At 63.4% G+C, this 54,640-nt stretch carries 56 protein-coding genes, 1 pseudogene and 1 riboswitch (2 of these 58 running past the window's edge); of the genes and pseudogenes, 42 read left to right on the forward strand and 15 right to left on the reverse strand.

Features of this window, described 5'->3' with window-relative positions:
* Positions 1-4: the final stretch of a hypothetical protein gene (locus ACI3KQ_RS07585; protein ID WP_404956291.1), read on the forward strand. It extends 632 nt beyond the left edge of the window; 4 of the gene's 636 nt are visible here — the last part of the coding sequence; the start codon falls outside the window, past its left edge; it ends in the stop codon at positions 2-4.
* On the forward strand, positions 1-618 hold the full coding sequence (locus ACI3KQ_RS07590; RefSeq protein ID WP_404956293.1) for a MarC family protein: 618 nt from the start codon (positions 1-3) through the stop codon (positions 616-618). Before ACI3KQ_RS07585 ends, ACI3KQ_RS07590 begins: the two co-directional genes overlap by 4 nt.
* A gap of 47 nt (positions 619-665) precedes the next feature.
* Here ACI3KQ_RS07590 and ACI3KQ_RS07595 read toward each other — a convergent pair whose 3' ends face one another.
* Positions 666-1,346, reverse strand: coding sequence for an OmpA family protein (locus ACI3KQ_RS07595; protein WP_404956294.1), 681 nt, complete (start codon positions 1,344-1,346; stop codon positions 666-668).
* A 151-nt stretch (positions 1,347-1,497) separates the two neighbouring features.
* Between ACI3KQ_RS07595 and ACI3KQ_RS07600 the strand changes: the two genes are divergently transcribed.
* Entirely contained in the window at positions 1,498-2,814 is a 1,317-nt protein-coding gene (locus ACI3KQ_RS07600) for a hemolysin family protein (protein WP_404956296.1), read from the forward strand.
* A 270-nt stretch (positions 2,815-3,084) separates the two neighbouring features.
* On the opposite strand, the gene ACI3KQ_RS07605 is transcribed toward ACI3KQ_RS07600, so the two are convergent.
* Positions 3,085-3,408 (reverse strand): hypothetical protein, encoded by a 324-nt coding sequence (locus tag ACI3KQ_RS07605; RefSeq protein ID WP_404956298.1) that lies wholly within the window; start codon positions 3,406-3,408, stop codon positions 3,085-3,087.
* Between the two features lie 459 nt (positions 3,409-3,867).
* Here ACI3KQ_RS07605 and ACI3KQ_RS07610 point away from each other — a divergent pair, with 459 nt between their 5' ends.
* Positions 3,868-4,155, forward strand: coding sequence for a hypothetical protein (locus tag ACI3KQ_RS07610; RefSeq protein WP_404956300.1), 288 nt, complete (start codon positions 3,868-3,870; stop codon positions 4,153-4,155).
* A gap of 438 nt (positions 4,156-4,593) precedes the next feature.
* Here the strand turns inward: ACI3KQ_RS07610 and ACI3KQ_RS07615 are convergent, their stop codons facing one another.
* Positions 4,594-5,250, reverse strand: coding sequence for a c-type cytochrome (locus ACI3KQ_RS07615; RefSeq protein ID WP_404956302.1), 657 nt, complete (start codon positions 5,248-5,250; stop codon positions 4,594-4,596).
* A 186-nt stretch (positions 5,251-5,436) separates the two neighbouring features.
* On the opposite strand from ACI3KQ_RS07615, the gene ACI3KQ_RS07620 reads away from it, so the two are divergent.
* From ACI3KQ_RS07620 to ACI3KQ_RS07650, 7 genes are all read left to right on the forward strand, one after another.
* On the forward strand, positions 5,437-6,327 hold the full coding sequence (locus tag ACI3KQ_RS07620) for a prephenate dehydratase (protein WP_404956304.1): 891 nt from the start codon (positions 5,437-5,439) through the stop codon (positions 6,325-6,327).
* A 131-nt stretch (positions 6,328-6,458) separates the two neighbouring features.
* Positions 6,459-7,187: a sterol desaturase family protein gene (locus ACI3KQ_RS07625; RefSeq protein WP_404956306.1), complete on the forward strand. Its 729-nt coding sequence runs from the start codon at positions 6,459-6,461 to the stop codon at positions 7,185-7,187.
* Between the two features lie 29 nt (positions 7,188-7,216).
* Positions 7,217-7,615, forward strand: a complete 399-nt coding sequence (locus ACI3KQ_RS07630; protein WP_404956533.1) for a DUF2141 domain-containing protein — start codon at positions 7,217-7,219, stop codon at positions 7,613-7,615.
* Positions 7,616-7,704: 89 nt separating this feature from the next.
* Positions 7,705-8,550: a MipA/OmpV family protein gene (locus tag ACI3KQ_RS07635; RefSeq protein WP_404956308.1), complete on the forward strand. Its 846-nt coding sequence runs from the start codon at positions 7,705-7,707 to the stop codon at positions 8,548-8,550.
* A gap of 85 nt (positions 8,551-8,635) precedes the next feature.
* A complete protein-coding gene (locus ACI3KQ_RS07640) occupies positions 8,636-9,547 on the forward strand; it encodes a tetratricopeptide repeat protein (protein ID WP_404956310.1) in 912 nt (303 codons plus the stop codon).
* An 11-nt stretch (positions 9,548-9,558) separates the two neighbouring features.
* Positions 9,559-10,170: an LON peptidase substrate-binding domain-containing protein gene (locus tag ACI3KQ_RS07645; RefSeq protein ID WP_404956312.1), complete on the forward strand. Its 612-nt coding sequence runs from the start codon at positions 9,559-9,561 to the stop codon at positions 10,168-10,170.
* Complete coding sequence (locus ACI3KQ_RS07650) at positions 10,167-10,340, forward strand: Trm112 family protein (protein WP_404956314.1); 174 nt, start codon at positions 10,167-10,169, stop codon at positions 10,338-10,340. Before ACI3KQ_RS07645 ends, ACI3KQ_RS07650 begins: the two co-directional genes overlap by 4 nt.
* 34 nt (positions 10,341-10,374) lie before the next feature.
* Here the strand turns inward: ACI3KQ_RS07650 and ACI3KQ_RS07655 are convergent, their stop codons facing one another.
* A complete protein-coding gene (locus ACI3KQ_RS07655) occupies positions 10,375-10,971 on the reverse strand; it encodes a TlpA family protein disulfide reductase (RefSeq protein WP_404956315.1) in 597 nt (198 codons plus the stop codon).
* A gap of 58 nt (positions 10,972-11,029) precedes the next feature.
* Between ACI3KQ_RS07655 and argH the strand changes: the two genes are divergently transcribed.
* Genes argH through ACI3KQ_RS07680 form a run of 5 tightly spaced genes read left to right on the forward strand, consistent with a single transcriptional unit; the run spans position 11,030 to position 15,655 of the window.
* On the forward strand, positions 11,030-12,397 hold the full coding sequence (argH, locus tag ACI3KQ_RS07660; protein WP_404956317.1) for an argininosuccinate lyase: 1,368 nt from the start codon (positions 11,030-11,032) through the stop codon (positions 12,395-12,397).
* Positions 12,394-12,654, forward strand: coding sequence for a hypothetical protein (locus ACI3KQ_RS07665; RefSeq protein ID WP_404956319.1), 261 nt, complete (start codon positions 12,394-12,396; stop codon positions 12,652-12,654). Before argH ends, ACI3KQ_RS07665 begins: the two co-directional genes overlap by 4 nt.
* Positions 12,655-12,678: 24 nt before the next feature.
* The gene (lysA, locus tag ACI3KQ_RS07670; protein WP_404956321.1) at positions 12,679-13,944 is read left to right on the forward strand and encodes a diaminopimelate decarboxylase; all 1,266 of its coding nucleotides are present in this window, start codon (positions 12,679-12,681) and stop codon (positions 13,942-13,944) included.
* Positions 13,944-14,702 (forward strand): NAD(P)-dependent oxidoreductase, encoded by a 759-nt coding sequence (locus ACI3KQ_RS07675; RefSeq protein WP_404956323.1) that lies wholly within the window; start codon positions 13,944-13,946, stop codon positions 14,700-14,702. Before lysA ends, ACI3KQ_RS07675 begins: the two co-directional genes overlap by 1 nt.
* A complete protein-coding gene (locus ACI3KQ_RS07680) occupies positions 14,699-15,655 on the forward strand; it encodes a zinc transporter ZntB (protein WP_404956325.1) in 957 nt (318 codons plus the stop codon). Before ACI3KQ_RS07675 ends, ACI3KQ_RS07680 begins: the two co-directional genes overlap by 4 nt.
* A gap of 148 nt (positions 15,656-15,803) precedes the next feature.
* Here ACI3KQ_RS07680 and ACI3KQ_RS07685 read toward each other — a convergent pair whose 3' ends face one another.
* Both ACI3KQ_RS07685 and ACI3KQ_RS07690 read right to left on the reverse strand, forming a co-directional pair.
* A complete protein-coding gene (locus tag ACI3KQ_RS07685; protein ID WP_404956328.1) occupies positions 15,804-16,433 on the reverse strand; it encodes a response regulator transcription factor in 630 nt (209 codons plus the stop codon).
* Positions 16,434-16,482: 49 nt separating this feature from the next.
* Positions 16,483-17,151, reverse strand: a complete 669-nt coding sequence (locus ACI3KQ_RS07690) for a TetR/AcrR family transcriptional regulator (RefSeq protein ID WP_404956330.1) — start codon at positions 17,149-17,151, stop codon at positions 16,483-16,485.
* Between the two features lie 85 nt (positions 17,152-17,236).
* Between ACI3KQ_RS07690 and ACI3KQ_RS07695 the strand changes: the two genes are divergently transcribed.
* The 10 genes from ACI3KQ_RS07695 (at position 17,237) to cobA (ending at position 31,539) form a co-directional block, all read left to right on the forward strand.
* Complete coding sequence (locus ACI3KQ_RS07695) at positions 17,237-18,757, forward strand: efflux transporter outer membrane subunit (RefSeq protein WP_404956535.1); 1,521 nt, start codon at positions 17,237-17,239, stop codon at positions 18,755-18,757.
* A complete protein-coding gene (locus tag ACI3KQ_RS07700) occupies positions 18,750-19,898 on the forward strand; it encodes an HlyD family efflux transporter periplasmic adaptor subunit (protein ID WP_404956332.1) in 1,149 nt (382 codons plus the stop codon). The genes ACI3KQ_RS07695 and ACI3KQ_RS07700 overlap by 8 nt, the downstream gene beginning before the upstream one ends.
* Before the next feature lie 58 nt (positions 19,899-19,956).
* The gene (locus tag ACI3KQ_RS07705) at positions 19,957-21,435 is read left to right on the forward strand and encodes a DHA2 family efflux MFS transporter permease subunit (protein ID WP_404956537.1); all 1,479 of its coding nucleotides are present in this window, start codon (positions 19,957-19,959) and stop codon (positions 21,433-21,435) included.
* Between the two features lie 75 nt (positions 21,436-21,510).
* Entirely contained in the window at positions 21,511-22,092 is a 582-nt protein-coding gene (locus tag ACI3KQ_RS07710; RefSeq protein WP_404956334.1) for an ANTAR domain-containing response regulator, read from the forward strand.
* Entirely contained in the window at positions 22,089-23,291 is a 1,203-nt protein-coding gene (locus ACI3KQ_RS07715; protein ID WP_404956336.1) for a CmpA/NrtA family ABC transporter substrate-binding protein, read from the forward strand. Before ACI3KQ_RS07710 ends, ACI3KQ_RS07715 begins: the two co-directional genes overlap by 4 nt.
* Positions 23,292-23,509: 218 nt before the next feature.
* Positions 23,510-24,751 carry a nitrate/nitrite transporter gene (locus ACI3KQ_RS07720; protein ID WP_404956338.1) on the forward strand — a complete coding sequence of 414 codons (1,242 nt, stop codon included), beginning with the start codon at positions 23,510-23,512 and terminating at the stop codon, positions 24,749-24,751.
* A gap of 352 nt (positions 24,752-25,103) precedes the next feature.
* Entirely contained in the window at positions 25,104-27,611 is a 2,508-nt protein-coding gene (nirB, locus tag ACI3KQ_RS07725) for a nitrite reductase large subunit NirB (RefSeq protein WP_404956340.1), read from the forward strand.
* Positions 27,612-27,616: 5 nt separating this feature from the next.
* Entirely contained in the window at positions 27,617-27,952 is a 336-nt protein-coding gene (gene nirD, locus ACI3KQ_RS07730; protein ID WP_404956342.1) for a nitrite reductase small subunit NirD, read from the forward strand.
* Positions 27,953-28,157: 205 nt separating this feature from the next.
* Entirely contained in the window at positions 28,158-30,770 is a 2,613-nt protein-coding gene (locus ACI3KQ_RS07735; protein ID WP_404956343.1) for a molybdopterin-dependent oxidoreductase, read from the forward strand.
* Positions 30,757-31,539: a uroporphyrinogen-III C-methyltransferase gene (gene cobA / locus ACI3KQ_RS07740; RefSeq protein WP_404956345.1), complete on the forward strand. Its 783-nt coding sequence runs from the start codon at positions 30,757-30,759 to the stop codon at positions 31,537-31,539. Before ACI3KQ_RS07735 ends, cobA begins: the two co-directional genes overlap by 14 nt.
* A 199-nt stretch (positions 31,540-31,738) precedes the next feature.
* Here cobA and ACI3KQ_RS07745 read toward each other — a convergent pair whose 3' ends face one another.
* Positions 31,739-32,272, reverse strand: a complete 534-nt coding sequence (locus ACI3KQ_RS07745) for a molybdenum cofactor guanylyltransferase (RefSeq protein ID WP_404956347.1) — start codon at positions 32,270-32,272, stop codon at positions 31,739-31,741.
* A gap of 22 nt (positions 32,273-32,294) precedes the next feature.
* Positions 32,295-32,562, forward strand: a riboswitch (cobalamin riboswitch).
* Between the two features lie 167 nt (positions 32,563-32,729).
* Here ACI3KQ_RS07745 and ACI3KQ_RS07750 point away from each other — a divergent pair.
* Positions 32,730-34,589: a TonB-dependent receptor plug domain-containing protein gene (locus tag ACI3KQ_RS07750; protein ID WP_404956539.1), complete on the forward strand. Its 1,860-nt coding sequence runs from the start codon at positions 32,730-32,732 to the stop codon at positions 34,587-34,589.
* A 36-nt stretch (positions 34,590-34,625) separates the two neighbouring features.
* Here the strand turns inward: ACI3KQ_RS07750 and ACI3KQ_RS07755 are convergent, their stop codons facing one another.
* Positions 34,626-35,441 (reverse strand): ABC transporter substrate-binding protein, encoded by an 816-nt coding sequence (locus tag ACI3KQ_RS07755; protein ID WP_404956349.1) that lies wholly within the window; start codon positions 35,439-35,441, stop codon positions 34,626-34,628.
* Between the two features lie 131 nt (positions 35,442-35,572).
* On the opposite strand from ACI3KQ_RS07755, the gene ACI3KQ_RS07760 reads away from it, so the two are divergent.
* Positions 35,573-36,568, forward strand: a complete 996-nt coding sequence (locus ACI3KQ_RS07760) for a FecCD family ABC transporter permease (RefSeq protein WP_404956351.1) — start codon at positions 35,573-35,575, stop codon at positions 36,566-36,568.
* Positions 36,562-37,341, forward strand: coding sequence for an ABC transporter ATP-binding protein (locus ACI3KQ_RS07765; protein ID WP_404956353.1), 780 nt, complete (start codon positions 36,562-36,564; stop codon positions 37,339-37,341). Before ACI3KQ_RS07760 ends, ACI3KQ_RS07765 begins: the two co-directional genes overlap by 7 nt.
* 80 nt (positions 37,342-37,421) lie before the next feature.
* Here ACI3KQ_RS07765 and ACI3KQ_RS07770 read toward each other — a convergent pair whose 3' ends face one another.
* The gene (locus ACI3KQ_RS07770) at positions 37,422-38,624 is read right to left on the reverse strand and encodes a penicillin-binding protein activator (RefSeq protein ID WP_404956355.1); all 1,203 of its coding nucleotides are present in this window, start codon (positions 38,622-38,624) and stop codon (positions 37,422-37,424) included.
* A gap of 11 nt (positions 38,625-38,635) precedes the next feature.
* Between ACI3KQ_RS07770 and rsmI the strand changes: the two genes are divergently transcribed.
* The 4 genes from rsmI to ACI3KQ_RS07790 all read left to right on the forward strand — a co-directional run bounded on the left by rsmI (position 38,636) and on the right by ACI3KQ_RS07790 (position 41,675).
* On the forward strand, positions 38,636-39,478 hold the full coding sequence (rsmI, locus tag ACI3KQ_RS07775) for a 16S rRNA (cytidine(1402)-2'-O)-methyltransferase (RefSeq protein WP_404956357.1): 843 nt from the start codon (positions 38,636-38,638) through the stop codon (positions 39,476-39,478).
* Positions 39,475-39,828 (forward strand): YraN family protein, encoded by a 354-nt coding sequence (locus ACI3KQ_RS07780; protein ID WP_404956359.1) that lies wholly within the window; start codon positions 39,475-39,477, stop codon positions 39,826-39,828. The genes rsmI and ACI3KQ_RS07780 overlap by 4 nt, the downstream gene beginning before the upstream one ends.
* Positions 39,829-39,931: 103 nt before the next feature.
* A complete protein-coding gene (gshB, locus tag ACI3KQ_RS07785) occupies positions 39,932-40,906 on the forward strand; it encodes a glutathione synthase (protein WP_404956361.1) in 975 nt (324 codons plus the stop codon).
* 106 nt (positions 40,907-41,012) lie between these two features.
* Entirely contained in the window at positions 41,013-41,675 is a 663-nt protein-coding gene (locus ACI3KQ_RS07790; protein ID WP_404956363.1) for a DedA family protein, read from the forward strand.
* 11 nt (positions 41,676-41,686) lie between these two features.
* Here ACI3KQ_RS07790 and ACI3KQ_RS07795 read toward each other — a convergent pair whose 3' ends face one another.
* Positions 41,687-41,893 carry a hypothetical protein gene (locus ACI3KQ_RS07795; RefSeq protein WP_404956365.1) on the reverse strand — a complete coding sequence of 69 codons (207 nt, stop codon included), beginning with the start codon at positions 41,891-41,893 and terminating at the stop codon, positions 41,687-41,689.
* A gap of 106 nt (positions 41,894-41,999) precedes the next feature.
* On the opposite strand from ACI3KQ_RS07795, the pseudogene ACI3KQ_RS07800 reads away from it, so the two are divergent.
* Positions 42,000-42,191: pseudogene (locus ACI3KQ_RS07800) on the forward strand (DedA family protein); the annotation flags it as partial.
* 22 nt (positions 42,192-42,213) lie between these two features.
* Here the strand turns inward: ACI3KQ_RS07800 and ACI3KQ_RS07805 are convergent.
* The gene (locus ACI3KQ_RS07805) at positions 42,214-43,110 is read right to left on the reverse strand and encodes a tyrosine recombinase XerC (protein WP_404956367.1); all 897 of its coding nucleotides are present in this window, start codon (positions 43,108-43,110) and stop codon (positions 42,214-42,216) included.
* 88 nt (positions 43,111-43,198) lie between these two features.
* Between ACI3KQ_RS07805 and ACI3KQ_RS07810 the strand changes: the two genes are divergently transcribed.
* The 5 genes from ACI3KQ_RS07810 (at position 43,199) to ACI3KQ_RS07830 (ending at position 47,713) form a co-directional block, all read left to right on the forward strand.
* On the forward strand, positions 43,199-44,077 hold the full coding sequence (locus tag ACI3KQ_RS07810; RefSeq protein WP_404956368.1) for an MBL fold metallo-hydrolase: 879 nt from the start codon (positions 43,199-43,201) through the stop codon (positions 44,075-44,077).
* Complete coding sequence (locus ACI3KQ_RS07815) at positions 44,062-44,781, forward strand: DUF4230 domain-containing protein (RefSeq protein ID WP_404956370.1); 720 nt, start codon at positions 44,062-44,064, stop codon at positions 44,779-44,781. The genes ACI3KQ_RS07810 and ACI3KQ_RS07815 overlap by 16 nt, the downstream gene beginning before the upstream one ends.
* A gap of 36 nt (positions 44,782-44,817) precedes the next feature.
* On the forward strand, positions 44,818-45,804 hold the full coding sequence (gene nadA / locus ACI3KQ_RS07820; protein ID WP_404956372.1) for a quinolinate synthase NadA: 987 nt from the start codon (positions 44,818-44,820) through the stop codon (positions 45,802-45,804).
* 124 nt (positions 45,805-45,928) lie between these two features.
* Positions 45,929-46,777, forward strand: coding sequence for a carboxylating nicotinate-nucleotide diphosphorylase (gene nadC, locus ACI3KQ_RS07825; RefSeq protein WP_404956374.1), 849 nt, complete (start codon positions 45,929-45,931; stop codon positions 46,775-46,777).
* 90 nt (positions 46,778-46,867) lie between these two features.
* A complete protein-coding gene (locus tag ACI3KQ_RS07830; protein ID WP_404956376.1) occupies positions 46,868-47,713 on the forward strand; it encodes a ribonuclease T2 in 846 nt (281 codons plus the stop codon).
* Here ACI3KQ_RS07830 and ACI3KQ_RS07835 read toward each other — a convergent pair.
* Together ACI3KQ_RS07835 and ACI3KQ_RS07840 are read right to left on the reverse strand one after the other, a co-directional pair.
* Positions 47,683-48,105: a DUF4112 domain-containing protein gene (locus ACI3KQ_RS07835; RefSeq protein ID WP_404956378.1), complete on the reverse strand. Its 423-nt coding sequence runs from the start codon at positions 48,103-48,105 to the stop codon at positions 47,683-47,685. The two genes, ACI3KQ_RS07830 and ACI3KQ_RS07835, sit on opposite strands and share 31 nt — an antisense overlap.
* A gap of 19 nt (positions 48,106-48,124) precedes the next feature.
* A complete protein-coding gene (locus ACI3KQ_RS07840) occupies positions 48,125-49,615 on the reverse strand; it encodes an ABC transporter substrate-binding protein (protein ID WP_404956541.1) in 1,491 nt (496 codons plus the stop codon).
* Positions 49,616-49,794: 179 nt separating this feature from the next.
* On the opposite strand from ACI3KQ_RS07840, the gene ACI3KQ_RS07845 reads away from it, so the two are divergent.
* A complete protein-coding gene (locus ACI3KQ_RS07845; protein ID WP_404956379.1) occupies positions 49,795-50,733 on the forward strand; it encodes a right-handed parallel beta-helix repeat-containing protein in 939 nt (312 codons plus the stop codon).
* Positions 50,734-50,814: 81 nt separating this feature from the next.
* A complete protein-coding gene (locus ACI3KQ_RS07850; protein ID WP_404956381.1) occupies positions 50,815-51,018 on the forward strand; it encodes a hypothetical protein in 204 nt (67 codons plus the stop codon).
* A gap of 63 nt (positions 51,019-51,081) precedes the next feature.
* Here the strand turns inward: ACI3KQ_RS07850 and ACI3KQ_RS07855 are convergent, their stop codons facing one another.
* Together ACI3KQ_RS07855 and ACI3KQ_RS07860 are read right to left on the reverse strand one after the other, a co-directional pair.
* Positions 51,082-51,615: a porin family protein gene (locus tag ACI3KQ_RS07855; RefSeq protein ID WP_404956383.1), complete on the reverse strand. Its 534-nt coding sequence runs from the start codon at positions 51,613-51,615 to the stop codon at positions 51,082-51,084.
* A gap of 209 nt (positions 51,616-51,824) precedes the next feature.
* Positions 51,825-53,225, reverse strand: a complete 1,401-nt coding sequence (locus ACI3KQ_RS07860; RefSeq protein ID WP_404956385.1) for a short-chain fatty acyl-CoA regulator family protein — start codon at positions 53,223-53,225, stop codon at positions 51,825-51,827.
* 134 nt (positions 53,226-53,359) lie between these two features.
* On the opposite strand from ACI3KQ_RS07860, the gene ACI3KQ_RS07865 reads away from it, so the two are divergent.
* Positions 53,360-54,640: the 5' portion of an isocitrate lyase gene (locus tag ACI3KQ_RS07865; RefSeq protein ID WP_404956387.1), read on the forward strand. Its footprint extends 312 nt past the window's final position; 1,281 of the gene's 1,593 nt are visible here — the first part of the coding sequence; it begins with the start codon at positions 53,360-53,362; the stop codon falls past the right edge of the window.

Here is a 54,640-nt window from a genome sequence, read left to right on the forward strand (position 1 = left end):
ATGACCGAGCTGTTCATTTCCGCTTTCGTAACGCTGTTCGTGGTGATCGACCCGTTGGGGTGCGCGCCGATCTATGCCAGCCTGACGAGTGGAGCCAGCGGTCCGCAGCGGCGCGCCATGGCGATCCGGGCGGTCGGCATCGCGACGGCGATTTTGTTGATCTTTGCCTTGTGGGGCAAGCAATTGCTGGGCGTGCTGGGCATCGCGCTCGACAGTTTCCGCATTGCGGGCGGCATCATGCTGTTCATCATCGCGATGGACATGGTGTTCGAAAAGCGCACCCAGAGGCGCGAAGACCGGGCGCACAAGATCGCCGAAACGCCTGAGGTCGAGGATGTGTCGGTCTTTCCGATGGCGATGCCCATGATCGCTGGGCCGGGCTCCATCGCGACCGTGATGCTGTTGATGTCGCGCGCCGACGGGATCGGTGAGCGATCGGTCGTCATGGCGGCGGTGTTGGCGACGCTGGGCCTGATGCTGGTTTCGCTGCTGGCCGCCGGGCCGATAATGGCGCGGCTGGGCGCGCGGATCGAAGCGGTGATCACCCGGCTGCTGGGCGTGTTGCTCGCCGCATTGGCAGCGCAGTTCGTGATCGATGGGCTGAACGCGAGCTTTTAGGTGGGAGACCGGGCACCCGCTGGAGGCGAGCGCCCGGTCCGTGAGAATTACGTCCGCACGTCGTTTTCCGTGATCGGCGCGATCTTGATTTCGACGCGGCGGTTGCTTGCCTTGCCTTCTTCGGTCGAATTCGACGCGATGGGCTGCGTTTCGCCATAGCCGCGCGTGGCGATGCGCGCAGACTGAACGCCGTGGGTGGTCAGATAGCTGGCCACCGCCTGGGCGCGCCGTTCGGAAAGGCCCTGATTATAGGCGTCGGTGCCATCGCTATCGGTGTGGCCGTACACGTCGATATAGGTTTTGGGATATTGGGCCAGAACCGCCGAAACGTCGTTCAGCGTCGGCTGGAACTGGGGCTGCACGGCGGCGCTGTCATAGTTGAAGGTGATGCCAGAGGGCATGCGCAGGACCAGATTGTCGCCGTCGCGGATCACGTCCACGCCGCTGCCCGCGGTGTCTTCACGCAATTTGCGTTCCTGCGCGTCCATGTAGGCGCCGATCCCTGCGCCAGCGACTGCGCCGATGCCTGCGCCCAGGATCTTTTCAGTCCGGTCGCGCCTGCCGCCGACCAGGTCGCCCAGCAGATAACCACCCAGCGCGCCGCCGATCCCGCCGATGGCGGCCTTCGAAATCTGACGCTGGCCCGTGTTGGGGTCGGTCGTGCAGGCAGTGGTAGCCAGCATGGCCGCCAGCCCTGCGGTGCCCAAGATACGATGAGAAATCCTCATTTGTTCAATTCCCTTATAAACTTGCGCCGACTGCCGCGGCTTTGCTCCCAATGGTCTGGAAAGCCGATTGTTCCACGAGCGAACTGAACGATGGCTGATAGGATGGTTGTGAAACTGCAAGAATCAGCGCTATAGGGCGTAGTTGACCGCCATGGCCACGATCCCCCCGCACGCTCTCACGCCCTTTCCCTGGGCCGACCTTGTCATCATCCTTGCGTTGGTGGCGCTGAACGGTGTGTTCGCCATGTCCGAACTGGCCATCGTTTCCGCCCGTCGACCAAGGCTCCAGGCGCTGGAGAAGGCGGGACGGCGGGGCGCGCGCACCGCGTTGGCGCTGGCGAGCGATCCGGGTAAATTCCTGTCATCGGTCCAGATCGGCATCACCCTGATCGGCATCGTCGCGGGCGCCTATTCAGGGTCGAGCCTGGGCGGACCGGTCGGGGAACGGTTGCAGGTCCTGGGCATTGCCCCCAACCTGTCGGATAATCTGGGTTTTGCGCTGGTGATCGGCCTGACCACCTATGCGTCGCTGATCATCGGCGAACTGGTGCCCAAGCAATTTGCCCTGCGCGCGCCGGAGCCTATCGCGGTCTTGGTCGCCACCCCGATGCTGTGGCTGGCCAAGATCACCGCTCCGGTCGTCTGGGTGCTGGATGGGTCGAGCGCGCTGATCTTTCGCATGCTGCGGATGACTCGCGAGTCGGACAGCCATGTGACGGCGGAGGAACTGCACCTGATCGTCGCAGAAGCGACCCGGTCGGGCGTGATCGAGGAAAGCGAACGCGCGATCATATCCGGCGTCGTGCGGCTGGCCGACCGGCCGGTGAGGGAGATCATGACCCCGCGCATGGATGTGGACTGGATCGACGTTCATGCCGAGGAAGAGACGATTCGCGCCCGCCTGCTGGAAACGCCGCATACGCGCCTGCCGGTTGGCCGAGGCACGGTGGAGGATATTATCGGCGTCGTGCAGGCGCGCGACATTATGACGGCGCTGTTCCGGGGGGAGCGGCTGAACCTGGAATTGTTGATGCGCCGCGTGGAGGTGGTTCCCGACCAGGTCGACGCCATGGACGCGCTGGAAGTGCTTCGCCGCGCCGACGTGCCCATGGTGATGGTGCATGACGAATATGGCCATTTCGAGGGCATTGCGACGCCCGCCGACCTGCTGTCCGCCATCGCCGGGCATTTCGCTTCGGATCGGGATGCGCATGATGAACCCGACATTGTCGAGCGGGAGGATGGCAGCCTGCTGGTGTCGGGCCAGATGCCCATGGACCTGCTGGCAGACCGGATCGGCATCGACCTGCCAGAAGACCGCGATTATGCCACGGTTGCAGGCCACGCCCTGTGGCTGCTCAAACGCTTGCCGGAAGTCGGTGATTTCATCGACGATCAGGGATGGCGGTTTGAGATCGTCGATATGGATGGGCGCAAGATCGACAAGCTGCTGGTGGCGGCGCGGTAGAGGGGTTGGCTTGCGCTGGTAGGGTGTGGGTGAGGTTGGGTTGTGGCCCGGATGCTGCCGTGGAGGATTAGGTGCTCCTGCGCAGGCAGGAGCCTAGTTCCGACGTCTGGACTGGGCTCCTGCCTGCGCAGGAGCACGGTGGTTCTGTATTCGGAGGTAGGCTGTAGGCGGTAAGACTGGCTGAACGCGACCAGAAATTGCCTAACAGAGTTCCATGGGACTGTCCGGAAGATGGACGCATACGCGCTCATCCTCATTATTATGTTCCTGCTACTTGGCTCGTTTAGCCCAGCACTCCCTAACTGGGATAGCTGATTGCCAATGTGTAAATCTGCGAGCATAAATTTGGCGGTCTAATTTGGAAAGCTTGTCGAGCGTATCAATTGAAGCCTTTGTTGTTGCGTCAACGCGAGATGCTTCAGCGGCGTTTTTCGCTACAATGGCACGCTTAAGTCGCTGTACATCGATGGGACTGGAATAGGCTGCGTCAGCAAGTTCTTTCGTAACTGCAAGATCTTCAGCTTCTCGAAGCGAGGCCACTTCTCGGCTTTTTGTCCAGCCTTCAATTGCAATCGCGACGCCTTCTTCAGACATGCACTTCCGTCGTAGATCTTCTGCGATACTGGCCCTTTGGTAATCTACATTTAGCGGCCCAGGCGATGGCGGTGGCATTGCTCCGCTTTGAACGGCGGCCGATAGTATCAGAAGATAGTAAACCATCAGAGCTCTTTTCCGTTAGAAATGGCTTTCTTAAACGTTCCGCTGTCTCAGCGATAGGTCCGCTTTCGCCGGTTCTAATTTCCCGTGCCGACAGTCGGCAAACCACCCAAAAGAGCCATCGCTGCCTTCATCAACGCCTTGGTTTCAGCGAAAGACCGCGCCTGTAGCAGGACCGGTGTTGCATTAATTCTCTCATTGTAGCTCAATCAAAATTTAACCGCCGTCGCGCATCTAAAGTGCATGAGACGGGATGGTCTGCAACGCCGCACACGGCCACACTCATCACCTAGCCCAAGATCTGTCTGGGCACGGCCAACGATTTCGCTGGGGCAAATGGAATGCGGTGTCCTGATCGGTGCGGTCTTAGCCGTACTGATGGTCAGCGCGACGGAGGACGGGCGCGAAGCCGTCAGTGCGATGCCCGGCTATTCCGCGCTGGTAGCTTCACTGACCGGGGCCGTCGCCGACGACCGATCGAAGCCATGGGATCGATGCTCCCAGCTCATGACGATCGGTGTTGAACCAAAAGATTTCTCCAAACGGGCGCGCAAGAGGATAGATTTTGCGAGCGAGCTGCTGCCTTGCGAGCCGTACAAGCGGACCGCGCCTGATTTCGGTTAGAACCACGCTAATAGGCGCAACGGCGGGTCCGGTGTCATTCCGGTGTGGAAATGATGCACTGCCTCTTTTCGGGACAGTTGACGTCTTCCGCTTAGATAGCATCATTGGGTCAGCGTCGAACGGGGCACGATGATAGCCAGGGTCTGAACATACTTGGCTCGACTCTCGAACGCCGCGGCCCGCGTCCTGCGGAGCCTCTTTATGCGGGATGCCAACGCCCGTTCCGCTCACCACCCCTTCCTGTCACTCCAGCCAGGGCTGGTCTGATGATGTTGGCCCGTGCCCTATCGTGAGAGATGCCAGCCTGCGCTGGCATGACGGGTGATTTTTATGTCGCCACCCAGCGGAGGCTGGGCTGATCCCGCTGCCTAAAAACGCAACGGGCGCGGCATTTGGTGCCGCGCCCGTCGGGTCTGTCGGAGGGTTTGCCCCCTGTTTTTATTTGCCTGCCGCGGCCGGTCCGGTTGCGGGGGCTGCGTTGGCTGGGGCCGTGCCCTCGACGCTTTCAGCGGCGTTTGTGGCGTTGGCGGCAGCTTCGCCGGGCGTTGCGCTGGCTTCGGCCGGTTCGGCGTCGGCGGCGGGCAGGGGCAGGTTGGAGCCTTGCGTGTTCATCCAGGCGATGAGGTTGGCGCGGTCGGCGGGGTTGCCGAGGCCAGCGAAGGTCATCTTCGTGCCGGGCGCGAATTCACGCGGGCTTTTTAGCCAATGATCCAGGCTGTCGAAGGTCCAGTTGCCGCCCTTGCTCTTGAGCGCGTCGGAGAAGGCGAAGCCGCCCTTGCCCTGGCCGATCGGTTCACCGACGGTGCCGAACAGGTTGGGGCCGATGCCGTTGGCGCCGCCCTGGTTGACGGTGTGGCAGGCCGCGCACTTGGCGAAAACCTTTTCACCTGCAGCGACATCGGCGCTGGCGAGCAGGGTGTTCAGGCTGGGGCCGGCTTCGCCGCCTTCACCTTCGGCTTCGACGCCTTCAATCGCGTAGCCCATCTTTTCAGGGCGTTCGGCGTGATAAAAGTGGGAGCTGACAATGCCGCCGCCCAGCGCAATGATCCCCGCGAACAACGCCCAGCCTGCAACGGTGTTGAAACGATCGCCCATTCGCTCGGATTCCCTTGAATTTCTGTTCTGGCGGCTTGGTTTCCGCGCCCCCTTTAGCGCGCTGCCATAATGGCGCAATTGCGAACGCGCAACCCGGGTTGAACGTCAGGGGCTGTGCTTTTGGCGAGCGCATGTCGCTCTCACGCTTGCGCGCGCGCGTGGGAGTGCCTAAGCGCGCTCGCGTCCATGGAAAACTATCCCGCCCCCGCTCGCGCCATCGTCGCCGAACTCGCCGCCAAGGCCGCGACCGACCCCGCCCGCGCCGTCGCCTATCAGGGCGCGCCGGGGGCGAATTCGCACCTTGCCGCGCTGGGATATGCGCCCGATTGTGTGCCGCTGCCCTGTTTCGCGTTTGAAGATGCGATCGACGCCGTGCGTCAGGGATTGGCGGCGCGCGCGATAATCCCCATCGAAAACAGCCTGCATGGCCGCGTTGCCGACATGCATTTTCTGCTGCCCGAATCGGGGCTGCACATCATCGACGAATATTTTCTGCGCATTCGCCACTGCCTGATGGCGGTGGACGATGCGCCGGTGAAGAGCGCGATCAGCCACCCGCAGGCATTGGGGCAGTGTCGCCATTATCTGCGGGAGCGCGGAATTGCGCCGGTGGCTTATGCCGATACGGCCGGGGCGGCCGCGCTGGTCGCACAATCGCGCAAGCCGGGCGAGGGGGCAATCGCGCCCTATCTGGCGGCGGAGCTTTACGGCCTGCGGCTGGTGGCGGAAAATATCGAGGATAGCGACGATAATATGACGCGATTCCTGGTGCTGGCGCGCGAACCCCATATGCCCCAGCCCAATGCCGGGCCGGTCATGACGACATTCCTGTTCGAGGTGAAGAATGTGCCCGCCGCCCTGTACAAGGCGATGGGCGGCTTTGCCACGAACGGCGTCAACATGACGAAGCTGGAAAGCTATCAGCGGGGCGCGAGCTTTGCGGCGACAGAATTTTTCTGCGACATTGAAGGGATGCCCGGGGACCCGGCGGTCGATCGGGCGCTGGCCGAACTGGAATTCCATTGCAAATGGGTGCGCATGCTGGGCAGCTACCCCCAGGCGCGCGTGCGGACTTAGATCGCGCGCTCTAGTTTTTTGTTATCGCATCCTTTTTAAGCGCAAAACCGGTTCCCACTTTTGCGCACGATGCTCTAGGCGTCCGCCGCATCCGCCTTTCACCAGCGGACAAGCGTGGTTATAGGGGGGGCATGGTCGCGGCACTGATCCCGTCCGCTCTGATAATGAGCGCCATCGTCGCTGTTCGCTACCTGTTGACCAGCGGCGGTTTTGCGTTGGCGACCCATGTGCGTCGCCCCGGCCTGTACCGTGGACTGAGGCAGCAGATTGGGCGGGAAATCGGATGGTCGCTGACCGCCGCGCTGATATATGGCGTGCCCGCGGGCGTGGTCGCGTGGGGGTGGCAGGCGCATGGGTGGACGCGCATCTACAGTGACGTCGATGCCCTTCCGATCTGGTATCTGCCGCTATCGGTGCTGATCTACCTGGCCGCGCATGACAGCTGGTTTTACTGGACGCATCGCTGGATGCACCGGCCCGGCCCATTCCGCATCCTGCACGCGGTCCATCACGCCAGTCGCCCGCCCACGGCCTGGGCGGCGATGAGCTTTCACCCGTGGGAGGCGCTGACCGGCGCCATCGTCATCCCGCTGCTGGTGTTTATCGTCCCCATCCATGTCGCGGCGCTGGGACTGGTGCTGGCCATCATGACGGTCATGGGCGTGTCCAATCACATGGGGTGGGAAATGTTTCCGCGCTTCATCGTGCATGGGCCATTGGGGAAATGGCTGATAACCGCCAGCCATCATCAGCGGCATCATGATCTCTACAAATGCAATTATGGCCTTTATTTCCGTTTCTGGGACCGGCTTTGCGGCACGGACCGGGGGCTGGGCAGCTTTAAGGGGGAGAAGGTTTGAAGCCTGTTCTTTGTGCCTTCATCGGCTTCATGCTGGCGGGGTCGGCCCCGGCGGATCAAGCGCAACCGCTGAGCATCAGCGTACATGGCCTGCGTTCCACCAAGGGGCAGATATTGGTCTGCGTCACGCGGCAGGCGCGCTATTTCCCCGATTGCAGCAAGGACCCCGACCGGCGCCACCTGACCATCGCCGCGACGGATCAGGCGATGCCGCTGGGCGTCGTGCCCCCCGGCGATTACGGGCTGGCGATCATCCACGATGAAAATGCCAATGGAAAGCTCGACACATTTGCCGGGATTCCGCGGGAGGGTGTCGGGTTTTCCCGCAATCCACCGATCCGTTTCGGTCCGCCCAGCTTTCGATCCGCTCAATTTTCCGTCGCGGGGGGAGCGGTGCGTCAGGATGTGAAGGTGAAATATTTCCTCTGATCCCGGTGATTTGGAACCCGTGATGGGATCGAAACATTTTACGGTTCAATATTCTTCAGGGCAGCTTCTTTCAGGGAACAGGGGATTTCATGAATCATCGTCACCTTTATGCCGTCGGCGCGTGCCTGGCGGCGCTTTCGACGGCGACTCCGGCGTTTGCGCAGCAGGAAGACAGCAATTCGCTGACCGTGGGCGTGGGTGTCGCGGCGATCCCCAGCTATGAAGGGTCGGACGATTATCGCGTCATTCCCGTGCCCCAGTTGCGCGGCAAGGTCAGCGACTTCGCGTTCTGGACGCGCGGGCCGGGACTGTATTTCGATGCGATCCCTAATACCGACCCAAACGGGCTGGATTTTCAGTTGGGGCCGGTTGTCACGGTTCGATTCGATCGTTCCAGCCTGAAGAATATCAAGGATGACGCCGTACGCGATCTGGGCAAGCGCGATGTGGCCGTTGAAGTCGGCGGTTTTGTCGGCATCGGCAAAACCGGGGTCATCACCAGCGCCTACGACAATCTGTCGGCTCGCGTCGCCGTGACCAAGGATGTGGCTGGCGCGCATGGCAGCATGGTCGTTACGCCTGCGATCGAATATTTCACGCCGCTGTCGACCCGCAGCTTCGTGGGCATGGGCATTTCCGCCGATTATGTCGGCAAGGGTTATGGCCGCTATTATTATGACATCGATGCGGCGGACTCTCTTGCCTCCGGGCTTCCCGCCTATTCGGCGGCGGGGGACAAGGCAGGGTTCAAGCGAGTGGGCGTCAACCTGACCGGCGGCGTGTCACTGTCGGGCGACATTCGCAAGGGCTGGGCGCTGTTCGCGCTGGCCGGTTATTCGCGGATGCTGGGCGACTATGCCGATTCGCCGGTGGTCAGCATCGCGGGGTCGCGCAGCCAATGGGCAGGTGCGGTGGGCGTCGGTTATACCTTCTGAACCACTCTCTTGTCCCGACAGGGTGACGCCCCCCATATTGCGCTGTATGGACGCGGCACCCAACCGCATGGCAGGAGAATGAAACGTGGCGACCCTAGGAATGAGCGACACCGATAAGGCTGCGGTGGAGGCGTTCCGCCGCGACGTGGTGGACCCATCGCGCACGCAGCTGGTGATCGTGGATTTCTGGGCCGAATGGTGCGGCCCGTGCAAGCAACTGACCCCGATCATCGAAAAGGTCTGCGCCGATTATGCGGCCAAGGGCGTCAAGCTGGTCAAGGTCAATGTCGATGAGAACAAGTTCATCGCCGCACAGTTTCGCGTGCAATCGATCCCTACCGTTTATGCCGTGTTCCAGGGGCAGCCGGTCGCCGACCTGAGCCAGGCGCGCACCGAAGGACAGTTGAAGCAATATTTCGACCAGCTGCTGTCTCAGCTTCCGATTGAGTCGGAAGAGAAAGACCAACTGGAAGAAATCGCGCCATTGATCGCGATGGGCGAAGAGCTGTTGACCGGCGGCGAGCACGAGCGCGCGTTGTCCGTGTTCGACCAGATCGCGCAGATGGCCCCCGACAATGCCGAGGTCGCAGCCGGACAGGCGCGGGCGCTGGTCGGGCTGGCGCGACTGGACGATGCGGACGCAGTGCTGGCCGCGCTGCCCGACGATGTCGCCAAGGACCATGCCATCGACCGTGCGCGCGCGGCCATCGCTCTGGCGCGCGATGCCCGTCCTGTCGCCGACTTGTCAGGGGTCGAGGCACGGGTCGCCGCCAATCCCGACGATCATGAAGCGCGTTTCGAACTGGCTGGCGGCCTGATGGCCAATGGCGACCGTGATCGCGCGGCGGAAGAGTTGTTGGAGATGATCCGCCGCGACCGTGAATGGAATGAGGGCGCGGCGCGTGCGCAGTTGCTGACGCTGTTCGAAGCGACGGGGCTGGAAGATCCCTGGGTCGCGGCGCAGCGACGTAAGCTGTCGCAGATTCTGTTTTCCTGACGGTTCGTCCGGTGAATCGCGCCCGCGTCTCCATATTTCCGTTGTCAGGCGCGTTGCTGCTGCCGGGAATGGAGTTGCCGCTTCATATCTTTGAACCCCGTTATCGCGCGCTGATTCACGACGCGATGGCGCGGGACCGCCGCATCGGCATGATCCAGCCGCGCGCGGAAGGGGATAAGGCAGCGCTGTTCGACATGGGTTGCCTGGGCCATATCAACCATATCGAGGCGTTGGAGGATGGCCGGTTCAATATCATCCTGAAAGGCTTGGCCCGTTTCCGGGTGATCCGCGAACTGGATGTTTCCACTGCCTTTCGCCAGATAGAGGCGGATGTGGAGCAGGCCCCTGAGGATGAAGTGCTGGCCGCCGTCGAACGGGCGTCGGTCGAGCTGGAAGCGCGCCGCTTCGCCGAAGCGCTGGGCTATGTGGTGGACTGGACCGCTGTGTCGCGGCTGGACGACATGTCGTTGATCAACGGCATAGCCCAGGTCGTGCCGTTCGATCCGGCGGCCAAGCAAACGCTGCTGGAAGCGGACAATCTGCGCGAACGGGCGGACCGGATCGTCCAGTTGATGCAGATTGTGGGACGCATCGAGCGCAATGGCGGCGGCACCATGCAATGAGCAACGAAATCGACCCCGCGCTGCTGGTGAAGCTGGTCTGCCCCGTCACCCGCACGCCCCTGCGCTGGGACGCGGAGCGGTCGGAACTGGTTTCGGAAGCGGCGGGTCTGGCCTTTCCGGTGCGGGATGGCGTTCCCGTGCTGGTGCTGCGCGAGGCGCGGGCGCTTTAGAGGAGCGGGGTCTACGAAAAACGCCGACGGGCCGTCAGGATTCCAGCGCCGCCTGGATGAGGTCGTGCCCTTCCTGGCTGTTCCAATCCATAGCGCCGACGACCCGCACCATTTCCTTGCCCTGCCGGTCGTAAAGCACGCTGGTGGGCAACATGCCGGTGGCATAATGAAAGCCGAACTGATTTTCCGGGTCGATCCAGCCCTTTAGATGGGGCAGCTTATGTTTGGCGAAGAAGGGTTTGACCACGCTTTCGCCTTGGCTGTCCTGCGATATGGTGAGGACGGCGAGCCCCTGTTTTCCATGCGCCTTGGCAACCGCGTCGAGGGTCGGCATTTCCGCGACGCAGGGCGCGCACCATGTTGCCCACAGGTTCACCAGAACGGGCCTGCCAGCGAAATCCTGCAACGTCATGTCCTTGCCGTCCGGTCCGGTGAAGGGGAAGTCCGGGGCGGCGCTTCCCGCCTTCGACCGGTCGAGCGTGAAGCTGAACGCGCCGTCCGCGCTTTGCGAAGCGCCGGTAGCCTCACCGCTTGTCGGCGGGACCTGTGCGCTGCTATTGGCTTGATCTTGCCCCGAAGGCGGTGATTGCCTATCGCACGCGCCGAGGCCAGCCAGCAGGAGCAGTGTCATTACGCAGGGCAAAGTCGATCGGGACGGGGAAGTTCGCACGGGGGACAGCTCCAACAGCATGTGGGGCGGACGCTTCGCAGCGGGTCCGGCTTCGGTCATGCGCGAGATAAATGCCTCTATCCCATTCGACAAGCGATTGTGGAAACAGGACATCGCCGGGTCGAAGGCGCATGTCGCGATGCTGGCGAAGCAGGGCATCGTCAGCGTGGACGACGCGCAGTCGATCAGCCAGGGTCTCGACACGGTCGCCGCCGAATATGAAGCGAACGGCGTTCCGGTGAACCTGGACCTGGAAGACATCCATATGGTCACCGAATCCCGCCTTGCCGAATTGATCGGCCCGGCGGCGGGGCGGCTGCACACGGCGCGGTCGCGCAACGATCAGGTGGCGACCGATTTCCGCCTGTGGGTGCGCGACGCCATCGACGAAGTGCAGGTCGGCCTTGATGTGCTGCAGCAGGCGCTGCTGGCGCGGGCGGAGGAACATGCCGATGCGGTGATGCCCGGCTTTACGCACCTTCAGTCCGCCCAGCCGGTGACGCTGGGCCACCACCTGATGGCCTATCATGCGATGGTCCGGCGCGACCGCAGCCGCTTCGCCGATGCGCGCGAACGGCTGAATGAATGCCCGCTGGGCGCGGCGGCGCTGGCCGGGACTGGATTTCCGATCGATCGCCATGCGACGGCGGCGGCGCTGGGCTTTGCCAGGCCTACCGACAACAGCCTGGACAGCGTGTCGGATCGCGATTTCGCGCTGGATTATCTGATGGCGGCGACGCAACTGGCGCTGCACCTGTCGCGGCTGGCCGAAGAATTCATCATCTGGGCCAGCCAGCCCTTTGGCTTCATCAAGCTGCCCGACGCCTATTCCACGGGCAGTTCGATCATGCCGCAAAAGCGCAATCCCGACGCCGCCGAACTGGTGCGTGGTCATGCCGGGCGGATCATGGGGTGCATGAACGCGCTGTGCGTCACGATGAAGGGCCTGCCGCTCGCCTATTCGAAGGATATGCAGGACGACAAGCCGCCGGTGTTCGAAGCGCATGACCTGATCGGCCTGTCCATAGCGGCGATGACTGGCATGATCGAAACCGTGACGTTCCGCACCGACCGGATGCGGGCGCTCGCCGAAAGCGGCTTTGCCACCGCGACTGACCTTGCCGACTGGCTGGTGCGTGAAGCGAATGTGCCTTTCCGTGAAGCGCATCACATCACCGGGCGCGCGGTTGCGGCGGCGGAAAGCGCGGGCACGCCGCTGGCCAACCTGCCGATCGACACGTTGAAGGCGATTGACGCGCGCATCGATGACCGCGTCTATGCGGTGCTGACGGTCGATGCTTCGGTCGCCAGCCGGAAAAGCCATGGCGGCACCGCGCCCGATCAGGTGCGGGCGCGCATCGCCCAGGCGCGGAAGGAACAGGCATGAAGATCGGCTTTGGTCGCGCAACAGCCTTTGCAATGCTGACATTTGCCGTGGCGGCTTGCGGCGGTCGCCAGCCGCTGAAACCCATTGAAGGGCAGAATATGCCAGCCGTTCCGGTGGGCGCCGCCGCCGCGCCGACGGCGCAGCAGTTGATGACGCCATCCATCCAGGCGCGCCCGGAACGGACCGTCGACCTGCTGACCAGTTCGCGCGTGCGGGAGGATGATCCGTTCGATCTGCCGCCCGAAAGCCAGCCCTGACAGACCCGCTAGGACAAAAGAGCCTTGGACCATTTTGATTATGTAAACGGCGCCATGCATGTGGAGCAGGTGCCGATGGCAGCCATTGCCGACGCCGTTGGCACGCCCGTCTATATCTATTCCACCGCCACGCTGACCCGCCATGTCGGTGTGTTCCGCGAAGCCCTGTCGCAGTTGGCCGATCCGCTGATCGCCTTTGCCGTAAAGGCGAACCCCAATGGTGCGGTGCTGGCGACGCTGGCGAAGCTGGGGCTGGGCGCGGATGTGGTGTCGGGCGGCGAGTTGATGCGCGCCATCGCGGCGGGCATTCCGGCAAGCCGCATTGTCTTTTCCGGCGTCGGCAAGACGGCGGAGGAAATGCGGCTGGCGCTGGACCATGGCATTTTCCAGTTCAATCTGGAAAGCGAGCCGGAAGCGGAAATGCTGTCCGACGTTGCGCTGTCGATGGGCCGGACAGCGCCGGTCGCCTATCGCATCAACCCTGACGTGGACGCGGGGACCCATGCCAAGATTTCGACCGGCAAGTCTGAGAACAAGTTTGGCATCCCCTATGACCGGGCACCTGCCAGCTATGCCGCCGCGCGCGATCTGCCGGGGTTGGAGGTGCGGGGCGTGGCCGTTCACATCGGTAGCCAGCTGACCGACCTCGCGCCGCTGGAGGCTGCGTTCGTCAAGGTTGGCGCACTGATAGAGCGGCTGCGGGCCGACGGGCATGACATTCGCACCGCTGACCTGGGCGGTGGTTTGGGCGTTCCATATGATCCTTCGCAACCCATTCCGCCGCTTCCGGCCGCTTATGGCGAAATGGTGACGCGCGTGACCGATGGCTGGGATGTTCGGCTGATGTTCGAACCGGGCCGCGTCATCGTCGGCAATGCGGGCGCGTTGCTGTCCCGCGTGGTGCGGGTGAAGCACGGCGCGCAGGCCCCGTTCGTAATCGTCGACGCGGCGATGAACGATTTGATGCGCCCAAGCCTATACGATGCCTGGCATGACATTCGCGCGGTGGAGCCGCGCGGTGAGCGGGCGGCGGCCAATGTCGTGGGACCCGTGTGTGAAACCGGCGATACATTCGCCATGCATCGCGACATGGACACGGTGCAGGCAGACGATCTGTTGGCGTTCATGACGGCGGGCGCCTATGGCGCGACCATGGCGAGCACTTATAACAGCCGCGCCCTGACGCCTGAGGTGCTGGTTTCGGGCGACAAATGGGCGGTGGTCCGCGCTCGCCCGCCGATTGAGGCGCTGATCGAAGGGGACAGCATCCCGGATTGGGTGCGCGACTGATGCAGAGCCTGCCCGTCTTCCTGGTGTTGGCGGGCCGTCCCGTCATTCTGACCGGGCAGGGCGATGCGACGGAGGCCAAGCGCCGCCTGCTGGAGCGCGCGGGCGCGCTGATCGTAGGTGAAGAGGATCAGGCCGCGATTGCCATCGTGGCGGATGGGGATGAGGCAACCGTCGCCCGGCTGCGCGCGCGCGGCGTGCTGGTGAACGCAACCGACCGGCCTGACCTGTGCGATTTCACCCTGCCTGCGATAGTGGATCGCGCGCCGGTGTTGATCGCGATCGGCACGGGCGGCGCGTCGGCTGGCCTGGCCAAGGCGCTGCGTCAGCGGATCGAGGCGATGTTGCCGCAGAAGCTGGGCGCGCTCGCCACCGCGCTTCATGATGCGCGGGCGGCCATACGCGCGCGCTGGCCGGATGCCGGTGCCCGCCGTCGCGCCATCGACGCGGGGCTTTCGCAAGGTGGGATCATCGACCTCTTTACCGACAATGCCGTTGATGCGGTGCCGGATTGGCTGAGCGGGCAGGGGGATGTCGCCCCGTCCCGCTTCGTGCCGGTGCGGCTGTTGTCGGGCGATCCTGATGACCTGAGCCTGCGCGTGGCGCGGTTGTTGGGGGAAGCGGATCGCGTCTATCATATGCCGAACGTGCCGCCCGCTATCCTGGATCGCGCGCGCGCCGATGCGGTCCGCATATCCGCCGCCGTTCCGCCTGCCGACCCCGGTGACGGCCTGTCGTTGTGGCTGGAAATGCCGCGATGAGCCGGGTTTTCATCAGCGACGGCGCGCATGCGCGGGAAATCTCTCTCGACGAATTTTGTGCGCAGACTGAAGATGCGTCGTTCAGCTGGGTCCATGCGGACGGGTGGCAGGAGGATGCGCGCGCTGTCGCGTCGCGGTGCGATCATATGCCGCAGGCCGCGCTGTCCGCCCTGCTGGCGCAGGAAACCCGGCCACGCTGCACGATCATGGGCGAAGGCGCGCTCGTCAACCTGCGCGGGTTGGGTGTGCGGGACGATCCGACAGGGGACGCGCTGGTGTCCATCCGCCTGTGGGCCGAACATGCGCGGGTCATTTCCGTCAGCTACCGTCCGCTGGCCGCGCTGGAGCCGGTGATTGCCCGGATGCTGGCGGGGGCTATCCAGGACCCCGGAGACCTGATCGCGGAGCTTTCCCGGCAGATCACCGAAGCGCTTGACCCCGAAATTGCCGAACTGGGCGACGGTCTGGATGAGATTGAAAGCGGCATGGGCGAAAGCAGCGCGTCGGAAGTGCGGCGCCAGGTGTCGGAAATAAGGGCGACGGCGATCGGTTATCGCCGCTTCATCGCGCCGCAACGTCAGGCGCTGGAACGGCTGTCCATGGCCGAGGCGGCCTGGTTGCAGCCCGATGACCGCCTTCACCTGCAGGAAGCTGCGGACCGCTGCGCCCGCATGACCGAGGAACTGGAGTCGGTGCGCGAACGATCGGCGCTGGCGCATGAAGAGCTGACGGACCTGCGCGCTGAACAGATGAACCGGCAGGCGCTGATCATTTCGGTCGTGGCGCTGGTGTTCCTGCCGCTGACGTTCCTGACGGGCTTGCTGGGCATGAATGTCGACGGCATTCCCTATGCGCACGCACCATGGGCGTTCTGGGGCGTGGTGGGAGTATGCGCCGTCATGGCCGCGGCGATTGGCGGCTGGTTCTTCGCGACGCACTGGCTGCGGCGCTGACGCTAGAGCATCGTGCGCAAAAGTGGGAACCGGTTTTGCGCTTAAAAGGATGCGATAACAAAAAACTAGAGCGCGCGACCTGCGTCCGATTAAACGCAGCGCGATCTAGCAGCCGGGCGCCAGCAGCCGGGGCAAGGATGGCCGTGTGTCAGTTGCGGGTGGCGCTCAATCGCGCGATTTCGTCGTGCAGCGCCTGGATGGACGATACCAGCATCGCGCGATCGGCCTGCATTTCGCGCAGTGCGTCGCGGGTCTCCCCCAGTTCAACCGCACGGCGCGCGATGCGGGCGTCCAGTTCCGCATTGTGCCGAGCCAGCGCGCCCAGTTCTTCCGCGCGTTCGCACAGATGGCGCAGCCGCGTGTCGAGGACATCGAAGTCGAACGGCTTGGCCACATGGTCGTCGGCGCCCGCCTTCAGGGCTTCGACGATGGCGGCGCTGTCCTGCGTGCCGGTGATCATGATGAAACAGGCATTTTCCGCGACGCCAGCGGCCCGGATCTTCTTCATGGTGGCGATGGCGGATAGTTTATGCAGCCCCATGTCGATCAGGACGATATCGACCGTCCGACCGACCAGCCGGTTAAGGGCGTTGAAGCCATCTTCCGCCACGACGACGTCATAATGGAGGTGAGCCAGCCGCCGGGCGATGACGGCGCGGGCCGTCGCATCTTCGTCAACCAGCAGCAGGCTGCGGCGGCGCGGCAGTCTGGCGGCGGCGTGGACGCTCCGATCATCCCGCTCTGCCCGTGGCCGGGAACTGGACCTGAAAAACTGCATGCGCTCAATCTCCCCACTTGCGCATACAATCACAGCCGCGAAAAAATGGTTAATGCGCGATGGCTGCCCGCGTTGGGCCTGGTTCGGGCGCATAGGCGCGCAGGAAGCAATCGACCGCAAAGGCCACGTCGGCGTCCATCTGCGCGGCCGTCGGCTGGTCCAGTTGACCCCAGATGATCTTTTGATGGCATCCCGACAGGGTCAGGGTGATCAGCGTGTGCGCCGCCCGTTCAGGATCGGCATGCCGCAATCGCCCCCGCTCCATCGCGCCCAGAAGGAATTTGCCCAGCAGGGCGCGCGTGTGGCGTGGTGCGATTTCAAAGAAGATCGCGCCCATTTCCGACCGGCCCGCTTCGGCAATGGCCAAACGATGCAGGGCGATCGATTCGGGCAAGGTCACCTGCCGCAGCAAGTCGGTGGCAAAGCAGCGCAGGGTCGTTTCTACTTCGCCATGTTCGTCCAATATCCGGGCCAGTCGCGCATGATAGGCCGCCGTCGCGTGGCGCAGCACCGCGGAAAATAATTCTTCCTTGTTTGGGAAGTAGTTCCACAGCGTTCCCTTTGACCCGCCAAGGGTCGCAGCGATGGCTGACATGGTTGTCGCGGCGTAGCCATGTTCCAGGAAGGATTGCTGCGCGACTTCCAATATGGCGTCGCGTCGGTCCCGCCGACGGGCGTCGCGGCGGCTGAGGGCAGGGGGGGCAAGAGCTTCCGTCATTAATCGTACCATAGAGTATGCTATTTATGTTGACTAGCTTCAGAATCGAGCGCAAGTGCGATTTTCATACTGTCTGGTACGGTTGATATTCGTGAGTCGTCCTTTTTGTCTTGTCCGCGCGGGTCGGGTCCTCTTCCCCGCGCTTGCGCTGTCCGCCTGCGTCGCCACGCCTGACCTTGGTCGTCAGCCGACGCTGCGGTCGGTCGATGATGTTGCGGCGAGCGAAAGCCTGGGCGGGGAAGCCGCATCCGCCTGGCCGGTCGATGGCTGGTGGACTGCCTATGGCGATCCGCAGCTTGACCAGTTGATGGAAGAGGGGCTTCGCGCTTCCCCCGACATGGCCGCCGCCGCCGCGCGATTCCGTCAGGCGACCGCCGCTGCGCGTGAAGCTGGCGCGGCGCTGCTGCCATCGGCTGACCTGGAGGCCAGCGCCGCCGCCACCCGGCAAAGCTATAATATGGGCCTGCCCAAGGATTTCGTGCCGCAGGGCTGGTTGGGCACGGGCCGCATTGCGTTGGACGCAGCGTTTGACCTGGACCTGTGGGGCAAGAATCGCGCGGCATTGGCCGCTGCGACATCGGAGGCGGAGGCGGCGCGGATCGACGCGCGGCAGGCGCAACTGGCGCTGACGACCGCGCTGGCGGACGCCTATGCCGAACTGGCGCGGCTGTACGATCAGCATGACATTCAGCAGCGCACGCTGGAAATCCGTTCCGCCAGCCAGAAACTGGTATCGCAGCGGCAACGTAATGGCTTGGAAACGCGCGGTAATGTCCGGCAAGCCGACGCCACCGTTTCGTCCGCGCGCGCCCGGCTGGCGGCGCTTGATCAGTCGATTGCGGTCCGCCAGCATCAGATCGCGGCGCTGATTGGCGCGGGTCCTGACCGGGGCCGGTCGATCCGGCGGCCGCGTCTGGAAAATCTGGCCGCGCGGGGGCTGCCCGCCGACATTACCACCAATCTGGTCGCCCGCCGCCCGGACATCGCCGCCGCGCTCGCCAGGGCGGAAGCGGCGGCAAAGCGGGTCAAGGTAGCGCGTGCCGATTTCTACCCCGCCATTCGATTGAGCGCCCTGATCGGCATCCAGTCGCTGGGCTATAATACGGATTCCAATTTCCTGGCGCCTACGAGCACGGGGCCGCGCCCCTTCACCGACACATTGTTCAGCAAGGATTCCCTGTTCGGGTCCGTCGGACCCGCGATCAGCCTGCCGATTTTTCACGGTGGCGCGATCAGGGCGCGTTATCGCGGTGCGCGCGGCGCTTATGATGAAGCGGTCGCTATCTATGACAAGACGGTTATCGGTGCCTATCAGGAGGTCGCCGACGCCGTCACGGGTCGCCGTAACATGGAACGTCGGCTGGCGGCCGCTCGCGAAGCCCTGACGGCGTCTGAAGAGGCCTATGCCATCGCCCGGAAGCGCTATGATGGCGGCCTGTTCACATTTCTCGACGTGCTGAACGTTGAAGACCAGATGCTGGCCACGCGCCAGTCGTTGGCGGAGCTGGAGGCCAGCGCCTTCACGATCGACATCGCCCTCATCCGCGCGCTAGGTGGCGGCTTCACGCCCCGCGACGCCTTGTCCAAGGATATGCCCCATGGCTGATGCAACGCCAGAATTCACGTCGGAGGCCGTTACGGCGGAACGGACGGCGAAGATGGGGCAGCGCAAGACATGGCTGATCCGACTGGGCATCGCGGTCGTCGTTCTGGGCGCGATCTACCTGCTCTGGTACGAACTGATCGGGCGCAACCATGTCAGCACCGACAATGCCTATGTGAACGCGGAAGTCGCGCAGGTGACTCCGCTGATTTCGGCACAGGCCACGCAAGTGCTGGTTTCGGATACGCAGGCGGTCAAGCGCGGCGACATATTGGTGCGGCTGGACCCCACCAATGCGCGGATCGCGCTGGCGCAGGCGGAGGCTGATCTCGCCGAAGCCCGCCGCCGTTTCCGCCAGACATCGGCGACCAATTCATCCCTTGCCGCGCAGGTCGAAGCACGGGCGGCCGACATCGCACAGGCGCAGGCGCAGCTGGCGACCGCGCAGGCCGATTTCGAAAAGGCGCATGTCGACCTGCAACGGCGTGAAGCGCTGGCCCCCGAAGGCGCAGTGTCGGGCGATGAAGTGACCATCGCGCGCAAAGCGTTTGCCGCTGCCCGCGCGGGATTGGCGCAGGCCCGTGCCGCAGTGACGATGGCGCAGGCGACGCGGGGGGCGGCGCAGGGTGATCTGGCCGCCAATGATGCGCTGGTCCGGGGATTGACGGCGGAGACCGATCCTGCCGTGCTGGCCGCCAAGGCAAAGGTTGAAAGCGCCCGGCTGGACATAGAGCGTAGTGTCATCCGCGCGCCGATTGACGGGGTGGTCACGCGGCGGCAGGTCCAGGTCGGCCAGCGGGTCGCCCAGGGCACGCCGATCATGACCATCGTGCCGATCAACCAGGTCTATGTCGACGCCAATTTCAAGGAACGGCAGTTGCGCGGCGTGAAGATCGGCATGCCTGCCGAGGTGACGTCCGACCTGTATGGCGGGGATGTGGTCTATCATGGCAAGGTCGTTGGCTTTTCCGGCGGGACCGGATCGTCAATGGCGCTGATCCCGGCGCAGAATGCGACCGGCAACTGGATCAAGGTGGTTCAACGCCTGCCGGTGCGCATTGCCCTGGACCCCAAGGAACTGGCCGCGCATCCGTTGCGGGTCGGGCTGTCGATGGAAGCCGATATCTACCTGTCCGAACGGTGAGGGGCCGCGCGTGACCATCCTGGCCGACGGCATTGCATCCCTGACCCCGCGCCAGCGTATGCTGGCGGCGTTCGTGCTGGCGCTCAGCAATTTCATGGTCGTGCTGGACCTTACCATCGCCAATGTGTCTGTTCCGCACATTGCCGGGAATCTGGGCATCACGCCGGATCAGGGCACCTGGATCATCACATCCTATGCTGTCGCGGAAGCCATCTGCGTGCCGTTGACCGGCTGGTTGTCCCAACGTTTCGGGACGGTCCGGGTCTTTACATTCAGCATGGTCGGCTTCGGCATTTTTTCCCTGCTATGCGGGCTGTCCATGTCGCTGGGCATGATCGTGGCGTGCCGTATCGGGCAGGGGATTTGCGGCGGGCCCATCATGCCCATGTCCCAGACCCTGCTGGTCCGCATATTCCCGCCCGAACAGCGCGCGCGTGTCATGGGGCTGTGGGCGATGACGACGCTGGTAGGGCCAGCGGCTGGACCGATCATCGGCGGCTATATCAGCGACAATTGGAGCTGGCACTGGATCTTCTTCATCAACCTGCCGATTGCCGCGGTCTGCGTGTTTGCGGCCGCGGTGTTGCTGGGCCCCGCAGAAACGGAACGGCGCAAACTGCCTATCGATTTCGTCGGCCTGGGCCTGTTGATCTTTTGGATCGGCAGCCTTCAGATGATGCTGGACCTTGGCCGGGATCGTGACTGGTTTGGCGACCCGTTGATCGTGGCATTGGCGGTGATGGCGGTAATCGGCCTGTGCGTTTTCCTGATATGGGAATTGACGGAAGAACATCCGATCGTGGACCTGCGCGTATTCCGCCACGTCGGCTTCACATCGGGCGTCATATCGCTGGCGCTTTGCTTTGGCGCTTATTTCGCGGGTATCGTCATCATTCCGCAGTGGCTGCAAATGTCGATGGGCTATACCGCCAGTTCAGCGGGCTTCGTCACCGCCTTCACCGCCGCAACGGCGATCCTGACGGCCCCGATTGCGGCGAAGATGACGGGCAAGGTGGATGCCCGCATCCTGGTGTCCGGCGCGATCATGTGGCTGGGGATGGCGACATTCTGGCGGGCGGGTTGGACCGGCACGGAGGATTTCTGGGGATTGTCTCTGCCGCAGATCGTCCAGGGGTTCGCCATGCCCTTCTTCATGATTCCGCTCACCACCCTGACGCTGGGGGCCGTGCTGCCGGAAGAAACCGCGTCCGCTGCGGGAATGCAGAGCTTTCTGCGCACTATTGCCGTCGCCATCACCACGTCGGTGGTGCTGACCGGCTGGGGCGATGGCCAGCGCACGTCGCGCAACGAAATAGTGTCTACGCTAGGCTCCGACGCAACAGCCCCCCTGACCGGCGCCGGATTTTCGCCGGAACAAAGCCGTCAGATATTGTCCAACCTGGTCGATCAGCAAGCGACGGTCATCGCCATGGACCATGTGTTTTTCATCGCTGCGATATTTCTTTTCCTGGCCGCCGCGCTCATCTGGCTTGGCCCCCGGCCAACGGGCAAGGTCGATCCCGCCGCCGTGCATTGACAAATGGATGCAATCGGGCGCTGATTGACGCGGCGCAGCATCGCCGTCATTGAATGGCGAAAAGGCTATGGGTCCATGCGAATCGTCATCATCGATGACAGCGGCCTGCGCGCGACGGTTCTGGAAGAAGGACTTCGCGAGGCGGGCTATGACGATATTCATATCATTCCGCCGCGCGGGGGCTTCGTCGCGCGCCTGGAGCGTATGGCGCCCGATGTGGTCCTGATGGACCTGGGCAGCCCCAGCCGCGATACGCTGGAGGAAATGCTGACGGTCAGCCGCGCGCTGGCCACGCCGATTGCCATGTTCGTCGACCAGTCGGACGATTCGATGATCGGCGCCGCCATCGATGCGGGCGTTTCCGCCTATGTGGTGGATGGCCTGCGCAAGGAACGGGTGAAGCCGGTGCTGGAACTGGCCGTCCGCCGATTCAATGCCTTCGCCCGGTTGCAAACCGAACTGGATGAGGCGCGGACCCAGCTTTCCGACCGCAAGATCGTGGATCGCGCCAAATCCATCCTGATGAGCCAGCGGGGCATCAGTGAGCCGGAAGCCTATGCGCTGCTGCGGTCGGGCGCGATGAACCAGGGGAAGAAGATCGTGGACGTCGCCCAGGCCCTGATTACAGCCAGCGACCTGTTGGGAGGGGGGTTATGACGACATCGCTGCGCATCGCCTATCTGCCGCTGACCGATTCCGCCGTGCTGGCGGTGGCGCGGGAAAAAGGCTTCGCCGAGGAGGAGGGGATCGCCCTCGACCTCGTCCGCACGGTCAGCTGGGCGACTTTGCGCGACCGGTTGATCTTTGGCCAGGTGCAGGCCGCGCATATGCTGGCCCCGCTCGCCATCGCGGTGACGCTGGGGCTGAGCCAGCAGCCAGCGCCGCTTGCCGCGCCCTATAAGCTCAACGTCAACGGCAATATGCTGGTGATGGCGCGGGAGTTCGCGCAGGCGCTGGAGCCTGATGTGCTGGCCCGGCTGAACGATCCTTTGGGCACGGCGCACGACTTTGCCGCCGCCATCGGGCTGTGGAAGCGCAAGCCGGTGATCGGCGTCGTCCACCGTTTTTCCAGTCACGCGATCATGCTGCGCTATTGGCTGGCGAGTGCGGGGGTTGACCCCGACCGCGATGTGTTGCTGCGCGTGGTGCCGCCGTCGCTGACGGTTGAGGCGATGCGCGCTGGTGAGATTGACGGCTTCATCGCTGGCGAACCGTGGGGCAGCGCGGCGGTCGATGCAGGCCTTGCCGAAGCGGTCGCGATTGGCGAGCGTATCTGGCGGCGGGGTGTCGAAAAGATATTGGCGTTCCGCACGCCGTGGCTGGAGGAAAATCCGCAGGCGGTGGATGCGTTGATCCGCGCGTTGGTGCGATCCGCCGCTTGGTGCGATGATCCGGCGAACCATGAGGCGCTGGCCCATCTGCTGTCGCAGCCGCATTTCGTTGACCAGCCAGCCGACCTCATCCAGCGTGCGCTGTCGGGACGCATCACCGCGCGGGCGGACATGCCGCCGGTCGACATGCCGGATTTCATGCTGTTTTCCCGCGAAGCCACGCCCTTTCCATGGCGCAGCCAGGCGCTGTGGCTCTATTCCCAGTTGGTCCGGTGGAAGATGGTGGAGCATACGCCCGAAAATGCCGCCAAGGCGGGGTCAGTGTTCCGTCCCGATATTTTCCGCCGTGCGCTGGCCGAAAGCAATGTGCCGATTCCCGGCGCGAGCATGAAGGTGGAAGGGGCCGTCGCTTCGCCACTGGCGGTGGGGTCGAAGCGGGGGGAATTGACCCTAGGGCCGGACCGATTCTTTGACGGGCGGGTGTTCGATCCTGAACGGATCGAGGATTTCCTGGGAAGTTTCTAAATCTGCGAAAAATTGTGCCTTGCAACATGAAACGAATCATTAGATAAGACAAAGGTCGCGCGACGAAGCGCGTATATGGATGAGCACGCCCAAGGATGGGGTCGCGCTCTCCCCAAGCATAATTTGCAGCAAAGCCGCTGGCCGGACCTCGTCAACAACGAGCGTTCGGAGAGCGGCTTTTTTTGTGTCCATTTCATACAGATTGAAGGACTTGCATCATGGCAACTGCTTATTGGGAGCGCAAAGGCGCTGAGGGGGAAGCCGGGCCAACCAGCTTCTGGAAGGCCGGTCATACGCCGACCTTGATCGCTGCTTTCCTCTATTTCGACCTCGCCTTCATGGTGTGGGTGCTGCTTGGGCCGCTTGCCCCCTCCATTTCCAAGACGCTGGGCCTGACGCCCGCTGAAAAGGGGTTGATGGTGGCTGTGCCGACGCTGGCAGGCGCGCTGCTGCGTGTCGTCAACGGGCTGCTGGTCGACCGTATCGGTTGCAAGCAGGCCGGGGCGATCAGCCAGGTGATCGTGATCGTCGGCCTCTTCGCCGCCTGGGTCATGGGCGTCAGCAGCTTTGGCGGCACATTGGCGCTGGGCGTGATCCTGGGCTTTGCCGGTGCAAGCTTCGCCATCGCCCTGCCGCTCGCCAGCCGTTGGTATCCGCCAGAACATCAGGGCAAAGCGATGGGTCTAGCCGGTATGGGCAATTCGGGCACTGTGTTCGCTGCGCTGTTCGCGCCGGTGCTGGCCAAGCTGTTCGGCTGGAACGCGGTGCTGGGACTTGCCTGCATTCCGCTGACCATCGTCTTCATACTTTACATGTTCATGGCGAAGAACGCCCCGAACGCGCCTGCGCCCAAGAAGCTGGTGGACTATTTCCGCCCGCTGAAGACCGCTGACGCCTGGTGGCTGATGGGCTTTTATTCGGTGACCTTCGGCGGTTTCGTCGGCCTCGCCGCGTCGCTGCCCATCTACTTCACCGACCAGTTCGGCCTGACCCCGATCATGGCGGGTTACTGCACTGCGGGCTGCGTATTCGCCGGTTCGTTGGTTCGTCCGATGGGCGGCGCGCTGGCGGACAAGATCGGTGGCGTCAAGGCGCTGATGATCGTCTATATCGCCGCAGCGCTGGCGCTGGCCGCTGTTGCCTATGCATCGACCCTGGTGGCGGCTTTGGGCTTTTTCGTCGCCGCGATGCTGGCGCTGGGTGCTGGCAACGGTTCGGTGTTCCAGCTGGTGCCGCAGCGTTTCCAGGAAGAAATCGGCGTCATGACCGGCCTGGTCGGCATGGCAGGCGGCATTGGCGGCTTCTACCTGGCTTCGTCGCTGGGTATCGCCAAGCAGTTTACCGGCAGCTTTGCACCCGGTTTCCTGATCTTCGCGGGCCTGTCCGTGGTCGCATTTTTCGGTATCTCGCTGGTGCGCGCCCGCTGGCGCGCAACCTGGAGCAGCGGCGCGCGCATCTGATCATCGCGGAGTAGGAGAGGGAGGCGGCGGCACTCGAAAGGGGAGCCGCCGTCTTCATTTGTTCGGTGCTCCTGCGTAGGCAGGAGCCTAGTTTTGACGGCAGGACTGGGCTCCTGCCTGCGCAGGAGCCCGGTGAGCTTTTGGGCCAGGAACTTCTCCCAAGGAATCGCTTGACCCGCATCGCGATTCATTTATGCTGCACTGCGAAGGACAAGGTTGTCCTCTAACGACATAGCTGCGGTGATCCACGGATGGATCGTCAAGGCGTGAATGATGGCAAAGCCGCCATCCAGACTCCTGGTTTAAAGCCAGGGGTCCGGATGGCGGCTTTTTTATTGTCTGGAGTCAAGGGATGGATTTTCAGAACAACACCGGACCGGAGACGGCCAACGAAGAGCAAATCTTCGTGCCGTCGGAGGATGTTCGCGAACATCTGGTGGTTGTTGGCAACGGCATGGCCGGTTGCCGTGCGGTTGAGGAACTGCTGGCGCGGGATGCTGGGCGTTATCGCGTCAGCATCTTCGGCGCAGAGCCCTATGTGAACTATAATCGCATCATGCTCTCGCCGGTTCTGGCCGGGGAGAAGAGCTTCGATGACATCATCATCAACAGCCGCGAATGGTATGACGACAATCAGATCGAACTGATCGCGGGTGATCCGGTGACGGCCATAGACCGCACCGCCAAGACCGTCACGAGCCAGTCGGGTCGCACTGTTGGCTATGACAAGCTGCTGATTGCAACGGGTTCCGATCCGTTCATCATCCCGGTTCCGGGCAAGGACCTGCCTGGCGTCATCAGCTTCCGCGACATGAAGGATGTCGACACCATGCTGGCGGCCGCCGATCAGGGCGGCGCGGCAGTGGTCATCGGCGGTGGTCTGCTCGGCTTGGAAGCAGCGCACGGCCTGACCCTGCGCGGCATGAAGGTGACCGTGATCCACCTTATGGACACGCTGATGGAGCGTCAGCTCGACGAAGCGGCGGGCTGGCTGCTGAAGTCCGCGCTGGAAGGGCGCGGCCAGACCATCCTGACCGGCGCCAACACCGAATCCATCTATGGCGAAGGCAAGGTGGAGGGCGTCCGCCTGAAGGACGGCACCGAAATTCCGGCGAGCCTGGTCGTCATGGCCGTGGGCATCCGCCCTTCGACTGCTCTGGCGCGCGAAGCTGGCCTCGAAGTCAATCGCGGCATCAAGGTCGATGATCATATGGTCACCAGCGACCCTGATGTGCTGGCGGTCGGCGAATGCGTCGAGCATGACGGCAATGTCTATGGCCTCGTCGCGCCGCTGTGGGACATGTGCCGCAGCCTCGCGGACGGCCTCACTGATCAGCATACGGGCTACAAGGGATCGGTCACCTCGACCAAGCTCAAGGTCGCCGGTCTGGACGTCTTCTCCGCCGGTGATTTCTCCGGCGGTGAAGGTTGCGAGGACATCGTCCTGCGCGATGCGTCACGCGGCGTTTACAAGCGCGTCGTGGTCAAGGACGACAAGGTCATCGGCGCGGTCCTCTACGGCGACACGGCGGATGGCGGCTGGTATTTCGACCTGCTGAAGCGCGAGGAAGATGTCGGCGAAATCCGCGACCTGCTGATCTTCGGTCAGGCCTTCGCCTCTGGAGGAGGCGCGCTGGACCCTAAGGCGGCCGTTGCGGCGCTCTCGGACGATGCCGAGATTTGCGGCTGCAACGGCGTCAGCAAGGGCCAGGTCGTTTCCTGCATCGAAAAGGGCGCATGCAGCCTCGATGCGGTGCGCGCCACCTGCAAGGCTTCGGCCAGCTGCGGCAGCTGCACCGGTCTGGTCGAGAACCTGCTGGCAGTGGTGCTGGGCGATGATGTTCAGTCGGGTCCCAAGACGATGTGCAAATGCACCAGCTTCGGCCATGACGATGTTCGCCGCGAGATCGTCGCGCAGAATATGCGCTCGATCCCCGAAGTCATGCAGAAGCTGCACTGGTCGACCCCGGATGGCTGTTCCTCCTGCCGCCCTGCGCTCAATTACTATCTGCTCTGCGCGCTGCCGGGTGAATATGTCGATGACCAGCAGAGCCGCTTCGTCAACGAACGGATGCACGCGAACATCCAGAAGGACGGCACCTACTCGGTCGTACCGCGCATGTGGGGTGGCCTGACCAACCCCAAGGAACTGCGCGCCATCGCGGATGTGGTCGAGAAATATGACGCCCCGATGGTGAAGGTCACCGGTGGCCAGCGTCTCGACATTTTCGGCATCAAGAAGGAAGACCTGCCCGCCGTCTGGGCCGATCTCAACGCCGCTGGCATGGTGTCGGGTCACGCCTATGGCAAGTCGCTGCGCACGGTGAAGACCTGCGTCGGGTCCGAATGGTGTCGCTTCGGCACGCAGGATTCGACCGGCCTTGGCGTCAAGACGGAGCGGATGACCTGGGGGTCGTGGATGCCCCACAAGTTCAAGATCGCCGTATCCGGCTGCCCCCGCAACTGCGCGGAGGCGACGATCAAGGACTTTGGCGTGGTCTGCGTGGACTCGGGCTATGAACTGCATGTCGGCGGCAATGGCGGCATCCATGTCCGCGCCACCGATTTCCTGTGCAAGGTTTCGACCGAGCAGGAAGCGCTCGATTATTGCGCCGCCTTCACCCAGCTCTACCGCGAGGAAGCACGCTATCTGGAGCGCACCGCGCCCTGGATCGAGCGCGTCGGGGTAGACTATGTGAAGCAGCGCATTGTCGAGGATGACGCAGGCCGCGAGGCTCTGCGCGCACGCTTCCTCTATTCGCAGAGCTTCAGCCAGGAAGATCCCTGGGCGCAGCGCGCAGCCGGTGCGGAAAGCGAATTGCACCAGCATCTTGAACCCATTGCCATCGCTGCGGAGTGACACCCATGACCGATTGGATCGACATCGGAACGCTGGCCGACATTCCCCAGCGTGGCGCTCGCACCGTTCAGATCACGGGCGAAAAGGAAATCGCCGTGTTCCGCACCAGCGACGACAAGGTCTTCGCGCTGGTCAACGAATGCCCGCACAAGAAGGGGCCGCTGAGCCAGGGGATCGTCCATGGCCACAGCGTCGCCTGCCCGCTGCACAACTGGAACATCGCCCTGAAAACGGGCGAGGCACAGGGCAATGACGAAGGCTGCACGCCGACCATCGCCGTGAAAGAGGAGGGCGGTCGCATCCTGATCGCCCGCCCGGCGGCGATGAAGGCAGCAGCTTGAGCTTCCGGTCCCCAGCCATAAAGGCGGGGACCCGGGTGGGGGTGTCTTGTTGGCCATCCCTTGCGGCAAGCGCCTCCACCCAATTCCATTCAGAGCATGTCCTGTGCGAGACGGATCGTGTTCCTGCGAAGGCAGGAACCCAGTTCGAACGGCAGGACTGGACTCCTGCTTTCGCAGGAGCACTTCTTAAAGAGAAGGGCATCACATGACAGAGGCCATCCGCACCACTTGCGCCTATTGCGGCGTCGGTTGCGGCATCTCGGCCACGCCGACCGGACCCCGGTCGGTCACGATCAAGGGCGATGAGCAGCACCCGGCGAACGGTGGCCGCCTCTGCTCCAAGGGCACGCATCTGGGCGAGACCGTCGGGCTGACCGGCCGCCTGCTGCACCCCATGATCGGCAACAAGCGCGCCAGCTGGGACAAGTCGCTGGACCTCGTCGCGAAGAAGTTCCGCGATACCGTCGATCGCTACGGCCCCGACAGCGTGGCATTCTATGTCTCGGGCCAGTTGCTGACCGAAGATTATTATGTCGCCAACAAGCTGATGAAGGGCTTCATCGGCACGGCGAACATCGACACCAACAGTCGCCTCTGCATGTCGAGCGCGGTCGCCGGGCATAACCGGGCCTTTGGCGAGGACATCGTGCCCGCCAGCTATGACGATCTGGACGAAGCGGACCTGATCGTCCTTATCGGCTCCAACACCGCATGGTGTCACCCGATCGTCTATCAGCGCATTCAGGCCGCCCGCGCGGCGCGCGGCACCAAGCTGGTCGTTATTGACCCGCGCCGCACCGAAACCTGCGAAGGCGCGGACCTGCACTTGCCGGTGAAGCCCGGCACCGACGTTGCCCTGATGAACGGCCTGCTGGCATGGTGCGATCAGGAAGGCGTCACCGACCCCGCGTTCATCGCCGACCATCTCAATGCCCCCGAAGGTTTTTGGGAGCATATCCGCACCGGCCATGATCTCTGGACCACGGCAAAGACCTGCGACATCGCGCCCACGCTGCTGGAACAATTCTACAAGCTGTTCGCCGCGACCCCGCGCGCCGTCACTTTGTTCAGCCAGGGCATCAACCAGTCGATCCGCGGCACCGATCAGGTCAACGCGATCATCAACGTCCACCTCGCTACCGGCCGCATCGGCAAGCCGGGCGCTGCGCCTTTCTCCATCACCGGGCAGCCCAACGCGATGGGCGGCCGCGAAGTCGGCGGCCTTGCCTCGACGCTGGCGGCACATATGGACTTTGCGCCTGAAAATGTGGAGCGGGTCGGCCGCTTCTGGGCCGCGCCCACCATGGCGACCAAGCCGGGCCTGAAAGCCGTGGACCTGTTCCGCGCCATCAACGAAGGCCGGATCAAGGCGCTCTGGGTGATGGCGACCAACCCTGCCGTCTCGCTGCCCGACGCCAACCGCGTCCGCGAGGCACTGGAGGCCGTTCCCTTCCTCGTCGTGTCGGACATCATCGCCGACACCGACACCAGCGTCCATGCCGATGTCCGCCTGCCCGCCGCCGGATGGGGCGAGAAGGACGGCACCGTCACCAATAGCGACCGCACCGTCAGCCGCCAGCGTCCGTTTCTGGCGCTGCCCGGTGAGGCGAAGCCCGACTGGTGGATCGTCAAGGAAGTCGCCCGCCGCATGGGCTGGCGCAACGCCTTCGCCTATGACCGGCCCGCCGACATCTGGCGCGAACATGCCCGCCTGACCGCTTATCAGAATGACGGCGCGCGGCTCCTCAACCTGCGCGCGCAGGCGACCATCGGGAATGACGCCTATGAGGCGATGGAACCCTTCCGCTGGGGCGGCGACAAGCCCTTCGCGGATGGTCGCTTCTCCACCCCTGATGGCAAGGCGCGGCTGGTGCTGACAAAGCAGATGGATCTTCAGCAGCCGCTCCAACAGTGGCCGATGACGCTCAACACCGGCCGTTATCGCGACCAATGGCACACGATGACGCGCACCGGCCTTTCGGCGAAGCTCGCCCGTCATCGCGAGGAGCCGCTGGTCGATATCCACCCGCAGGATGCCGAGGAGCTTGGCATTTGCGACGGCGATCTGGCGCGCGTCCAGACCGCGCAGGGCAACAGCATCTTCCGCGTGAGCCTGAACGAAGGCCAGCGGGTCGGCGAAATTTTCACCCCGATCCACTGGACCGATCAGGTCTCGACCGGCGGCCGCACCGGCCTGCTGCCCCGTCCGCTCGTCGATCCCCATTCCGGTCAGCCGGGCTTCAAATCGACGCCCGCCAGCATCGAGAAGGTCGCGACCGAGTGGAAGGGCTTCCTCATCCTGCGCGGTGAGCAGCCCGCCAAGGTTCCCTGCCTGTGGGCGACAAAGGTCACCGTGCCGGGCGGCGCGCTCTACGAAGTCGCGGGCAATGGCGATCCCGCCCGCCTCGAAGCCTGCCTGCCCAAAGGCGACCGTGTCGAAGCCGTCGACATGTCGCGCGGCACCCGCCGCGTCGCGATCATCAAGGAGGGCAAGCTGGCAGGCGTCCTCTTCGTCACCCGCACCGGCCTGCTCCCCTCGCGCGACTGGCTTATCGGCCAGCTTGAAGCCGAAGAGGTGGGGGCGTCCGTTCTCGCGGCGCGCGGCCCCGGCAGCCAGCCCGACAAGGGGCCGACCATCTGCGTCTGCTTCGACATCGGCCTCAACCAGATCGTCGCCGCCATCCGCGACCAGAGCCTGGTCGACGTGCCCGCCATCGGTAAGGCGATCGGCGCTGGCACCAATTGCGGGTCCTGCCGCCCCGCGCTCGCCAACATCCTCGCCCAAATCCCGCAGGAGACGCTCCATGCAGCCGAATGAGTTGATCGCCCCTGGTGAAGTCTGGCTGGTCGGCGCAGGGCCGGGCGACCCGGACCTGCTCACCCGGAAGGCCGAAAAGCTGATCGCTGCGGCCGAGATCGTCTTTTATGATGCGCTGGTCGGCCCCGGCGTCCTCGACTTGATCCCGGCTGGTGTCGAGCGGGTCAGCGTCGGCAAGCGTTCCGGCCGCCACAGCAAGGCGCAGGAAAGCATCAATGACCTCCTCCTCGCCGCCGCAAAGGCAGGCAAGCGCGTCGTTCGCCTGAAAGGTGGCGATCCATCGGTTTTCGGCCGCTCGTCCGAGGAGATGGAGCATCTGGCCGCAGACGGCATCCGGTTCCACATCTGCCCCGGCATCACCACCGCCAGCGCGGCGGCGGCAAGCGGCAACGCTTCGCTCACCCTGCGCGGGAAGGCGCGCGGCCTGACACTGGTGACCGCGCATCTGAAAGCTGGTGAGCCGCTAAAGCTCGACTGGGAAACGCTCGCCCGTCCCGGCGGCACGCTCGGCATCTATATGGGCCGCGCCGCTGCTGGCGAGATCAGCCGCCAATTGATCGGCGCCGGGCGCGATCCCGAAACGCCGGTGATGGTGGCGGTCAATGTATCGCTGCCCACCGAACGCCTGATCCGGGGCAAGCTGTCGGCGCTTGCCTTCCTGGTGGCCACGATCAGCGATGAAGATCCGACTCTGCTTCTGATTGGTGAAGCGGTGGCGGGCACGGCCATGCCTGTGGAGACCGCCACGAGCGTCGTCCTACAGGTTTGAACTTGCCCTCCACATCTTTGCCTTGAGCCTGTCGATGCCCCTGCCTTAGTTGGAAGGAAGGTAAGGGGTATCGGCAGGTTCAGACCGGTGGAGCCCGTGGGTTTGCTGTTCTGATGATGTAACTAGGTGTTCCTGCGAAGGCAGGAGCCCATTTGCGCCGTTAGAACTGGGCTCCTGCTTTCGCAGGAGCACGGAGTGGCTAGTTCTTTGGCAATCCCGCAATATCCTGCGGTCGATTGATATTCGGCAGGACGATGTCCGCCCGCTTCACGATCCGCGCGCCGATCCGCTCCAGCCAGCCATATATCGACCGGCTATTCTCCTCAGCCAGATGCGCGTCCAGTTCATCCGCAAGCCCGGCAGGCCAGAAACCGGCAAGTTGCTGCCCCTTCAACACCGCAGCGCCTTCTCCCGCCAGCGCCTCCACCAGAGCCTTGGGACAGACCGGCATGTCGCACCCCGTCGTCAGCACCGCGTCATAGCCTTCGTCCCGCGCATAATGCAGCGCCGCATTCAGCCCGCCCAGCGGCCCCATGTCCGGCGCGGGCCGGTCGGATAGGCTGGTCAGCCCCTCGACCGCCCGTCCGCAGACCACCACCGCCTCCACATGGGGGGCAATCGCCGCCACCGCATGGTCGATCAGCATGCGCCCATCCGGCATCAGCGCCATGGCCTTGTCGCTCCCAAACCGGCTGGATCGCCCTCCGGCCAGCACCGCGCCCAGCAATCGCATTATCCACTCCTTGGCAGAACCCTCAACTTCCCCTATGGCGCGCGGCGTGAGTGGGCAACTGTTCACGAAGATCGCGCTGGAAAGGGAATGCGGTGTGGACGGTTCATCCGTCCAAATCCGCAGCTGCCCCTGCAACTGTAAGCGGCGAGCGCGATGCACAGGGGAACCCGCGACCTTCAATAAGGGGGAGGCGAGGGCGACCGGCCACTGGGCGTGAAAGTCCGGGAAGGCCCGTGCATCGCCGCGACGACCCGCGAGCCAGGAAACCTGCCGGCGCATGGTCGCTCTTGCCTTGGGTCCAGGGATCGGCCCAGGCACGGTTTTCCGTCTGAGCGACGAAGCGGCGCAGGGCCGCATCGGTGCGCGTGACGGGGCTGGCGTCTCTCTTTTCCGCGCACTGGCCGCTTATGCGGAGGCCCTGGGCTCATGTCGCATGACGCTCAGGGAAGACAAGAACATGATCAGGACCGGAATTTCACTGCTGGCGCTGCTCGCCGCCACCCCAGCGCTTGCCGAAGACGCTGACGAAATCGTCGTCACCGCGCTGGGCATTGCGCAGCCGACCGACGAAGTCGGGCAGGCGGTGACGGTGATCGACGAAAAGACGATCGAAACGCGCCAGAATGTCAGCGTTGTCGATCTGCTGATGACAACGCCGGGTGTTCGCTTCAATCGCACGGGCAGCCTGGGCAATGTCACCAGCGTGTCGCTGCGTGGCGCGGAAACGACGCAGACCCTGGTGTTGATCGACGGTGTGAAGGTCAACGACCCCAGCGGCATTGGCGATCAATATGATTTCGGCAATCTGCTGGTCGGCAACATCCGGCGGATCGAAGTGCTGCGCGGTTCCAATTCCATCGCCTATGGCAGCCAGGCGATCGGCGGCGTCGTCAACATCATGACCGGCATTCCAGGCGAAGGCTTTGGCGGCAAGGCATCGGTCGACTATGGCTATGCCGATACGCTGAATGCCAAGGCGGATGTGTCGGGCGCCAGCGGCATCCTGTCGGGCGGCGTGGGTGTTGCCTATTTCCGCACCGACGGCATTTCCGCCGTTGCTCCCGATTTCGGCGGCTCGGAAAAGGATGGCTATGAAAATATCACCGGCAATGCCCGGCTGAAGATCGCCTTTACCGATGATGTGAGCCTGGACCTGCGCGGCTATTATATTCACGGCGATCTTGACTATGACAGCTTCTTCGGCGCGCCGACCGATAGCCCCGATGCTGCCAGGTCCAGCCAATATATCGGCTATGCCGGTCTTAACTTCGCGCTGTTCGATGGCAAGCTGACCAACAGGGCAGCCGTGACCTGGTATCAGCAGGACCGCGACTATTATTTCCTGCGCGGCAACGCCCCGGACTTTGGTTATTCGGGTACGAACCTGCGTTTTGAATATGAGAGCGTCTATCAGCCCATCGATGAAGTGAAGCTGCTGCTGGGCTATGAGCATGAACGGCCTGATTATGAGTTTTTCGGTTTTGGTTCGCGGGAAAGCCATCGCGCCAACATCGACAGCGTTTATGCCCTGGCCATCGTGAAGCCGGTCGAAGGGTTGTCCATGACCGCAGGCGTGCGGCAGGACGATCATAGCCAGTTCGGCGGCGCCACGACTTTTGGCGCGAACGCCAACTACACCCCAAATGGTGGCGCGACCAATTTTCGCATGAGCTATGGCGAAGGGTTCAAGGCGCCGTCGCTCTATCAGCTTTACGACACGTTCAGCGGCAATCCGAACCTGAAACCGGAACGTTCGAAAAGCTACGACATCGGCATCGACCAGAATCTGGGGAGTGACCGAGCGGTGCTGTCGGTCACTGGCTTCTGGCGCGACACGCGGGACCAGCTGAATTACGACAATACAACTTTCACTTACGGCAATCTGGATCGTACCCGCGCCAAGGGTGTGGAAACGACGCTGACGCTGCGGCCCGTCGATGCGCTGACCTTCACCGCCGCCTACAGCTATGTCGATGCGCGGGACCGTTCGCCGGGCAGCGCGACCCGTGGCGAGCGTCTGCTGCGCCGTGCTGCCAACGCCGTCAGCACATCGGTCGACTATGTCTGGTCCTTTGGCCTTTCGACTGGCGCTACCGTGACGATGGTCAGCGATAGCGTCGACCTGGATCCAGTCACGCGCAACCGGATCCAGATCGACGGCTATGCAGTCGCCGACATTCGCGCGTCTTTCCCGATCACCGACAATCTGGAAATCTATGGCCGCATCGACAATCTGTTCGATCAGGAATACGCCACCGCCTATGGTTATGGCACCTACGGCCGGTCGGCCTATGGCGGCGTGCGTGTCCGCTTCTGAACTATGGCAAGAGGGGCGGGCGTGAGTGTTTGCCCCTCAGCGCTTCGGCGCAGCATCCGCCTGCGCCACGATGCTGCGCGCGGCCTGCACATAGGCGGGACCGCCGCATACCGTCCAGGATTGCGGTACGCGGATGCGGGGGATGGATCGCAGTACGGGATGGTGCAGCATCTCCGTCCCCTGATCGACGATCGCCTCGCTGCCTTCTTCCACGATCAGATAGTCGGGCCTGGCCGCGATCATCTGTTCCAGCGGCACTTGCGCCAGCGCGGGCTTGCCAAGTTTCGCCGCGAGGTTGACCAATCCCGCCCGCCGCATCAGTTCATCGACCAGCGTGCCGGTGCCGGTCATATAGCCGCGCCGTTGATAATAGGCCGCCACGCCGCCGCGCTTTGGCCGGGGCAGGGCGGCAAGGTCGCGCTCCATGCCCGCGATCAGCGCCTCGCCGCGCGCGGGATGGCCCACGATGGCGGCCACCTGCCGGATTTGGGTGCGGATGGCGGCGAAACTGTCGGCGCTCGCCAACCCCAGCTTGCGCCATCTGCCATCCGGCGCGCCGACCACGCCGCCTGCACCATCGGGAAAGCCGATCACCAGGTCAGGCCTCAACGCCAGCACTTCTTCGGCAGGGCGCTTCAGCACAGGAAAGCGCCGCGCCTTGGCCACCGCCGCCGACAATTCCGGGTCATGCCCATAGGGACTGAGCGCGGCGATCTGCCCCGGATCGGCGAGCGCCAGCACATATTGGTCGGCACAGGTGTTGAGCGACACGATCCGCCGTGGCGGCGCGGGCGCGGGCGCGGCGGCGGTCAGGCTGAACGCCAGCAGTGCCGCGATGATCTTTCTGCGCATCAAATCGCCTCCTGGACGTTCAGTGCTCCTGCGAAGGCAGGAGCCCAGTTAAGACCGTCTGGACTGGGCTCCTGCCTTCGCAGGAGCACGGAGGTGACCTGCTCTACCGGGCAGCAGCAGAGAAGCAAGCCATGAGCGCGCGCCGCCACCCGATGCTCCTGCCGCTTTTGATCGCGCTGACACTGCTTGCGGCGTTGGGATCGCTGACGCTGGGCGCGGTTGCGCTCTCTCCCGCTCGCATCCTCGCCGTGCTGACTGGCGGTGGTGATGAGGTCGCGCGCGCCATCCTTGTCGACCTGCGCATGCCGCGCATGCTGCTCGGCCTGATCGTCGGCGCGATGCTGGGCCTCGCCGGGGCGGCGCTTCAAGGTTATCTCCGCAATCCGCTTGCTGAACCTTCCGTCCTTGGCGCGTCGAATGCCGCTGCGTTGGGGGCGGTCTGTGCGCTTTATTTCGGGTTGGCGCAGATTCATCCCGCGATCCTGCCGGTCCTTGCCATCGGCACCAGCCTGATCGCCATCGCCGCGCTGTTCCTGTTGGCGGGGCCTTCGGAAAGTCCGCTGACCCTGATTCTGGCGGGCATCGCCGTTGCGACATTGACCGGGGCGGGGATCAGCCTGTCGCTCAACCTTTCGCCCAATCCCTTCGCCGCCATGGAGATCATGAGCTGGCTGATGGGCAGCCTGGAAAACCGCAGCTACGCCCATGTCTGGATCGCGCTGCCCTGCGTCGTCATCGGCGGAGCATTGTTGATCGCGGATGGGCGGAGCCTTGACGCGCTGACCTTGGGGGAGGAAGGCGCGCAGGCGCTGGGCGTCGACCTTGCCAAGGCGCGGCTGCGCATGATGTTGGGCGTCGCCATCGGGGTGGGCGGAGCGGTGGCCGTGTCGGGAGCGATCGGCTTCGTCGGCCTGATCGTGCCCCATCTCGTCCGGCCGCTGACGGATCGGTCGCCCTCGGCCGTCCTGCTGCCTTCGTTGCTGGGCGGCGCGGCGTTGTTGACGCTGGCGGACATTGGCGTGCGGATGATCCCCACCAGTAGCGAGTTGAAGCTGGGCGTCCTGACCGCGTTGCTCGGCGTGCCGGTCTTCCTGGTTCATCTGATGCGGGAGCGGCGGCTATGGTGACCATCCGTACCGAAGGCCTGTCCGTGCGCCTTGGCCGTCATCTCGCTGTCACGGGCGTGACCACGGCGCTGGAGCCGGGGCAGTTGGTCGGCATCATCGGTCCCAATGGCGCTGGCAAATCCACGCTGATCCGTGCCCTGCTGGGCCTTGTCCGCGCGGAAAGCGGTGCGGTCGCTATCGATGGAAGTCCCATCGCCAGCCTTAGCCGGAAGGATGTAGCGCGCCGTGTCGCCTATCTGCCGCAGGGCCAGACGCTGCACTGGCCGTTGCTGGTCGAACGGTTGGTTGCGCTGGGCCGGATGCCGCATCTGGGGCCGCTGTCCCGGCTGTCGGATCAGGATGAGGCGATTGTCGACGCCGCGCTCACCCGCGCCGATGTGCTGCATTTGAAGGGCCGGATCGCCACTGAATTGTCGGGGGGCGAGCGGGCGCGCGTCCTGCTAGCCCGCGCGTTGGCGGTGGGCGCGCCTGCGCTGATCGCCGACGAGCCGCTGGCGGCGCTTGATCCGGGACATCAGCTGGACGTGATGGACTTGCTCAAGGCCGAAGCGCGGGCAGGGTCGCTGGTGGTGACCGTCCTGCATGATCTGGGCATGGCGGCACGATATTGCGACCGGCTGCTGCTGATGGAGAAGGGGCGGTTGGTCGCTGATGGCAAGCCGATGGCGGTGCTGACCGAACAGAGCCTTGCCGAGGTTTACGGCATATCGGCCTGTATTGAGCCGGATGGCGAATGGCCCCTGATCCTGCCTACGGGGCGGATCAGAGGCTGATCGCCTGCCGAAGGGCTCCGCTTCTCTTCAAGAACGAGAAATGGGCCTCGACAGGCTCAGGGCGAACGGAAAGAGCTAGGCTATTCCGCAAAAGCCTTCGGAGCGGCTGCTACCACAGTGTAAGTTCCGGCGCTTACCTCAGACACTTCCAGCGCGCGTTCGGCGATGCCGTTGCGACCGAAACGGAAAGCGCCGTCGATCCCGGAAAAGCCGCCCGCATCGCGAAGCCTGGCGGCGGGGAAAGTTGTTCCCGGCTTCCAGTCGCGCGCGATCCGCACGGTCAGCAGCACGGCGTCATAGCCCAATGCCGACAGGCGGAAGGGCGCGCTGCCGTAGCGTGCGCGATATTTGCCTGCCAACTGGCCATATAGCCCGTCGGAAACACTGGCGAACCATGCGCCACGCAATGCCGGGGTGGAGGCCAGGCCCCTGTCCGTATTCCACAATTCGGTGCCCAGCAGGCGCGCGGTTGCTCCGCCATTTTTACGTACGATCGGGGCCAGTTGCATCGCGACCCGGCCGCTGTCGGCGATCAGCAGCGCGTCATAACTGGATGATGCCTGCAATTTCTTGACCGCTGCCGTCATTGAAGCAGGCGTTCGGTCGAATGTCTGCATCGACACGACGGTTCCGCCTTCTGCCTCCACCGCGCGGAGCAGGGATGTGCCCGACCGTTCGCCGTAGACACCCTTGGGGATCAGTGCGGCGAATTTTGACAGGCCCTTGGCTTTGGCGAATTCAACTACCCGATCAATCGACTGGTTGGGGTTGTAGCCCATGATGTAAACGCCGTCCCCAGCGACGCTGATATCATTGGAAAAGCTGATGACCGGCACTTTCGCCCGCGCCGCGATAGGCCCGACGATTCGCGCATCCTCCGCCAGCAAAGGCCCCAGGATCAGGCGATTGCCTTCCGCCAGCGCCTTGTTCGCCGCAGCCGCCGCCCCCATGCTGGTGTCATAGGTGGTGATGCGCACCTTGTCCGCCTTGGTATCCAGCAGCGCCAGCGTGGTGGCGTTGGCGATCGATTGACCAACGCCGGCATTGGGACCGGTCATCGGCACCAGCAGCGCAACGCGATGGCGCAGCGTGTCGGTGGGCAGGCCCTGCGTTACGTCGGGACCGCTGGGAACAGGCTCCGTCGGGCGCACCGGGCCGGGCCCGCGGGGGACGATCGACTGACAAGCGGCGACCAGCAATGCGCTGGTGGCGAACAGGATACGCGCACCGCGCTTCATTGCAGCGAACATGTCCGCTTGCCGGAGGGTATCCGTCTCTGTCATCTGGCGTCCTTATGGAAACTTCAACTTCTGGGCTTGAGCCAGGGCTTTACATCGTAGCGGGGCCGATCGGCAACCTTGCAGACCTTAGCCCGCGCGGGGCCGATGTCCTGCGCCGCGCCGATGTGATCGCCGTGGAAGATACACGGGTGAGCGCACGATTGCTGCGTCATGCCGGGTCGGACCGGCCGATGGTCCCCTATCATGACCATAGCGCCGAAGCCGTACGCGCCCGCCTGATCGAGCGGATGGCGAGCGAATCGGTCGCCCTGTTGTCCGATGCCGGAACGCCGCTGATCTCCGACCCTGGTTACAAGCTCGTCCGCGATGCCCGCGCCGCCGGGCGAAACATCACGACGCTGCCTGGCCCCAGCGCCGCAATCGCTGCGCTGACCCTGTCAGGGCTTCCCACCGACCGATTTCTGTTCATGGGCTTTTTGCCCGTGAAGCAGAAGGCGCGTGCCGATACGCTGGCTGAAGTCGTCGCGTTGCGCGCCACGCTGGTTTTCTACGAAAGCGGTCCGCGCCTGTCGGAAAGCCTGGCCGCCATGGCGGAGCATCTGGGCGACCGCGACGCTGCCGTGTCCCGCGAAATCAGCAAGACGTTCGAAGAAACCCGTACTGGCACGCTCACCGAACTGTCCGCCCGCTATGCCGACGCCCCGCCCAAGGGAGAAATAGTCGTCATCGTCGGCCCGCCCGGCGAAGCCCCGCCCGCCAGCGCCGAAGATGCCGACGCCGCCCTGATCGAAGCGATGGAGCGGCTACCCGTTTCCAAGGCGGCGGGGGAGGTCGCCAAGAAGCTCGGCCTTGACCGTCGCGCGCTGTATGACCGCGCCCTGGAACTAAAGGGATGAAGCGGCAGCAGGCGGAAAGGCGGGGCCGTCAGGCGGAGCGCATCGCCGGATGGTGGTTGCGGCTCAAGGGCTGGCGCATCGTTGGCCGCCGCCTGCGCACGCCGGCGGGGGAGGTAGACCTGGTTGCCCGGCGGGGCGCGATGCTGGCCTTTGTCGAGGTGAAGGCGCGCGCCACTGCCGCAGACCTCGACCTGGCCATCGACGAACGTCGGCTTTCGCGCGTCGCATCAGCCGCCGAAATCCTGTTCCACGACCTGGCGCAGCCGGGCGATGACATGCGGATCGACGTGATCCTTCTTGCGCCGGGGCGTCCGCCACGCCATCTGGCGAATGTCTGGCATGGGAGCTGAGCCGCTCTCGTCCGTTCGCCCTGAGCTTGTCGAAGGGCTTCACTTCTCGTCAAGAAAGGGAGGGGCTTCGACAGGCTCAGCCCGAACGGAGACATAAAAGCAGATGACCCAACTCAACCCTCTCACCGTCGCCGTGCAGATGGACCCGATGGAAGGGATCAACATCAAGGGCGATTCCACCTTTCACATCATGCTGGCCGGGCAGGCGAGGGGGCATCGCCTCTACCATTATCTCGCGCCCGACCTCACCTATCGCGACGGGCGGGTGCTGGCGATGGCGCGCCCCGTGAAGGTGCAGAAGGTGGAGGGCGGCCATTTCGCCCTTGGCGAGCCTGAGCTGCTGGACCTGGGCCGTGAGGTCGATGTCGTCCTGATGCGTCAGGACCCACCCTTTGACCTGAGCTACATCACTGCCACCCATTTGCTGGAACGGGTGCAGGAAGAAACGCTGGTGGTGAACGATCCCGCATCCGTCCGTAACGCCCCTGAAAAGCTGTTCGTGCTGGACTATGCGCGCTTCATGCCGCCGACGATGATCACGCGCGACCTGGCCGAAGTGCGCAGCTTCCTGGCCGAACATGGCGAGATCGTCGTCAAGCCGCTGTATGGCAATGCGGGCAATGCTGTCTTTCATGTGGGGCAGTCTGGCGCGAACCTGTCGGCTCTGGTGGAACTGTTCAACGCTTCATGGGTCGAGCCGTTCATGGTTCAGGCCTTCATCCCCGGCGTCGCGCAAGGCGACAAGCGCATCGTCCTGATCGACGGCGAAGTGGCGGGCGCGATCAACCGCATTCCCGGCGCGGGCGAAATCCGTTCGAATCTGGCTGTTGGCGGGTCGGCTGCCCGCACGGAACTTACGGACCGGGAGCTGGAAATCTGCGCCGCGATGGGGCCGGAATTGAAGCGCCGGGGTCTGTTGTTCGTCGGCATCGACGTTATCGGTGGAGAATGGCTGACTGAAATCAATGTGACTTCGCCCACCGGGATCGTTTCGATCGATGCCTTTAACGGCACCGATACCGGCGGCATGATCTGGGACGCCATCGACGCGCGCCTGGCCGCTCGGGTGGCTGCCTGATCAGAATGGCGCAGCGTGCTCCTGCGAAGGCAGGAGCCCAGGCCCACCGGTCGAACTGGGCTCCTGCCTTCGCAGGAGCCCGGAACGATGCCGGGCGGCCTGTCGCATGACGGACTGGGTCCTGAACCTCATCGACGCAGGCGGCTATTGGGGCATTTTTGCCCTGATGATCCTGGAAAATGTCTTCCCCCCGATCCCGTCCGAACTGATCATGGGCATAGGCGGTATCCGGGTCGGGCAGGGCCGCATGGCGATGGAATGGCTGCTCGTCGCGGGCACGCTGGGCACAACCGTGGGCAATTATTTCTGGTATCTGGTCGGGCACATATTGGGCTTCGCCCGGCTGAAGCCATTGGTGGACCGTTATGGTCGCTGGGCTACGCTGGAGTGGCGGGACGTTGAGGCGCTGGATCATATATTCGGCAAATATGGCCAGATCGTCGTGTTCGTGTTCCGGTTCCTGCCCGCATTTCGCACCATGATCTCGCTGCCTGCGGGCCTGTTCCGCATGGGCCATGTCAAATTCCAAGCCCGAACAGATGTAAAAGGGAAAATCCTCCATATCCTCAATACGCACGGGCGCTTTCTTGCTTTCACAGCAGCAGGCGCGCTCATCTGGAACATCATTCTCGCATATGCGGGTTATTTCCTCGGTCAGCAATTCAACGAGGAGATCGACAAATATCTGGGGCCAGCAGCGACAGTCTGTTTCGTCGGTATTGCGATCCTTTATTTGTATCGACTCATTACATGGAAGCCGCGCGGATAGAATTGGTAGCGTTATCGATCGGCAAATAAGCCGTAGCGAATTGCCTCTTCAATTTCGGCGGCAGAATACTGTGGGTAATGGACGAAGATGCACTTAATCGCTTCCCTATCTACGGGTGATCCACCTGATGGCCGCTTGGTGATCTCGTGCCAGAAGGCTTTTGCGTGATCTCTGGAAAGCGTTCCGACAATTCGGCGGCCTTCATCATAGATACCCATTAAATTAGCTTTCTCGTATACTTCATCGTTTTACCATTATGGCGCGGTGAGCGCGTCTATGCCAACCCAAGACACCGAAGGCTTCCTTGTTAACCATATTTTCGTCCATGCTCGCTTCCTGGCCTGGACGGCGGGCGGCGCGCTGATCTGGAATATCATATTGGCCTATGCTGGATATTTTCTGGGCCAGAATTTCAGCGAGATCGACAAATATGTCGGGCCTGCCGCCACCGCCTGCGTGGTGGGCGCAATTGGGCTTTACCTGTGGCGACTGGCGACCTGGAAGCCGCGCGGCTGACTTTCCTGTCCGTCGGAAAGGGTCAGGCCCGTGGATGGGCGTTCCTGTACACATCCAGAAGGTGCGCGGCATCCACCTGCGTGTAAATCTGGGTAGACGACAGGCTGGCGTGCCCCAGCAATTCCTGCAGCGATCTCAAGTCGGCTCCGCGTCCCAGCAGATGCGTTGCGAAGCTGTGGCGCAGGGCATGGGGCGTGGTCCGGTCTGATAGCCCCAGCCGCCCACGCGCGCCCTGCACCGCGCGCCGGATGATCGCCGCCGACAGCGGCCCGCCGCGCGCGCCCCGGAACAGCGTTTCATCCCGCGCCATCGGATAAGGACAAGCCGCCACATAGGCTTCGATTGCGGCGCGCACCTGTGGCAGCAATGGCACGATTCGCGTCTTGCCGCGCTTGCCAGTTACGCGCAACGTGTCGCCCAGCGGCAGCACATCGCCCATCAAACCCATTGCCTCGCCGATGCGCAGCCCAGCGCCATAAAGCAGCAGCAGGACCGCCCAGTCGCGCGCGCCGATCCATCCTTCGCGCGCTGTTTCAGCGATCTCTCCCGCCAGAGCCAGGGCTTCATCGGGCGATACGGGCCGGGGTAGGCCGCGCTTCACCTTTGGTCCTTTCAGCAGCGGCACCCGCGCATCATCGCCGCCGGTGAACTGCAGGAACCCGCGGATCGCCGACAATTCCCGCGCCGCCGATCCATTGCCGATCCCGTCCATCCGCCGCACCGAAAGGAATGCGCGCAGATCCGCCTGATCGACCGTGGCAAGTCCCGCCGCCGTCACGGCTTCCCCGCGATGCTCCGTCAGGAAAGCGATCAGCCGTTCTGCCGTCGCCATATAGGCGCGCACCGTATGCGTTGACCGCCGCCGGTCCAGCGCCAGATGCTGCCGCCATGCTTCCACCAGGTCATTGGACGCGCTCATGGCCGACAGCTTAGGCCAGCGCTGGCCCAAACGGAATCCCTGAACCGCCGGGCCTTGAAAATCCCGGCCAGATGGGCACATGGAGCACATGGCAACCGCTCATGACCTGGCCGACATGCCCACCGGCACGCTGCTGCAGATATCGCCGCGCATCGGTCGCGTCCTGGCGCCCAATCCGTCACACTTTACCTATACGGGGACGCAGACCTATCTGGTCGGCACGGCAGACCTGGCAGTGATAGATCCTGGCCCGCAGGATGAGGATCATCTTGCGGCGCTGGTGGCGGCCATTGGTGACCGTCCCGTCCGCGCGATCCTGTGCACCCACACCCATCGCGACCACAGCCCGGCTGCCCGACCGCTATCGCTGCGGACAGGAGCGCCGGTCATCGGCTGCGCGCCCCTGATGCTGGAAGATGACGGTCCGCGCGCGGACGCCGCATTCGACCCATCCTACGATCCCGATCGCATTCTGGCCGATGGGGAACAGGTGGCAGGCGTAGACTGGACGCTGGAGGCTGTCACGACCCCCGGCCACACGTCCAACCATCTTTGCTTTGCCCTGTTGCAGGAAAACGCCCTTTTCACGGGCGACCATGTGATGGGTTGGTCGACCAGCGTCATCTCTCCGCCTGATGGCGACATGGCGGATTATATGCGGTCGATGCAGCGGTTGCTGGATCGAGACGACGCGGTCTATTATCCTGCTCATGGCGCGCCGGTGCCCAACCCCCGCCGTTTGGTGCGGGGGATGATGGGCCATCGCAAGCAGCGCGAAGGACAGATCATACGCTTTCTTGAGCGCAACGGTGTTTCGGAAATTCCCGCCATGGTGGCGGAAATGTACAAGGGGGTCGACCCGCGCCTTCACCCGGCGGCGGGAAGGTCGGTCCTTGCCCACCTAATTGACCTGGACGGCAGGGGCGTCGCCGCGGTGACGGAGGACGGGCGATGGCGGCTGCGTTGAAAAGGGGCTGGACACCCTTGGTTGCCGCCTTGTTGATTATGAGTGTGGGCGGCGCAATGCTGGTTGGCTGGCGTCATTATGATCGCGACTATGTGGTCAGCGTCGAGGATGACGGGTCCGCCGTCACAAAGGTCGTCGCCGAACGCTTCGCGGGGGCGTCCAGCCTGAAGGTTTCGGAAATGTCGGGCACGATCCAGAGCACTGCGCAGGACGTACGCGGCTTTGGCGTCCTGAAGTCGGATCAAGTCGTCAAGATGCCGTTTTCGGTGGACTATTTCATCGATGTCAGCCGCATTGGCGCGGACGACCTGGAATGGAATGCCGATAGCCGCACGCTGATCGTCAACGCACCGGACGTGAAGGCCGCAAAGCCCAATGTCGATGAGGCCGGGCGGACACTTGTGCGCACCAATGGCCTGTTCGTCACGCGTCAGGCGGGAGAGGAACTGAGCCGCAGCGTATCCGCGCATGCGCAGCGCCGCGCCGAGCAGGAAGCCCGATCGCCCGCCCGCATGGCCCGCGCCCGTGAGTTCGGTCGTGCGGCGCTGGCCAAGTTGATGACGGCGCCCCTGGAAGCGGCCGGGCAGGGTGGTGCGCGGGTGATCGTCACCTTCCCGGCGGAGCGGGCGGGTGACAATCGTGAACAATGGGACGTAACGACCCCGATCAATGAGGTACTGGCCAACCGCCGCGCCGACCGCTAGGTCCGCGCTCGACAAGGCCCGTGAGGAGTTAGGGACATGAACGCCATCACTGGAATCCCACAGGGAACCGACCTGCGCGCGGAAATCGACCGGCTGCGCAAGGAACGCAACGCCGTCATCCTTGGCCATTATTACCAGAAGCCGGAAATTCAGGATTTGTCGGATTTCGTGGGCGACTCCCTTGAGCTATCGCGCAAGGCGGCGGAGACCGATGCGGAGGTCATCGCTTTCTGCGGCGTGCGGTTCATGGCCGAGACCGCGAAGATATTGAGCCCGGAAAAGATCGTTGTGCTGCCCGACATGGACGCAGGCTGCTCGCTGGAGGATAGCTGTCCTCCAGCCCAGTTCAAGGCGTTCCGTGAGGCGCATCCCGATCATATTGCGCTCAGCTACATCAACTGTTCGGCGGAGGTGAAGGCGCTGTCCGATATCATCGTCACCAGCTCTTCGGCGGAAATGATCCTGAGCCAGATCCCGCGCGACCAAAAGATCATCTTTGGTCCCGACAAGCATCTGGGCGGCTATCTGAAGCGCAAGTTCAACCGCGACATGCTGCTATGGCCTGGCGTCTGCATCGTGCATGAGGCGTTCAGCGAGACGGAGTTGCTGAAGCTGAAGGCCCAGCATCCCGACGCGCCCATCGCCGCGCATCCTGAATGCCCGCCCTATATCGTCGATCATGCCGACTATGTCGGGTCGACCAGCGGCATCCTGCAATATGCCAGGACGATGCCTGGCGACACATTGATCGTCGCGACCGAGCCGCACATCATTCACCAGATGCGCAAGTCGGTGCCGGACAAGAATTTCATCGGCGCGCCCGGAGCGGACGGCAACTGCAACTGCAACATCTGCCCCTATATGGCGCTCAATACGATGGAAAAGCTGTATTTGTCGCTCCGCGATCTGCAGCCGCGCATCGAGATGGAGGAAGGGCTGCGCCTTGCCGCGAAGAAGAGCCTCGACCGGATGCTGGAGATGGCGAGCGGTACGGTGGGCAAGGGCGACGTGGGCAATCGCTGATCCGCCTTGAGCTACAGCTAAAGACGTTCGGGCTGAGCTTTCGAAGTTCCTTCCTTCGTAAAGAAGCAGGACCCTTCGACAGGCTCAGGGCGAGCGGATGTTCAATATGGATGCCGAGGGACCCATGACCTTTACCTTGCCTGGCTTCGACCTTGACGCCTTCATCGCCTCAACGCTTGCCGAAGACCTTGGCCCCGATGGTCGCGATGTCACCAGTGAGGCGGTGATCCCGGCTGACGCGATTTTTGAGGGGGTGATGGACAGCCGCGACGCGGTGACGCTGGCGGGACTTCCCATCGCCGCAGCCTTCTTCCGCGCGCTTGACCCGGATGTGGAGATTACGCTGTTGAAACAGGACGGCGAAAGCGTCGCTCCCGCCACCGACATCATGCGCATCCAGGGCAAGGCGCGCGCCATGCTGACGGCGGAGCGGTCCGCGCTCAATACGGTCCAGCACCTGACAGGCATCGCCACAATGACCCGCGCCTATGTCGATGCGATCATGGGCACGGGTGCGACCCTGCTCGATACGCGCAAGACCATACCTGGCCTGCGCGTGCTGGAAAAATATGCGACGCGGCAGGGCGGTGCGACCAATCATCGCATGGGCCTATGGGATGCGGCGATGATCAAGGACAATCATGTTGCGGTCGCAGGCTCCGTCGAGGAAGCCGTGCGCCGCGCCACCGCCGCTGGCATCAAGAGCATCATCGTAGAAGTGGATCGCGTCGACCAGATCGAACCTGCGCTTGCCGCCGGAGCCACTCATTTGCTGCTGGACAATATGGACGCGCCCACCCTGCGCGGCGCGGTTGCGCTGGTCGGGGGTCGGGCGCCGACTGAAGCGTCAGGTGGCGTCACGCTCCAGACCATCCGAGCCAAGGCCGAAACCGGCGTCACCTATATCAGCGTCGGTCGGTTGACCCAGTCGGCGCCCGCTGCGGACATCGGCCTGGACTTCGCCTTTGCGTGAAGGCAGTTGCTGGTGGCATCAAGCATGATGTGCAGGATTCCCGCCACATTGGGGGCTGGGCTCCTGCCTTTGTAGGAGCGCCGATCGGATTTGCGTGGGATAGACCTCAAATGGCTGGTGGCTCTTTTGATGCTGAGCAGCCCTGTTCCGGTGCTGGCGCAGGCGGCCTATTGCTCGGTTCCCAGTCAACCGCCGCGCCCCCGGCCTGAATTGCCGTCCCGCAGCGAGCCGCGCCGGATGTTGCCCGCCGCCGGTTATACGCTCGCGCTCAGCTGGTCGCCGCAATATTGCGCGACAGCAGGTGGAGCGGACAGCGCCTTTCAGTGCAGTGGCCGCAATGGTCAGTTCGGTTTCGTGCTGCACGGCCTTTGGCCCGAAGGCGCAGGGCGGGACTGGCCGCAATATTGCCGCCCGGCCCAGCTACTGCCGCGCGCGGTCATCCGTCAGAATCTTTGCACGACCCCTTCGGTCCAGTTGCTCCAGCACGAGTGGGCAAAGCATGGGACCTGCATGACGACGCGGCCCGAACTCTATTTCAATCTGGGGCGCGCCTTTCATGAGGCGGTCCGTTATCCGAACATGACGGTGTTGGCCCGCCGACAAGGCCTGACCGCAGGACAGTTGGCCGCGGAATTCGCCCGCCTCAATAAAGGGCTGAAGCCTCACATGATCCGGGTGAAGACCGCGCGCGGCGGCTGGCTGAGCGAGGTGAGGCTCTGCATGGATCGGGCGATGGACTATGCCCGTTGCCCCAGTAGTCAGCGCGGCGCACCGGACGGCGCGCGCCTGCGCATTCAGCCGGGACCCAATATATTGCCGGCAAAAAGGCGCGCCGCACCGTCGCCCCGACCGGCGTTGAAGCTGGATCTTGATCCCAAGCCCCGGCTCCGGCAAATTAGCGACCGCTATCCGTCAATCGTCGCAGTCGATGGGTGATGCCGGTCCAGATGTTTGAGGATGATCCGCAGGTTTTTGGTGTTGGATTTGTAGAGGAAATCGAAAATATCCCCGGCGAATGGGATCGCGCCCACCAGCGTATCGACGCCGACATTGGCGGCCATGCGCGTCAGCTGCCATTTCGACATGCCCAGGTTCCGCGCTTCCCATATGATCCATCCGCCCATCGCCGCCGTGGCAAAGTCGCCGATGATCGGGATCAGGCCCACCAGACTGTCCAGGCCTACGCGCCGGTTGGTGCCGGGAATGACGAACAGTCCTTCCAGCATGGCTTCCATCGCTTCGATCCTCCGCCGGATCGACGCGGGGTCGCGGCCAAAGCCGGGCAGGTCGCGCACCATGCGGTCGAACTGATCTTGCGATAATGACATCAATGTTCCTCCTGCCGCCTTAATTGGGGCTGGGGAACAGGTGGTTCAATGGGTGACGGGCACGGGGCGACGGCATGAATCCGGTGAGCCGCCGCGTCACCAGCGACCAGCGCACCGGCGCGCCCAATGCGATGTAACCATTATGCGCCTGCATCATCGCTTCGGCCTGCGCCACCCGCGCCATGCGTTCGGCGGCGCTGGTCGCCAGGCCTGCCGCCTGTAACTGTGCGTCCGCTTGGGCAGAACAATGCACTTTCCGCGCGCAGCCGATCCGGCCAAGATACCATAGGGCGCTATCATAAGCCGCTACCTCATCCACCAGCCGCAGGTCGGCGTCATCCTTCAGGCCCACTCGTTCGGCACCCAGCCCAATCAGCCCAAGGTTATGGCGGATCAGCGCGAATAGCGTCGTTGCGCCGGGTCCCTTTGGCAGGGCGACCTTGAGCATAGGTGGGTCGCCATTTTCACTGCGCCATCGTGCTACCGCGGCCCGCCCCTGCGCCCGCCTGTCCTCCAGCGACAGTTGCGCCCAGGCCGGACGGGCAGGCGGCGCGGGAAGGTCCATCTGCGCTGGAACAATCTGTTCGGTGACGGCCCACCCGCCCAGCGGAAACAGGTTGGGCAACTGGCTGCGATCGATCGTCATGTTGATCGCCTGCCTTACATCGTCATCGTCGAGCAGTTTGCCCTTTCCAGTTACCGCCAACCCCAGCAACCCCTGGACTGGATCGATTCGAACGGCGTCCTTGTCGACGCCGGCGGGTAGCAGCAACGGAAGGTCGGCGAATCGTCCGCCCAGCACCATAGCCGTCATATTCTCACGAAAGCGGATGATGGCCATTTCCGCCCGTTCCGCCCGCACTATGCGGGTTCGCCAGGGGGCGGGCGCCCCTTCCTCCTCTTCGTCATCGGATGTCGGATCGACCGGCTTCAGCAACAGCGCCTTGCCCCAGGATGTCGCGGCATATGGTCCGGTTCCGCCTTCCCGTGACAGGATGGCCATTTGCGGCTGGGCCAGCATCTGTAGCAAATAAGGGCGCGGCGCGGTCAAGCGGATCTCGATCACCTCGCCGGTCATTGGGACCACCGCCTCCACCACATCCAGCGGTCCTTCGGGGTCCAGCCGTCGCAGCGTATCGATGCGCGCGCTCAGCAATCGTGCCACCTCGCTGGCGGTCACCTTGTCGCCATCCGGCCAGACCGCGCGGCGCAGGCGGAAGATATAGCTGCGACCGTCATCCTCAACGATCCAGCGCTGCGCCAGCGCGGGCAATATGTCGCCGCTCGCGTCGAAAGCCACCAGTCCCTGCGCCGTCGATTCCAGCATCAGTTTCGCCGCCGGTGCGGGCAAATGATCCAGTGGCTTGGCCAGTTCCGTTCGCGCGCCGATGACGCTGACGATCACAGGCCCGCTCGCCTTTTGCGAGCATGACCCCAGCATCACTGCGCCCAACGCCATAGCGCCCGCCATCAGGCAGGTCAGGATCGGACGGGCTGGGGAAGCAGGCATGGTCATGGCGAGCATCAGGAGTAACCCGGCTGCGCGTCGCCGCCAACCCAATGCCGCGCGCTTATCTGTCGCATCGCTTCTTTCATAACGGCCCTCGAACTTGTCCCATCCCGGAACAGCATTTTGTTAACCACGAGTTCGCATTGGCCCGGTCGATATGCGCGCCTATGCCGCCTGCCATGCGTATATTGTCCACGACCCTGCTCGTCTTCGCCGCCGTCGGTGCTACCGCTCTGGCGCAAGGCCGACCGACCCCGTTTACCGTGGAGGAAAGCGGTCAGGGCTATGCCTCGCTGAAGGATGCGGTCGCGGCGATTGGTGGAGGGCGGGGGACCGTGCTGATCGCGCCCGGCACCTATGCCCAGTGCGCCGTGCAGGACGCTGGGGAGGTTTCCTTTCGCGCGCGCACGCCCGGAACCGTCATACTGGACGGCATGCCGTGCGAGGGTAAGGCAGCTCTGGTCCTGCGCGGCCGATCGACCAGCGTCGATGGCATTGTCTTTCAGAATCTGCGCGTTCCCGATGGCAACGGGGCGGGTATCAGGCTGGAAAGCGGCAACCTGACCGTCACCAACAGCATGTTCCGTAACAGCGAAGAAGGCATATTGAGCGGCGACGCGCCGCAGGGCAGTGTCACCATCGACCGTTCGACCTTCCGCCATCTGGGCCGCTGCGACCGCGATCTGGACTGCGCACATGGCGTCTATATCGGTCGCTATGGCAGCCTGACCGTGACTCGTTCGCGGTTCGATCAGGGCGATGGCGGGCATTATCTGAAGACCCGCACGGCCCGCGTGACCATCACCGGCAACAGCTTCGATGACAGCGCCGGTCGCTTGACCAACTATATGATTGACCTGTCCAATGGCGCCAGTGGCGAAATCAGCCGCAACGAAATGGTGCAGGGCAAGGACAAGGATAATCACAGCGCGTTCATCACCGTCGCCCCGGAAGGACGGGAAAATGACAGCAGCGGTCTGTCGATCCTGAATAACAGCGCTTCCTTTGTTCCCGGTCTGCAGCGCAACAGCAGCTTTGTCGCCAATTTCACCGACGACGCGGTGCGGATTGGAGCCAACCGCCTGGCCAGTGGTGTCAAGCTGACGGATCGCCGCTGAACAGCGGCTGATCATTCGGGTCAGGCTTGCGGGAAGCGGAGGATCGCTTGCATCCCCGGCGGGTCCGCGCGAAAGTGGGGAATGCGCACCACCTACGGCTCGGCCACTGTCCGCCTATATCATCTGAGCGATTCTCAGGAGGGCGGCGGCGTTGAAACATTGTTCTATGGGTCGATGGATGAAGCCTTGCGCATCGCCGCGCAGCAGCCGCAGGATATTCAGGATGGCCTGTTCCTGTCCACCGACAATGACGTCATTGCCTATCTGGATTTGATCGATGAGTGATCAGCCATAAAAAAAGGGACGTCCGTCAGGACGCCCCTTTCTTATTCAGTGCTGGGCTTCTGATTAGAAGCGATAGCCCAGGATCAGAGCTGCCTGATGACGCTCCGGCTTGGAACCGGCAACGCGCTCGTAGCTCGAATAGCGATATTCGGCGCGAGCGATGAAGCCCTGAACCGTGGTTTCGACGCCTGCGCCCAGACGGTAGCCGTCCAGCTTGACATTGTCGTCGGAATCAACGGCGCTTTCGAGACGCGCATTGGTGTAGCCGCCCTTGGCGTACAGCAGGACGTTGGGGAGGACTTCGCCACCGACGCGGACGCCAGCATAGAGGTCACGGTCCGTGCGAGCCAGACCTTCCTTGACGTCGGAGTCGGAATATTCGCCTTCAAGGCCGAATACTGCGCCGTTGACGTTGATGTCATAACCGATCACGCCGCCGTACATCAGGGCGCTGTCATGGTTGTCGGCAGTGAAGTCGAAATGGTCAAGACCAACGACGCCGCCGATATAGGGGCCCGAAAAGGGGACGGCGTCCTGCGCCATGGCAGGGGTGGCAACGCTGGCGAACAGCAGCGCCGATGCGATAAGCTTTTTCATAGTGGGTTCTCCTTCTGAGTTCGTTTTCCCACGAACGCGTGCCCTTTAGATATGTTCACCTGCAACAGTAAAGGCGCGAAAACATCGACTTGCCGCATCGCACACACTGCTGTGGCAATCGTGCATCACATCTTGACATTGTGGTCCTGCGTTCCAACGGGCGGCGGCGTCGAGCAATTTTGGTCGCTGCCGTGTCGAGTTTCCCCCGATCAGTCGTCTGAAAAGCCGAAGGGAGCGTGGCCCCGGCGATAATCCTCAGGCAGCATGTCGCGCCCGATCGGCGGGGCTGATCTGGCGAGGCACTGGCTGCGGTGGCAAAGGCGACATGAGATCCCTACCGGCGTAGGTTCGGATGGGGGCAAATTCTGTGCGTAGGCCAGGCGGTGCGCATGCTCCGCCGCGCACAGAAGGGTGACCGCGCGCTCGATACGCGGTGTTCCCCAGCCTCCGCCGCCTGCCGTCACCGTGCGGGCGATGGAAAAGAAACGCTGGCCGTCGGGTAGTTCGAGCCATTGGGTCACCACCTCGCGAGGGCGACCGAACAACTGGTGCACCGACCAGAGTGGGCATGATCCACCATGCCGCGCAAAGGGGAAGCCTGCGCCGTCCAGCAATTTGCTGACATTTCCCGCCGGATCGATCCTGAGAAAAAAGAAGGGGATGCGTTGCTGCCCCGGCTTTTGCAGGCTGGTCAGCCGGTGCGCGACCTGTTCAAAGCTGGTCCCGAATTGGCGGGCAAGTGCTTCCACATCATAACGTCGCGCCTCAACCGCCTTAGCGAAAGCAGCATAGGGCAGGCGGATCGCTGCCGCGCCATAGCTGGCAAGCGCCCGCCGCGTGAGCCGCCGTCCGCTGTCGCTGATGAACTGGCCATCCTTTAGCAGCGCGTCGATATTGCCGCGCATCTCAAGATAGGCGATTTGCAGCGCCAGTTGAAAGCTGCTGCTCGCTTCATCCAGGGCATCGTCGATCAGTACCGCGTCGCGATGCCGGTCCAGCCGACGCATCGACCCCGCCATAACGTCGGACGGCAACCGCCTGACGCGCAATCCATGCCTGTCCTGGAGCCATGCCGCCATGCCGCCCGCCTGATCGATCTCAACCGCCAGCCTTTCGCCGACATCGTCCAGCAGCGGGAAATTGTTGCGCCGCGCCGCGATGAAGCGCCGCGTTTCGGCTACTGGATCGGGCGCGTCGGGTGTGTCGCCTGTTGCCCCGGTTCCTCGGTCAGCCAGGGTCAGCTGCTCCTCGCGATAGGCGGTGTGCAGCCGTAGAAGCGCTTCGGTAAAGCCGGGATAGTTGATCGCGACATCCTGCATCGCCAGCGTGGGTAGGTCGATGTCGGCAAACATCGCTTCCTTCAGCACCGCTTGCAGTCGCGCTGTCTGTTCGGCGCCGCCGTCGCCCGCCAGTTCGCTCATGTCCATGCGATAGGTGCGGGCCAGTCGCAGCAGCATATCCGCGGTCAGCGGCCGCTGGTTCCGTTCCAGCAGGGCAACATAAGATGCCGATATTTCGAGGTCGGTCGCCATGTCGGACTGCGTCAGGCCCAGCTCGCGCCGTAACCGCCGCAGCCGTGGACCCATATAGACTGGACGATCCTTCGCCATCTTCTTGCTCCTGTGCAGGCATTTACAACTTTACAGAGTAAGTTTGTCAACTTCTACAACTGAACTTCGAACCCTCTGCCGTTGAGCACGAAGCACGGTTAGGCCGGTCGCAATCAGTTCAGAGGGATGAGCATATGAGCTATTTGCAAGAGATCGCGAAGGCGGACGCCACCATTGGCGAACAGGGGCATTGGCAGGGCATTGCGGCCGAGCCGGTCGCCCGCATGCGCCTGCAGAACCGTTTTCACACCGGGCTCGATATTGCGCGCCACACCGCGACCGTCATGCGCCGCGACATGGCCGCCTATGACGCCGATCCCGCCAACTACACTCAGTCGCTGGGCTGCTGGCACGGCTTTATCGGCCAACAGAAGATGATCAGCATCAAAAAGCATTTCGGCACGACCAAGGGCCGCTATCTGTACCTGTCCGGCTGGATGGTTGCTGCCCTGCGGAGCGAATTCGGGCCGTTGCCTGACCAGTCGATGCACGAAAAGACCAGCGTTCCCGCTTTGATCGAGGAGCTTTACACCTTTTTGCGCCAGGCGGACGCACGCGAACTGGGTATGATGTTCCGCGACCTCGACAAGGCGCGGGACGAGGGCAATGACGTTGAGGTGCAGCGACTGGCCAACGCCATCGACCAGTATGAAACCCACGTCGTCCCGATCATCGCGGACATCGATGCGGGCTTTGGCAATGCCGAGGCGACCTATCTGCTCGCGCGCAAATTCATCGAGGCCGGGGCCTGCTGCATCCAGATCGAAAATCAGGTTTCGGACGAAAAACAGTGCGGCCATCAGGACGGAAAGGTCACCGTTCCGCATGAGGACTTTTTGGCGAAGATCCGGGCGGTTCGCTACGCCTTCCTGGAACTGGGGGTCGATGATGGCATCATCGTCGCGCGTACCGACTCGCTGGGCGCTGGCCTGACCAAGCAAATTGCCTACAGCCGCGAGGAAGGCGATCTGGGCGATCAATATAATAGTTTCCTTGATGTCGAGGAGGTCGCCGATATTGCCAGCCTGCGCGGTGATGTCGTGCTGGGGCGGGGTGGCAGGCTGTTCCGCCCGAAACGCCTGCCGTCCAACCTGTTCCAGTTTCGTCCTGGCACGGGCGAGGACCGCGTCGTGCTGGACTGCGTCACGTCGCTTCAGAATGGGGCGGACCTGCTGTGGATCGAAACGGAAAAGCCGCATATCGACCAGATTGCCGGCATGGTCGACCGCATCCGCGCGGTCATTCCCAATGCCAAGCTGGTCTATAATAATTCGCCCAGCTTCAACTGGACGCTCAATTTCCGTCAGCAGGTATTCGATCGCTGGCAGGCTGAGGGCAGGGACGTCAGCGCCTATGACCGCGCCAGATTGATGAGCGCCGATTATGACGCGACCGATCTGGGGCAAGAGGCTGAT

It is taken from the genome of Sphingobium sp. ZW T5_29 (assembly GCF_044987515.1).
In the GTDB taxonomy this organism is placed as follows: Bacteria; Pseudomonadota; Alphaproteobacteria; order Sphingomonadales; family Sphingomonadaceae; genus Sphingobium.

Coding starts and splice junctions, on each gene's coding strand:
- ACI3KQ_RS07590 (WP_404956293.1), top strand. CDS start 1: ATGACCGAGCTGTTCATTTCCGCTTTCGTAACGCTGTTCGTGGTGATC.
- ACI3KQ_RS07595 (WP_404956294.1), bottom strand. CDS start 1,346: ATGAGGATTTCTCATCGTATCTTGGGCACCGCAGGGCTGGCGGCCATG.
- ACI3KQ_RS07600 (WP_404956296.1), top strand. CDS start 1,498: ATGGCCACGATCCCCCCGCACGCTCTCACGCCCTTTCCCTGGGCCGAC.
- ACI3KQ_RS07605 (WP_404956298.1), bottom strand. CDS start 3,408: ATGTCTGAAGAAGGCGTCGCGATTGCAATTGAAGGCTGGACAAAAAGC.
- ACI3KQ_RS07610 (WP_404956300.1), top strand. CDS start 3,868: ATGGAATGCGGTGTCCTGATCGGTGCGGTCTTAGCCGTACTGATGGTC.
- ACI3KQ_RS07615 (WP_404956302.1), bottom strand. CDS start 5,250: ATGGGCGATCGTTTCAACACCGTTGCAGGCTGGGCGTTGTTCGCGGGG.
- ACI3KQ_RS07620 (WP_404956304.1), top strand. CDS start 5,437: ATGGAAAACTATCCCGCCCCCGCTCGCGCCATCGTCGCCGAACTCGCC.
- ACI3KQ_RS07625 (WP_404956306.1), top strand. CDS start 6,459: ATGGTCGCGGCACTGATCCCGTCCGCTCTGATAATGAGCGCCATCGTC.
- ACI3KQ_RS07630 (WP_404956533.1), top strand. CDS start 7,217: ATGCTGGCGGGGTCGGCCCCGGCGGATCAAGCGCAACCGCTGAGCATC.
- ACI3KQ_RS07635 (WP_404956308.1), top strand. CDS start 7,705: ATGAATCATCGTCACCTTTATGCCGTCGGCGCGTGCCTGGCGGCGCTT.
- ACI3KQ_RS07650 (WP_404956314.1), top strand. CDS start 10,167: ATGAGCAACGAAATCGACCCCGCGCTGCTGGTGAAGCTGGTCTGCCCC.
- ACI3KQ_RS07655 (WP_404956315.1), bottom strand. CDS start 10,971: ATGACACTGCTCCTGCTGGCTGGCCTCGGCGCGTGCGATAGGCAATCA.
- argH (WP_404956317.1), top strand. CDS start 11,030: ATGTGGGGCGGACGCTTCGCAGCGGGTCCGGCTTCGGTCATGCGCGAG.
- ACI3KQ_RS07665 (WP_404956319.1), top strand. CDS start 12,394: ATGAAGATCGGCTTTGGTCGCGCAACAGCCTTTGCAATGCTGACATTT.
- ACI3KQ_RS07675 (WP_404956323.1), top strand. CDS start 13,944: ATGCAGAGCCTGCCCGTCTTCCTGGTGTTGGCGGGCCGTCCCGTCATT.
- ACI3KQ_RS07680 (WP_404956325.1), top strand. CDS start 14,699: ATGAGCCGGGTTTTCATCAGCGACGGCGCGCATGCGCGGGAAATCTCT.
- ACI3KQ_RS07685 (WP_404956328.1), bottom strand. CDS start 16,433: ATGCAGTTTTTCAGGTCCAGTTCCCGGCCACGGGCAGAGCGGGATGAT.
- ACI3KQ_RS07690 (WP_404956330.1), bottom strand. CDS start 17,151: ATGACGGAAGCTCTTGCCCCCCCTGCCCTCAGCCGCCGCGACGCCCGT.
- ACI3KQ_RS07700 (WP_404956332.1), top strand. CDS start 18,750: ATGGCTGATGCAACGCCAGAATTCACGTCGGAGGCCGTTACGGCGGAA.
- ACI3KQ_RS07705 (WP_404956537.1), top strand. CDS start 19,957: ATGCTGGCGGCGTTCGTGCTGGCGCTCAGCAATTTCATGGTCGTGCTG.
- ACI3KQ_RS07710 (WP_404956334.1), top strand. CDS start 21,511: ATGCGAATCGTCATCATCGATGACAGCGGCCTGCGCGCGACGGTTCTG.
- ACI3KQ_RS07715 (WP_404956336.1), top strand. CDS start 22,089: ATGACGACATCGCTGCGCATCGCCTATCTGCCGCTGACCGATTCCGCC.
- ACI3KQ_RS07720 (WP_404956338.1), top strand. CDS start 23,510: ATGGCAACTGCTTATTGGGAGCGCAAAGGCGCTGAGGGGGAAGCCGGG.
- nirB (WP_404956340.1), top strand. CDS start 25,104: ATGGATTTTCAGAACAACACCGGACCGGAGACGGCCAACGAAGAGCAA.
- nirD (WP_404956342.1), top strand. CDS start 27,617: ATGACCGATTGGATCGACATCGGAACGCTGGCCGACATTCCCCAGCGT.
- ACI3KQ_RS07735 (WP_404956343.1), top strand. CDS start 28,158: ATGACAGAGGCCATCCGCACCACTTGCGCCTATTGCGGCGTCGGTTGC.
- cobA (WP_404956345.1), top strand. CDS start 30,757: ATGCAGCCGAATGAGTTGATCGCCCCTGGTGAAGTCTGGCTGGTCGGC.
- ACI3KQ_RS07745 (WP_404956347.1), bottom strand. CDS start 32,272: ATGCGATTGCTGGGCGCGGTGCTGGCCGGAGGGCGATCCAGCCGGTTT.
- ACI3KQ_RS07750 (WP_404956539.1), top strand. CDS start 32,730: ATGATCAGGACCGGAATTTCACTGCTGGCGCTGCTCGCCGCCACCCCA.
- ACI3KQ_RS07755 (WP_404956349.1), bottom strand. CDS start 35,441: ATGCGCAGAAAGATCATCGCGGCACTGCTGGCGTTCAGCCTGACCGCC.
- ACI3KQ_RS07760 (WP_404956351.1), top strand. CDS start 35,573: ATGAGCGCGCGCCGCCACCCGATGCTCCTGCCGCTTTTGATCGCGCTG.
- ACI3KQ_RS07765 (WP_404956353.1), top strand. CDS start 36,562: ATGGTGACCATCCGTACCGAAGGCCTGTCCGTGCGCCTTGGCCGTCAT.
- ACI3KQ_RS07770 (WP_404956355.1), bottom strand. CDS start 38,624: ATGACAGAGACGGATACCCTCCGGCAAGCGGACATGTTCGCTGCAATG.
- rsmI (WP_404956357.1), top strand. CDS start 38,636: ATGGAAACTTCAACTTCTGGGCTTGAGCCAGGGCTTTACATCGTAGCG.
- ACI3KQ_RS07780 (WP_404956359.1), top strand. CDS start 39,475: ATGAAGCGGCAGCAGGCGGAAAGGCGGGGCCGTCAGGCGGAGCGCATC.
- gshB (WP_404956361.1), top strand. CDS start 39,932: ATGACCCAACTCAACCCTCTCACCGTCGCCGTGCAGATGGACCCGATG.
- ACI3KQ_RS07790 (WP_404956363.1), top strand. CDS start 41,013: ATGACGGACTGGGTCCTGAACCTCATCGACGCAGGCGGCTATTGGGGC.
- ACI3KQ_RS07795 (WP_404956365.1), bottom strand. CDS start 41,893: ATGGGTATCTATGATGAAGGCCGCCGAATTGTCGGAACGCTTTCCAGA.
- ACI3KQ_RS07805 (WP_404956367.1), bottom strand. CDS start 43,110: ATGAGCGCGTCCAATGACCTGGTGGAAGCATGGCGGCAGCATCTGGCG.
- ACI3KQ_RS07810 (WP_404956368.1), top strand. CDS start 43,199: ATGGCAACCGCTCATGACCTGGCCGACATGCCCACCGGCACGCTGCTG.
- ACI3KQ_RS07815 (WP_404956370.1), top strand. CDS start 44,062: ATGGCGGCTGCGTTGAAAAGGGGCTGGACACCCTTGGTTGCCGCCTTG.
- nadA (WP_404956372.1), top strand. CDS start 44,818: ATGAACGCCATCACTGGAATCCCACAGGGAACCGACCTGCGCGCGGAA.
- nadC (WP_404956374.1), top strand. CDS start 45,929: ATGACCTTTACCTTGCCTGGCTTCGACCTTGACGCCTTCATCGCCTCA.
- ACI3KQ_RS07835 (WP_404956378.1), bottom strand. CDS start 48,105: ATGTCATTATCGCAAGATCAGTTCGACCGCATGGTGCGCGACCTGCCC.
- ACI3KQ_RS07840 (WP_404956541.1), bottom strand. CDS start 49,615: ATGCCTGCTTCCCCAGCCCGTCCGATCCTGACCTGCCTGATGGCGGGC.
- ACI3KQ_RS07845 (WP_404956379.1), top strand. CDS start 49,795: ATGCGTATATTGTCCACGACCCTGCTCGTCTTCGCCGCCGTCGGTGCT.
- ACI3KQ_RS07850 (WP_404956381.1), top strand. CDS start 50,815: ATGCGCACCACCTACGGCTCGGCCACTGTCCGCCTATATCATCTGAGC.
- ACI3KQ_RS07855 (WP_404956383.1), bottom strand. CDS start 51,615: ATGAAAAAGCTTATCGCATCGGCGCTGCTGTTCGCCAGCGTTGCCACC.
- ACI3KQ_RS07860 (WP_404956385.1), bottom strand. CDS start 53,225: ATGGCGAAGGATCGTCCAGTCTATATGGGTCCACGGCTGCGGCGGTTA.